This window comes from Rheinheimera riviphila (assembly GCF_004005945.1).
Taxonomy (GTDB): domain Bacteria; phylum Pseudomonadota; class Gammaproteobacteria; order Enterobacterales; family Alteromonadaceae; genus Pararheinheimera; species Pararheinheimera riviphila.
In genome coordinates this window covers 1-57,671 of the sequence record NZ_SACS01000023.1, presented here as the reverse complement: position 1 = coordinate 57,671, position 57,671 = coordinate 1, and the positions used below count along the sequence as shown (strand labels likewise).

The window sequence follows — 57,671 nt, the reverse complement described above, 5'->3', positions numbered from 1 at the left end:
TTTAAATACCGCCAATACCGCGCTGATCCCCTGGCAAGGTGAAGTGCTGGCGTTGTGGGAAGGTGGCTCGGCGCACCGGGTTGATCCACAAAGCCTCAGTACACTGGGTGTAAAAGATTTCGGCGAGCAGTACAAGCAACTGCCATTCTCGGCGCATCCGCTGCCGGATGGTCAGGGCGGGATGTGGAATTTTGGCACCTGGTATGTCAGCGGCCAGCCGTTGATGTTGCTGTACCATATCGGCGCAAAGTCCGAAATGCAGCGGATGCAGCAAATAACGCTGCCGCAAGCCAGTTACCTGCATGCCTTTAGTCAGACCGCAGAAAAATTGGTGTTTTTCTTAGGTGCTTGCGTCTACGAGCAAGGCCAGACTTTTATTGATGCATTTAAATGGCGGCCAGAGCTCGGTTCGCAGCTGCTGATCATTGATAAAACCGACTTTACGCAGCAGCAGTGGGTGGAATTGCCAGCCGGTTTTGCCTTCCATTGTGGGCAGGCCTGGCAGCAAGGCGGCAAGCTGCATTTGCAAGCCTGTTTATATCCGGACTCAGGCGTGATGCTGGAAGGCATGAGTTATTTGCTAACCGGTGATGGCCGTAAACAAAGCAGTGAAGCGGAGCTGGTGACTATTCGCGTGCCGCTGTCGAACAAGTCAGCCGCTGCCAAAATCGAGCGCAGTGGTCTGGTGATGGAGTTTCCACAGTTTGTTGCTGGTTTTCAAAGCACTGGATCTGCCGCGTCGGGCAAACCTGAAGTTGCGCCTTTGTTTGGCGTCAGCGGCAGCGATCGTAGCGAAGCCGGTTTGAGTGATAGTTTGGTGCGGATTGATGCCTCTGGCAGGCAACAAAAGTATCAATTTGCGCCGGGCGTGGTCGCCGAAGAGCCGTTATTAGTCAGCGGCGGTCGGCAGGTTTTAATCAGCTGGCTGGATTATCGCAAGAATCAAAGTGGTTTAAGTTTGTTTAACAGTCACGATTTAAACGCAGGCCCGGTCGCGCAGGCGAGGATGGACCGGATGTTACCGCTGGGGTTTCACGGCTGTTGGTTGGATGCATGAGTAAATAAAAAATGGGTCGAAGCTAATTGGCAATTAATTATCAATAATCAGCTTCGACCCTGTATTTGTTTTACAGTCGACGATAGTCCGCCACCACCCGACCATAATTACCAATTTCTGCTTCGTGGCTGACTTCGCGCCAGCTTTCGTCTAAAGCTGCTTCATACCATCGTTGCATCGCCGGCAGTTGCAGCAACTGTTGCACGTAGGCCATAGCTGGTGCGCTTAATTGCAGCCCATAACTTTGAATGCGAAATGCCACGGGCGCAAAAAACGCATCGACTGCACTAAAATCAGTTCCGGCTAGAAATGGCCCGCCAAATTGCTGCAAGCCTTGTTGCCACAACTCATCTAATCGTTGTAATTCTTTGGCGAGTGCCGCTGGCGGGTCTTGCAGCGCTACTCGGACACCACAATTCATGGTGCAAACACTGCGCAAAGTACCAAAACCGGCGTGCATTTCACTACAAGCGCTGCGGGCGAAATTACGGGCTACCGCATCTTGTGGCCAAACGCCAGGGTGGCGCTCGGCCAGATATTCGACAATCGCCAGCGATTCCCACACCACGACATCACCGTCATGCAGACAAGGCACTTTGCCGGTTGGCGAAAAGCTGCGGAAATTGTGATAGTTATTCGCGGCAAATTGCTGCAGTTGTTCGGTAAACGGAATATCCAGCTGCGTCAGTAATAACCAGGGCCGCAGCGACCAGGACGAATAATTTTTATTGGCGATAAAAAGCTGATACATAAACACCTCCTTGCGAATGGAGTTGCAGATTAACGCTGTCTGGTGCCGGGCTCAAGTGACAGTTGTGAGGGCTGCGCGTTATACCGCAGCCAGATACTGCTGTAAAAACGCCACAAACTGTCGCACTTTGGCTGGGCGGTGTGGCCCTGGCGGGTAGACTGCGTAAATACCTCCGCCCGGCAGTTGCCATTCGGGTAATACCCGTTGCAATAAACCTTGTTGCAGCATGGTTTTGGCACTGTAGTCGGGCAGCACGCCAAGGCCGGCGCCATGTAGGAGCAGCGAGGTCACTGTTTGGGTAGAACTGGTTTTAATGTTGCTCGGTAGCCTTAGATCCATCAGCTGATTGCCTTGGGTAAACCGCCACTGCTGTGGAGTTGGCAGCAGCGTAAAAGCGATTAAGTTCATGGTTTTTAAGTCATCCGGCTGCTGTGGCGGTGCAAATTTCTCCAGATAAGCCGGCGCCGCCAATAACCACTGCGCAAAATCACCCAGCCGCTGCGCTTTGAGACTGGAATCCTGCAACCAGCCAATCCGTATCGACAAATCAATGCCTTGTTTGATCAGGTCTTGCACCTGATCGCTGCTGCGAAGGTCCAGCTGCAGCTTTGGATGTAAACGCTGAAACTGCAGCAGCAACGGCACTAACACCCGGTTGCTGTAATCTTCCGGTGCGCTGATCACCAAAGTGCCACTGAGTTCAACCGCAGTTTGCGTCCGTAGTTGTAGCTGCTGTAATTCATCACGCAGTTCATCCAGCAGCGGCAAACACCGTTCCACCAACAAGGCGCCTTCGGCGGTTAAGCTGACTTGCCTGGTGGTACGCCGGAACAACGCCACGCCAAGTTGTTGCTCCAGTGCTTTGATTTGCAGACTGATTTTGGTTTTGCTGCTGCCAAGTCGTTCCGCAGCAGCGGTAAAACTACCACTGGCTGCCAGCGCCTGTACCAATAATAAGCTATTTAAATCCAAATCGTTTTTCATTAGATTGTTTAAATTTACGAAACAGTGAATTGTAGATTAGCTGATTTTTCTTTAGTAATCGACCGTCGATAATAGCGCCATTGCCGGAGCTACTGTTGTAGTCAGCCTGGTCTGGCGCAGATCACTCTCCATCCCTGATGAAAGGACAACAGCTATGAACAAGTTCAACAAAATTGCCATTATCGGCGCCTCGGGTTTTATTGGCGCTGCTTTAACCAAAGAAGCCCTGGCGCGGGGTTTACAGGTCCGGGCGCTGGTCAGTCGGCCGGAACGTATCGACGCAGCAGCCAATTTAGAGGTCGTTGGTGTGGATGTGATGAATACCGACGCCTTAGCCGCCGCCCTTGCCGGTGTCGATGTGGTGCTGAGTGCCTTTAGCGGCCATGCGCAAACGGATGTCGCAGGTTATTATTTATCAGGCTTTGCTTCGATTTTGGCCGCCGTTAAAGCCCAAAGTATTGCCCCGCGACTGCTGTTGGTTGGTGGCGCGGCGTCATTGCAGTTGCCCGATGGCACCAAGCTGCTCGATCACCCAAACTTTCCGGCAGAGTATCGCGCCACGGCCGAAGGTGCTTATGCCGCACTGCAACTATTAAAAACTGAGGCATCGTTGCAGTGGAGTTATTTATCACCGGCAGCGGAAATTTTCCCTGGCGCTAAAACCGGACAGTTCCGGATTGGTGGCGATCAGTTACTGACCGACGCCAACGGCAAAAGTCGCATTTCGACCGGTGATTATGCGGCGGCGCTGCTGGATGAACTGCAACAGCCACAGCAGCAAAACCGACGTTTTAGTGTGGCGTATTAAGCGTTAGTTCCAGCCATGAAACACAATGCGCGGGTTGACGCTGCCAGTTGACCCGCCAGCTTCTACTTTACCCAGCGCCTGGTCGTAACGGATTTTGCCGGCACCGCCGACGCTGACGGTTTTTCCGACTGCTGAGCCCGAGAACACTCCGGCTAAACTGTCCATTTTGATATCGGTGCGCGGGGCATAAATAGCAGCGTAAATGGATTTAATCCCGCCATTGAGTTTGATGCCATCTTTGCCACTATAAGAGGAATAAATTGCCATCACCGGTCGGCCATCAACAATGCCTTGTGGCTCGCCGACCGGGAATTGATCATTAATCACTTTAGCGCCGGCGGTAAATTCAATCCGGCCACTGGTGATAATGGTCAGCGAACTGCCGTGGTTAATCTGCAATGCCGAATCGCCGCCAAACACCATATCGCCAGCAATAAACAAGGTGATATGGCCATTAATAATCAGTTTGCCTTCGCTGCCGCCATTGACGTTGCTGACAAAATACATCGGCTGGCTTTTTTTCAAAAACAGGCCGTTGGCTGGAGTAAGGCTCGCGGGTAAATTTGCGACATCGGTATGTTTGCCTTCAAGCGTAGTTAAAGTGTAGATCTTACGATCCCAGGCTTGACGCACATTGAGCGGCGGCAGTGTGGCTGGTTGCTCCACGGCATCGACGGCTTCGCTGATCCGTAGCGGATCGCATAACGGGTTAAAACTTTCACTGGCTTCGTCGTCGTTATCGACCGGCAGTAACGGCACCGAAGCAAAGCTCAAATCGGTTTGCTGCTGGCCAAGCCCTGCCGGATTGACACTGCCGCGGTACCGCAATAAAGCGGGCTGCAAAATACTGCCGCTGTAGCCTGCTAACTTCACATCGCCGTAGACTTCAACCGCGCCATTGATTTTGGCATTGTTGGTGACGGTCAAATTGCCCTGGGTACGTAAACCGCCTTGCAACTTGGCGACGTTTTTCACGTTGATATGGCTATTGGCTTTCACTTCGCCTTCGACCACCACCGTATTGTTGACATCAATGGTGCCGACCGCCCACACCTGTTTTTTAATCACGGCACTGGCGTTATTCAGCAGAATATTACCGTTGGCGTGTAGTTTGCCGCTGATCACCGAGGAGCCGGTTAAAGTGATATTGCCGGTTGAAAGCACATCGCCGATCACCGGTGAATCGCCGACTAACGTGACGCTGCCGCCATCGGTGACGGTCCGTACCACCACGTTGGTGTCGGCCGCGAGTGGGTTTGACGAATCATAGCTGGTAATACCGCCGCTGGCCGTGAGGTCAACGGCATTACAACCGGTGACGGCATGCGCAAACGGAAACAGGCTGACGCCGCTGCCGCTGATCCGTTTAAACATGACTTTGCGCGTGGCGGCACTGTCGTCGTACCGGGCGCCATCAGCGCTGACCGCAAATCCCTGTGCGTTCAGTTCGGCCGCGCCGGCCTGATATGTTCGGCCACCCGATGCACTCGCTGTGGTCACTGCAGCCACAGCCGCCAGTTCAGCATCGCTGGCACTGGCATTGGCCGGATCTTTGGCAAAGGCGTTGAGCTGATGAAAACTTTCAAATACCGCTTTGTCTGCCAGCAGTTCGGCATTGAGCTTTTTCTGGAAATTACCGCTCATCCGCTCCTGCGACACTGAGCTATTCAACGCCGTGAATACCAGTAAACTGGCGATGGTGGTGAGCATCAGCACAAACAGCAAGGACATGCCCTGTTGTTGACGTGCGGCGAAGTGCAACTGGTGGCGCATGTTTAGGTTTCCCGTGCCAGAATGACCGATTTCAACGCAATTTGCAGCCGCACATAGGGCTCGTTACTGGCGTCACCATTCAGATCGGCTTGCGGGTAATTCAGCGGTAAACCACGTGGTGCGAGCCGGGTGGTCAGCAGATCACCATTGATGGAAAAATCGAGTGCAATCAGGCCGGTAACCAAACTGATCCAGAGACCGCCATTAATGCGACATTGCAGTTCGCTACCGTCAAAGCGGAATTCTTCGACAAAGGCGACTGCCTGGACCGTGCCGCTGCAATCCGATTGATTGTTACTGCTATTGAGCTGTTCAACGCGTAGTAGGTTGGCTGTCAGGCTGACCACTGCGCCTTTGCGAACACTGTTATTGAGCATATCGCGGCTGCTTCTGAGCACTTCCTGGGCATTTTCCAGCGCATTCACTTCATTGACGGTATGTTTGATGGCGATCATCGCGCCGCCCATGCCGACCATGATCAGGCTGGACAACAGCAAGGTGACCATCAGTTCAACCAGGGTAAAACCCTGGGTGGCACGAAACTGTTGCATCAGATACATCCTGTTGGGTTGCCGTTGCGCAGCCACGGAAAGCTGCTTTGAATGTCCATGATATTGGCTTCGCCATCGTCTAACCTGACATCGTTCCAACTGACGGCCAGTTCCAGCATCGTCAAAGGCAAAGGGGCTGCCGGTGCTGGTTGATAAGGTGAAACGTTAAAGGCAAAGGCTTCAAAATCAATTTGATAACCAGCCGGGTCCAGATCTGTCTGCGGTTGTAAGGTGTTGATAAAAGCCGCATCAAACAACACGCCACCTTGTTGCAGTGCACAAAGTTGCGGCCAAATCCGCTCCACAGCGTTATGCGCCTGAATGGTGGCTACGGTATAACTCAGGCTGCTGCCTGCATATTGCAGCGCTTTAATCTGTGCACTGGCAAGGCCAAGCAAGCCAAGGCTCGCCAGCAACATGGCCACCAGCGCTTCAATCAGACTAAAGCCTTGGGACCGGCCCTGGCATTGAATTTGGGTTTGAATGTGGGTTCGCATCACCAGAGTCAGCCTAAATGAGTGCAAGCCTGACTTTGGATCGTCAGCTGGCCACTGGGGAAAATGCACAACCATTTGGCGGCGTCGGTGTGTTGGCTATGGCTGATCGAGACTGAAGCCGGAGTCGCGAAGCCAGCCTGGCTGACATTCACTAAATCCAGTCCGGTGACCGCAATGGCGGCATCTTTGAGCTGAAAACTGCGGATGCTGCGATCCTGTTGATCGGGTAACTCCACCTGCCAGTTACCGCCGGCGCCGGCAACTATATTGACCTGCTTATTGCGTTTAATCGCTTCGCTGCGGGCAAATTTGTACATCGCTTGTAATTGATTCACCGCCTGGGTATGGCGTTCTTGCTGGATCAATTGCAAGTACGCCGGCAGCGCCAATGACACCAGAATGGCGGCAATGCCCAGAACTACCAGCAGTTCGAATAGGGTGAAGCCTTGTTGTATGTGATGATGGTGTTTCATTATTGCACCCAGCAGCTGTCGTCACCGGTTGCAGCAGTTCTCATGCCCTGCTGATTGAGGCTGAGTGCGCCACATAACGGGTCATCCACTGGGGTGGCGGTGAAGGTGAATTGATCTGCTGCGCTGCGCTCGTAACTGAAACTGTAATAGTCGGTTGCGGTAAGTTCGTGTTGCGCCGGGTACGTGCCGTTGCGGCTGTAGCTGCGTTCCAACAGGTTGGTTTGCTCCAGCATCAGGCGTTGTGCATCGGTGCGGCGGCCCGATTTAAGGTAACTGTCGTAGCTTGGATAAACCAAACTGGCCAGAATGGCAACGATGGCGACAACCACCATCAGTTCAATCAAAGTAAATCCATAATTTTTCACAAAAACCTCACAACAGCGGTTATTTTAAATTATTTAACGTTTGACAGCGTTGTCATTTTTAGCAAAAAATAAATTACCCAAGGGTAATTCAGTAAAATCAGATGTTTCGGCTATAACTGGACTGCCAGATGGCCTTTTGCGCTGGAAATATAACCAACTTTATAGTCAAAGGTCAAATATTTTGTTTCAAAAGTTGCAAAATAGTTTATTTGGTGGGATTTTCCGTGAAAGGGCTTTCAGACACCTAACTTACCTGCAATAAATACCGGTTGGTTTTGTCCGCTGGAACTTCGTCACGGAACGGGATAAATTGGGGCGATGCCTGAGGTTGTGCCTGGCACCAACACTTAGCTCTCAATTCACGAGTCAATTCAAGGACAGCCATGGACTTTCAATCCTGTCGTGATCACTGCCTGATGCAACTGCAAAGCATCGAGGATTTTCCTTTTGGGCCAGATGTTTATGTCTATAAAGTGGTGGGCAAAATTTTCGCTATTTTGTCCGAACAACGCACGGAACCGAGCACAGTACCAGGCGATCAGCCAAGTCGCATCGCCAGCATCAATTTAAAATGTGACCCCACTGAAGCGCTGATGCTACGGCAGATTTTTCCGGCGGTGACGCCTGGATATCATATGAATAAACAGCACTGGAACACTGTGCTGCTCGATGCTTCGGTACCTGAAAATGAAATCAAACGGATGATTGAAACCTCTTATGCACTGGTGGTGAAAAGCCTGCCGCAAGCGAAAAGACCGCTGTTGTCACTCACCTCGAATTGAAAGTGCGGACATTATAGTTTGCGGCGGGACACCCATCATCGACGGGTGAGAACTGCCAGTTTTGTTGGGCATTCTGGCAATTTTCACGCTGGCAGCATTGCTGAAATATGGTTAAGGTAAATATCTGAAACTTACGCTTTTCTGTTCGTAGGTAAGTCCAACATTCGCCCATACCAACATTCGCCGAAAAAAAGCCAAAGGATAGCGCCATGATTGCTTGCCCAAAAATTACTCTATTTCATAACCCACAAAGCCGCTCGGCCGGTGTGTGTATTCTGCTGGAAGAACTTGCTTTACCTTGCGAGATTCAACTGGTTGATTTTAAAGATAAGCCTGCCGCGCTGTTGGCGGTAAATCCGCTCGGCAAAGTGCCAACTTTAGTTGCCGATGGTGCTGTGATCACTGAACAAGTGGCGATTTTTCAGTTTTTGGCGGAATTGGCGCCAGAGAAAGGTTTAAGCCCGGCCGTTGGCGATCCGTTGCGTGGCCCTTACTTACGGGCGCTGGCGTTTTATGGCAGCAGCTTTGAACCGGCGATGATCGACAAAGCCCTGAAGCGCGATAGCGGTTCAGCCGGGATGAGCCCTTATGGCAGCATTGAAGCCGTCGAAGCGATTGTGCGGGCACGATTAGCGCAAGGACCCTGGTGGCTGGGCGAACAATTTACTGCCGCCGATGTGTTGTGGGGCGCATCATTAAGCTGGATCACCCAGTTTGGTTTACTGGAAAAAACGCCGGAAATTGCGGCTTATTTAGAGCGGTTTTCAGAGCGGCCTTCAGTGGCTGCAGCCAAAGCAAAAGATGCTGCTTTAACTGCTTAGGCTGATGATATGATAAGCCCTGCAGTTGAATCGTTAACGATCAGTATCCAGGGCTTTGATAAATATGCGGATTTTACACACTTCTGACTGGCACCTTGGCCAGCACTTTATTGGTAAAAGCCGCGCTGCGGAACATCAGGCATTTTTTCGCTGGTTGAAACAACAAATCATCACCCTAAACGCTGATGTCTTGTTGGTGGCTGGCGATATTTTTGATACGGCCACTCCACCCAGTTATGCCCGCGAGCTTTACCATCAACTGATTGTCGATTTGCAGCCAACCGGCGTGCAGCTGGTGTTGTTGGGTGGTAATCACGACTCGGTGGCGGTGCTTCAGGAAAGCGCCACCTTATTAAAATGCCTGCACACCACGGTGGTGCCGGGTTATCAGACCGATCTGAATACGCATTTAATTCCGCTCAGCCACAAAAATGGCGACATTGGCGCGGTACTGGCGGCGGTGCCTTTTCTGAGGCCACGAGATTTATCACAGCGCGACGATGGCAAAAGCCAGCCAGGACAAACCGCTGCGGAAAAATCGACCCAGCTGCAAAGCCAAATCAGTCAGGTGTATCAGGAACTGTATCAAGCTGCAGCCGACCTTGCGGCAACCTTACAAACGCAACAAGGCCAAACGGCACCATTACCCTTAATCGCCACCGGCCATCTCACCACAGTCGGCGCCAGTTCGACTGAATCGGTGCGCGAGATTTATATCGGAACGCTGGAAGCCTTGCCCGCCAGCTGTTTGCCGCCATTTTCCTATATTGCGCTGGGCCATATTCATCAGGCGCAAAAAGTCGCAGGTTCGGATTTTATCCGTTATAGCGGCTCGCCGATTGCGCTCAGTTTTGATGAAGCCAGCCAGCAAAAACAGCTACTCTTGGTCGATTTTCAGCAAGACCCGGCCAGTACCGAGCTGACAAACCCCACAGTCAGCAGCATCGATATCCCCTGTTTTCAGCCATTACTGAGCCTGAAATCTGATCTCGCCAGTCTCAAGCAACAGCTACAACCAGCATTGGCCAAACTCGCCGACGGTGAACAACTGTGGCTGGAACTCGTGGTCAGTGGCGAAACGGCATTGTTATCTGATTTACAGCTACAATTGCAGGAACAGCTCGCCGATTTGCCGGTAGAACTACTGAAACTACGCCGCGAACGGGTCGCCACGCGCGCCGGTGAAGCCGCTGCCTTTGAACCTTCATTATTAGAATTAACCCCCGCCGACGTGCTACAAAGCCGCTTGTCGCATGAAAGCTTAACCGACGAACTCAGCAGCCGTTTGACTCAGCTGCACCAACAAGCATTGGATACAGTGTTGCAGTCTGAGCCTGCAGCGTCGGAGGCTGAGGCATGAAAATTCTGTCGGTGCGACTGCAAAACCTCAATTCACTACGCGGTGAATGGAAAATCGATTTTCGTGACGAAGCCTTTGCCCAAAGTAATTTATTTGCCATCACCGGGCCAACCGGCGCTGGTAAAAGTACCTTGCTTGATGCGATTTGTCTGGCGCTGTATCACCAAACTCCAAGACTGAAAAACCTCAGCCAAAGCAGCAACGAGCTGATGAGTCGCCACACCGCTGAATGTTTGGCGGAAGTGGAATTTTCGGTGCGCGAGCAAAGTTACCGCGCGTTTTGGAGTCAACGCCGTTCGCGCGGCGCCATTGATGGCAATCTGCAGGCGGCCAAAGTGGAGCTGGCAACGCTGGACGGCACTATTCTGACTGACAAAACCACCGAAAAGCTCAAACTAACCGAGCAACTCACCGGCCTCGATTTTGCCCGTTTTACCCGTTCGATGTTGTTATCGCAGGGCAACTTTGCCGCTTTTTTAAATGCCAGCGCCAACGAACGGGCGGAGCTTTTGGAAGAGCTGACCGGCACCGAAATTTACAGTCAGATTTCGATGCAGGTATTTCAGAATTGTCGTGAGCTGGAGCAACAACAACAAATTACCCAGGCGAAATTAAGCGGTTTGCAGCTATTAAGCGCCGAGCAACTGGCTGAACTTGGCAGCACCGAACAACAATTGCTGGCCGCCCAGCAACTGCAACTCAATAAGCAGCAACAACTGCAACCAAAACTGGACTGGTGGACGCAGTTTGAAGCAGCCACAGCCCAACAACAACAGGCAAAACAGCAGTTACAACAAGCTGAGCAGGCGCTGGATCAGGCCAAGGTAGGTTTGGCGAAACTCGACAGTTATCCGCAGGTGCAAAAACTGCAGCCGCTGTATCAGCAATTGGTGGACGCGCGCCAGCAACGCGATGATTTAGCGCAGCAACAGCAACTATGGCAGCAGAAATTCGCCCCATTAAGCCAGGCGGCGCAGCACAGCAGTCAGCAGATTTGGCAACTGCAGCAACAGCGATTGGCGGTCTTCACAGCGCAACAGCAGCAGCTGCAGCAGCAACATCAGCAGTTACAACAGCAAGTAGCCCGGCGCAGCTCAGCTGCAGAGCTCGCGGAAATACTTGCTGCCTGCCGGCCACAATTACAGCAACTGCAACAACAACAGCAGCAAGCGGAAAAACTGGCAACGCAGGTCGTCGGCCTCAGTGCGCAACTGCAGCAACAACTTGGCAGCGGCCAGCAGAAAAAACTGCATGAACAACAACTACAAAGCGCTCAGCAGCAAGCCGGACAAAAACTTACGCAGTTGCAGCAAAGTCAGCAACAATTAGATGCTCCGCTCCTGCAGCAGCAACTGGTTTTAATGCAGCAAGATCAGCACGCGCTGAGCGATTTTATTCGCATCGCACGCCAGCTCTGGCAACAGCACAGCAAACAACAGCAGTTGCAGCAAGATAGTCAGCAACAGCAATTAACAGAGCAGCAATTGCAGCAGCAACTGTTGCAGTTACGGCAGCTCTACAAAGAACAAACCGACAAGGTCAAAGACAAAGAACTGATCCTGCGCCAGCAGCAAAAAATCACCGAGTTGACGGCGCTGCGGGCAACTTTGCAGCCAGGCGATGCCTGTCCGCTGTGCGGTAGCACTGAACATCCGGCGATTGAACATTACCAAACACTGGACCCAAGCGAAGCCGAGCAAGCACTGCTGCTGGCGAAACAGCAGCAAGATGCATTGCGGCTGCAAGGCGAACAGTTACAACAACAAATCGCCCGTCTGCAAACTCAGCAAAGTGGAGCTCAGGCGCAGTTGGCCGAACTGTCGCAACAGCTATTCCAGTTGCAGACGCAGTTGGACGGCGCGCCTTTGTCAGCAGAACTTCGCCTTGCTGCGACGTTGGCGTTTCAGCAGCAGGATGACAGCCAGCTGCAACAATTATTGGCACAGTTACAACACCAGCTGAGCGTCGTTCAGCAGCAAGTGGCGCTGTTTCAGCAGCAACAACAAGCGTTACTGGAATCCCAGCAACAGCTTCAATTAGCACAGACCCAGCTCCAACAATTGGCGCAGGAATTGGCACTGGAACGGCAGCAATATCAGCAGTGGCAAAAAGATCAGCAAGCTTTGCAGCAGCAGCTAACGGAGTTGCAACAAGACATGCAGCGCCAGTGCAGTGTGCTACAGCAACAGCTTCGTGATCCGGCTCTGGCAACTGATCCGACAATCGCTGATCTCAATGCGCTGACGAAGCAGCTACAACAGCGACAACAACAGTTACAGCAGTGGCAACAGCAAGAGCAGCAGCTGACGTTGTTCGCCCAAAAGCTGCAACAATTGAATCCGCAAGCCCAGCAGGCCGCGCATGAATTACAGCAGTGGCAGTCGCAGCTGGCGATGGCCGCACCAACAGTTGCAGTGCAAGCCGCGTTGCCAGACGATGTGGCAATGTTGGCGCAACAGCTCGCAACGCACAGCAGTGACTGGCAACAGCAACAGCAGCAACTAGCCACTTTGCAGGGCGAACAACAAAGCCTGCAACAGCGTCAGCAACAACAGTCCAGCGCGCTGGAACAACTCCAACAACAATGGCAACAAGCGCTGAAAGCCAGTCCATTTGCCAGCGACGTGGCTTTTATTACCGCCATTTTGACCGAACAACAACTGCAGCAATTACAGCAACAAAAACAACAATTGCAGGACGCACAGACTGCTGCACAAGCCTTGCTACAACAGGCTGAACAGCAACTGTTGGAACTTGCCAGTCGCAAAACGGCGTTGGCGGAAACAGCCGAAGAATGGCCCGCTAAAAACGTGCTGGAACAACAACGTGCCGATATTCAGCAACAGCTGCAACAGCTGAGTGAGCAGCTCGGGCAAATCCGGCAGCAACTGAAGCAACAGCAGGAATTGGCGAGCACGCAAGCCGGGCTTTATCAGCAGTTGCAAGATCAACAAGCGCTGTATCAGGATTGGCAAAAACTCAATACGCTGATTGGCTCGGCCAATGGTGATAAATACCGCCGGTTTGCCCAAGGGCTGACGCTGCAACAACTGATAGTGCTGGCCAACCGGCAACTCGATAAACTGCACAGCCGTTATCAGCTGGCGCGCAAAGCCGACAGCGAATTAGAACTCTGGGTGCTCGACAGCTGGCAGGCCGATGCGGTTCGCGATACCAAAACTTTGTCTGGTGGTGAGAGTTTTCTGGTCAGTCTGGCGCTCGCGTTGGCGCTCTCCGATTTAGTCAGCCATAAAACCCGCATCGACTCGTTGTTCCTGGATGAAGGTTTTGGCACCCTGGACCCGGACACACTGGAAACAGCGTTGGCGGCGCTCGATTCACTGCAAAGCAGCGGCAAGATGATTGGGATTATCAGCCATGTTGAAGCGCTGAAAGAACGTATTCCTGTGCAGATTAAAGTGCAAAAACAAGCGGGATCGGGCTGGAGTCAGCTGGTATTGCCACAGTTTTAAGGCGCGGACAAAGATGACATTTGTCATGCTTTTTTGCTGACAGTGCAGGCTGGTCGAGGCGCTGCTTTGAAATTAAGCTGCGGTAGTCAATTTCGAGCTTTCGAACAATTTCGCAGAGGCGAGCTATGGATCACATCAAACTTGAACGGCGCTGGGCCTGGGTCTATCTGATCAATCTGGTTTTTTTCCTATTGCCGCTGTTTTATGGCAACTACAGCACAGCGCAAATCGGCCTGATGTTGCTGGCGATGGCGCTGTTTATTGGTTGTTATTATTGGGGTTATTACACGCCATCGCCGCAAATGTGGCGACCGGTGCTGGCAATGGTGCTGATCGCCACAGCGGTGACACCCTGGAATCCTGGCTCAATTGCGATGTTTGCTTATTGCGGTTTTTTTATCGGGTTCAGTTACCGGCCGGCGATGGCCGCAATTGCCGTTGGTTCGGTACTCGCATTACTGGCGTTGTTACAATACTGGCTGCAGTTTGATGGACCCTATTTTCTAGCCTATGGCTCGGTTCTGTTGCTGGGCATCACGCTGTTTGGCTATCTGGAACGGTTGCGTCAGGTCAATATCCGGCAAAAGCAGCAAAGTCAGGAAGAAATCACCCAACTGGCGCAAATGGTCGAGCGGGAACGGATTGCCCGCGATTTACACGATATTATGGGCCACAGTTTATCGTCGATTATCCTCAAAGCGGATCTCGCCAATGCGCTGCTCAAAGCGCAGCGGCCGGAACAGGCACAGCAACATCTGACCGAACTGGCGCAAATCGCCCGTGATTCGTTATCACAAGTACGGCAGACCGTTTCAGGTTACAAACATAAAGGTTTGTTAGCCGAAGTGTCGGGGTTGGCGCAGCGTTTACGCGAACATGGTTTTGCGGTGCAGCTTAGCGGCGAAGTGCCCAAACTCGCTGTACGGGAAGAATCGGCACTCATTTTGGTGCTGACAGAACTTGTCACCAATATTTTGCGGCACAGCAAAGGCGACAGCTGTAGCATCACCTTTAGCGAAGATGCCGTGGGTTGGAATTGCCAGATCACTGACAATGGCGTTGTGCAGCAACTGGGTTTTGGCAATGGCCTGACCGGCGTGCGCGAACGGCTGGATGCACTGCAGGCAAGACTTGAGTACAAGCTAGACCAAGGCTGTCAGTTGCAGATTTGGTTGCCTAAAGGAAAAGCATAATGCGAATTTTACTGGCTGAAGATCAGGCGATGGTGCGCGGCGCACTGGCATCGTTAATTACGTTAAGCAGCCCCCATCAGATTATTGAAGCCGCCGATGGCGATGCCGCGCTGAAACTATTAAAAACCGACAGCTTTGATTTATTGCTGACCGATATTGAAATGCCCGGTCGCAGCGGATTGGAACTGGCCGCCTGGTTACAGCAGCAAAAAAGCCCGACCAAAGTGGTGGTGATCACCACCTTTGGCCGCAGTGGTTATATCAAACGTGCACTCGATTGTGGCGTCAGCGGTTTTTTACTGAAAGACGCGCCGGTCAGCGATTTACTGTCGGCGCTGGATAAAGTGATGGCCGGCAAACGTGTGATCGACAGCGAACTGGCGTTATTGGCGCTGGGCGAAACCGATCCACTGAACGACAAAGAACGCCGCGCCTTGCGTCTGGCCGGAGAGGGCAAATCTACCGCTGAAATCGCCGGTATTTTATTTATCGCCGAAGGCACAGTGCGTAATTATTTATCCGAAGCCATGGCCAAACTCAATGCTGCCAATCGGATTGACGCAGCGCGGATTGCGCAGCAGAAGGGGTGGTTGTAGGGTTTTTGGGAATGAAATCAGCGCTAACAAGATTTGGGCGATTTGTGCTGATCTCGCGTATGTCACATCATTCAATTCCGACTTAAATTTCAACTCAAGCCAGCGATGACGTACACAACTCCCAAAAACCGTCTGCATTCCAAGCCCAGAGGCCAGTCACAACAGGTGCAGGATTTACAAATCTGGCGTTTGCACCAGAAAATTGTCGAGAAAATTGCGCAGGATCCGAGCTTGTGTGCCCAGGTTCAGCAATGTCTGGAACAGCGATTAGCTGCCGGGCAAGTCCGGCATGGTGAATACTTGTACTGGAGTTGTTTGTTGCTGGAGGTGCACCGGCACCAACAGTTCAGCGAAGGCGTGCTCAGTCTGGAACCACGCATCTGCAAATATCGCCGTCGCACGCCCTTTGTTGGCATTCTGACTGAGCAGGAGCGGCAGCAGATCCTGTATGGTGAGTGATTGACCCGCTATACCCGAATTTTCAATGATTTTGGGTATATACTTTTTCCAGTATTCACTCTAAGGAATTGCATAATGCCAAAGCTCGTCCGTCAAATCTTTGCAGTCGTGGTTGGTATTATCATCGGTGGTTGCGTCAATATGGCGCTGATCACTTTAAGTCCAATACTGATCCCACCGCCGACAGGGGTTGATGTCAGCAATGCCGAAAGCCTGCAGCAATCCATCCATTTATTTCAACCGCAGCATTTTATCATGCCGTTTTTAGCCCATGCGCTGGGCACCTTTGCGGGGGCGCTAGTGGCTTATCTGCTGGCGGTATCGCACCATAAACAGCTGGCGTTTGGCATCGGCGCTTTTTACTTCTGCGGCGGACTGGCAGCCTGTTTTATGATCCCAGCGCCGGCTTGGTTTATGGCCCTGGATTTATTACTAGCTTATCTGCCAATGGCCTGGCTGGCGGTGTGGCTGGGTTTTCGGCTTAGGCCCACGACTGCAATATCCCGAAGCTGAACTGCATTGTCGCGGGTCGCTCTGAAAAAAATCTATCCGCAGTCGACGATTGGAACAAATTTTAGCTCGCGACGACCCAAGCATCGTCATCCGGCGACTTGGCGCCTGTCAGCATGGTTAGGTCCACCACTGTCCCGGCAATAAAATCATGCAAAGCGCGTTTTCGTTCTTCAGCCAAGGTTTAGGCCGCAACAACTCATCCGTAGGAGCCGGTTATGTATAAATTGTCTTGGTTAACGAGTTTGCTGATTGGCTATCCGCTTTATGTGGCGCCATTCCCGGATGATCCGCGTCTGCAGGATTTTCAGCAACAACAACTACAACAGGCAACCGAAGTGCGGTTTGCGACCGCAGAATTGGCGCGGGCAGCCGCTATCAGTCATCACGATCGGTTGCTTGCCGGGCATTGGAAAGACAAAGTTCTTATTTTACAGCTCGATAGCAAGGCAAAGTCGCAACTGGCGCCGTTCGTTATCAGTATGGAGTCCGCCACACAGTGGCAAACCGCGCAAGCTGCAGCCTTCAGTCAATTGCACAACCCTAGTGAAAGGAGTGAAGCAAACCAAGCCCAAGCCGGGATCAGCGGTTTTCCTTGTTACGAAACCGTCGAAGAAAGTTATGCCATTGCTGAACAATTGGTGCGGGATTATCCGGACTATGCCAGCTGGCAACCTATCGGACCTGCCTGGGCAAAAAGCAACGGCCGCCCCGGTTACGACTTGTATGTGCTGAAACTTGGCAAAAATAATGGTATGCCAAACAAGCCGGTGCTGCTGATCAACAGCGCCATTCACGCCCGCGAATACGCCACCGCGCCTTTGATGCTGGCCTTTGCCAAATCGGTGCTGCAAGGGATTGGCACCAACGCTGATGCCGATTGGATATTGGAGCGGCAGGAAATTCACCTGCTGCTACAGAGCAACCCTGAGGGGCGGAAAATCGCGGAAGGCGGCTTGTTGTGGCGCAAAAACATCAATGATCTCAGCTGCAGTGCCGGTAATTATGGTGTTGATTTAAATCGTAATTTTAGTTTTGGTTGGAACAGCGTACCCGGTGGCAGCAGCGGCGATAGCTGTGACTTAACCTATCGTGGAGTCAGTGCCGGCTCTGAACCGGAAACGCAAGCCTTGCAACAATATGCGCGTGCGGTGTTTCAAGATAACCGGGGTCCGCTGCGCACCGATGCTGCGCCAGCAACGACGCCGGGTATTCATCTGGATATTCATAGTTTCAGCGAGCTGGTGTTATGGCCCTGGGGTGAAAACGCCACCCCGGCACCCAACGGTGCGGCATTGCAAACGTTGGGTCGAAAGCTCGCTTGGTTTAATGATTATCTGCCAACGCAAGCGGTAGGTTTGTATCCAACTGACGGTACCACCGATGGCGTTAGTTATGGTGAACTCGGTGTCGCTGCTTACACCTTTGAAATTGGCACAGCGTTTTTTCAATCCTGTGCGGTTTATCAGAACCAGATTTTGCCTGACAATTTAAAAGCCTTGTGGTACGCCGCACGCGTCTCGGCAGCGCCTTATTTACTGCCTGCCGGGCCGGAAGTGCAGGCGCTAACGCTGAATACCGTTGATGGCAAAGTGCGGCAGGATCAAAGTTTAACCCTGCAATTTACCCTGACGGACCGTCAAACCAATCAGCAAAATGGCGTTGAACCAAACCAGCCCATCACTAAAGCTGAGCTTTTTATCAATCAATTCCCAACTGGCGCCGTGGCTGCTGATGTCGTGTTAAGTGCCAAGGATGGTGCTTTTGATAGTGCTGTGGAGCTTATCAGCGGCACTTTAAGCGGCTTGCCGCTTGGCAAACACCGGCTTTATCTGCGGGGAACTGACGCTTCCGGGCAGGCTGGCCCGGTATACGCAAGTTACGTCGAAGTGACTCCCGCGCAGGAAGATCCGCTGATTTCATTGGATTTTAGTGTGCAGTGCCAGTTTTTACGTTGTACTTTCCAAAACCTCAGCCAGGTCGCAACGGGCAGCAACCTCGCATTTAGCTGGCAGTTTGGTGCAGGACAAAGCAGTCAGGCGAGTGCGACGCAATTTGTGTTTAGCGCTGCCGGAAGTTATCCGGTGAGCCTAAGTACCGTCAGTTTAGGGCAGCCGCGGCTGGTGACCAAGACCGTGACGGTATTTTCCGAACCCCAGGTCAGTTTTAGCAGCAGTTGTAGCAACTTAGTTTGTGACCTCACCGCCAGTGCCAGCAGCGGTAATGGCGCTATCACTCAATATAACTGGCAACTGGGCAGCGCGGTCGCTAGTGGTAATCCACTACGTTTTACTTTTAGCGGCGCTGGCAGTTATCCGGTGACGTTAACCGTGCAGGACGCCGCCGGACAACAGGCCAGCAGCAGCCAGACGTTGACAGTCACCGCGCCACCCCCGCCGCCACCTGCAGTCACCGCTGAAAAATCATCGGGCGGCAGCTGGCCTTGGGTGTTGAGTCTGAGTTTAGGCTTGTTGTGTTGGAATCGTCGCCAGCGGCGATGGTGCGAGATGGATAGGCTGCGGTAGCTGTTGTTGCAGCAGCAATTCGAATTTTTCGGCGGGCACCGGCGGGCTGCAGTAGTAACCCTGATAATGGTCGCAGTGTTGCTCGCGCAAGAACTCCAGCTGGGTGGCCGTTTCCACGCCTTCCGCCAGTACTTTAAAGCCCAGGGTATGGGCGATGCCGATAATGGCAATGGCAATTTCCATATCGTCATTGCTGCCCGGAATGTCGTCGATAAACTTTTTATCAATTTTCAAAACATCAAGCGGAAAGCGCTTCAGGTAAGCTAAAGACGAATAGCCCGTGCCAAAATCGTCAATCGCCAGCCGGATCCCGAGACTACGCAGCTGATTCAGCGTGGCAATGACCGCTTCTTCGTTTTCCATCAAGGCACTTTCGGTCAGTTCCAGCTCCAACGAATGCGGCGGAAAGCCGGTTTCAGCAAGGGTTTCGGTCACCAGTGCATGCATATCAAACCGTTTAAACTGAATGGGCGACACATTCACCGCCAGCGTTAATTTGGGCAGACCTTGTGCCAGCCATTGTTGACCCTGACGACAGGTTTCCTGCAGCACAAAGTGGCCGATGTCGTTGATCAGGCCACAAGCTTCCGCCACCGGAATAAAGCGCGCTGGTGAAATCATGCCCTGTTCCGGGTCAAACCAGCGCACCAACGCTTCGGCGCCAATGATCCGGCCACTGTTGATTTCCACTTGCGGCTGATAAAACACCCGCAGCTGGCCAAGTCGCAGCGCTTTGCGCAAATTCGCTTCCATGGTCAGCCGTTCCCGCGCGCCCTGGGTAAATTCATCGGAGAAAAAAGTATAGGTATTGCGACCGGCGGCCTTGGCTTTGTACAGCGCGGCATCGGCGCCTTGCAGTAAATTGAGGGTGGTGTTGGCATGTTGCGGGTACACGCTGATGCCAATGCTGACACCGAGGGTGACTTCGTATTGATCAGCCAATAACCAGGGCTGGCAGAATTCGGCAATCATTTTCACCGCGACCCGGGCGGCGTCTTCCGGCGATTGCAACGGCGTGACCAAAATAGCGAACTCATCGCCACCCAGTCTGGCCAGGACATCAACATTGCGACAAAGCTGTTTTAATTTTCTGGAAACCTGCAGCAGTAATTCGTCCCCCAGCAGCTGGCCATAACTGTCGTTAACGTCTTTAAAATGATCTAAATCAAGCACCAATACGGCACAACCTGTACTGTCGCGGCGGGCAATTTTCAGTGCTTGTTCGACTAATTGCAGAAATAAATGCCGGTTTGGCAGATGGGTTAATTCGTCGTGCTCGGACAAAAACGCCATTTCAGCTTCGGTGGCGCGGATCTGCGATAAATCGGTAAAGATTGCGGCGTAATGGCTTACCCGTTGTTGCTCATCAAACACCGCGCTGATGCTGAGTTGCAGCGGTAAGGTTTCGCCATCTTTGCGCCGGTTGACCACCTCACCTTGCCAGTAGTGTTGCTGTTCCAGCATGTTCCACATCTGCTGATAAAATTCCGGGCTGTGCCGACCAGAGCGCAGTATGGATGGCGTTTGCCCAATCAACTCGGCTTCAGAGTAACCAAACAGTTGTGCCATCGCCGGATTGATAGAAATAATCCGCCGCTCGGTGTCGGTGATAATAATGCCTTCCCGACTGCTGTTAAAAACCGCTGACGACAACCGCAACGCTTCGTCCTGTTTTTTGCGCTCGGTTAAATCCAAATCCATACAGAAAATTTGTGCCGGCCGGTCTTTTAACTTCACCACAGCGTGGCCGGAATACACCGGCACCAGCGTACCGTCTTTGCGCTTGAGTAGTAATTCTTCGGACGGGATCGTCGTGCCGGTTTCAGCCATGCTGGTGATGGCTTGTCTGACGCCTTCGCGCATAAAATCCGGAATAATTAAATCCAGTAAATTGCTGCCAATCGCTTCTTCTTTGCTGTAGCCATAGACTTTTTCGCTGGCTTTATTCCAATAAAAAGTGGTGCCGTCGGCTTCATAACCCTGCACCGAAATTTCCGGCGTATTGTCCAGCAAGGTGCGAAAACGTAACTCACTTTCCATCCACTGTTGTTCGGCGCGTTTTTGCACCGTGATGTCTTCAATTTCCAGTAATAAGTGACTTTGCTGTTTTTGCGTCACAATGGCGCGCAGACAATATTTTTGCCAGTACACCTGACCGTCGGTGCGCACCACTTCTAACTGCCCTTGCGCCAGATCCATCCCGGTGATCACCTGTAACATGGCTTCAGCGATCACCGGTTGTAACTCAGCCGGGTAAATACTGGTGAGCTGCTGCCCGATAATCGTGTCGGCCTGTAAGCCGGTTAGGCGATCAAATTGATGATTTACATAAGAAATTTTTGCCGCGGCGTCGCAAATAATGATCGCGATCGGGCTTTGTTCCACCGCTTTTGACAATAAATCAAAACGCGCTTTGGCATCGCTGCGTTCCACCAAAAACGCCGCCAGACTGATGGTAAATTGAATGAGATCCTGCTCTTCGGGATTAGGCTCCCGTGCCTGCGCCGAATAAATCGCAAAAGTACCTAACAACGTTTTCTGGCTGCTGAAAAACGGCGTTGACCAGCAGGCTTGTAACCAGTCAAAGGGTTGGATCAATGCCTGAAAATCCTGCCACAACAAATCGGTGGATACATTACTGACGATCACCGGTTTACCGGTCGCAGCGGCCGTACCACAAGAACCATTGCCGTAGCGGATCGGCAGGCCATCGACCAGTTGGTTGTATTCATCGGGTAAACTTGGGCCAGCCGCGACTCGCAGCTGCTGTTTAGGTAAATCCGCCAGCAAAATAGAGCACTTAAGTGAAGGTAGTTGCTGTTCGACAAAATTCACCAGCTCGGTTAATAGTTCTTCGACCGGGGCATTGTCCAAAAGCCGATGCAATAAATGAGTTTGGGCATGTTGTTTCAGCAGCTGTTGCCGCCGCTCGCGAATATTCTGGAAACACAGCACCAACACAGTGCCATTGTCGGATCGTGGCACCGGCATCACCCGGTAGGCGCAAGGCAGCATATCGCCATGACGGTCAACCAGCAAATCGGTTTCACCCTGTAATGGCGCGGGTTTTTCAATCAGGGCGGCAATATCCCGCCAAGCCGCCAGCGCTGTTTTTTGTTTGGCGATCAGCGTCAGCATGGGTAATCCGAGCACCTGTGAAATGCTGGTATACCCAAGCTGCTGCAACGCCGCCTGATTCACAAAAGTAATGTCGGTATTGGCGGCGATGCCGATAATGGCGTCACCGGTGGCATCCAGCAGCAATTTGACTTGGGCCACACTGGATTCCTGCGCCAGAGTGGCTTGTTTTTTGGCGTCGATATCTTCGATGACGGCAATAAAATACGCTGGTTCGGTTGTGGTTTCCTGCTGCATCGATACCGACAAATTAGCCCAGAAATAGCTGCCGTCGCGGCGTCGATAGCGTTTTTCCATATCGTAATGTTCAATGTTGCCCTGGCTAAGCGCTTCGACTTTTAGTAAATCGTCAGCTAAATCATCGGGGTGGGTGACATCGTGAAAGCTACGGCCAATCAGGGCGTCAGCGTCATATTGCAACATCTGCGAAAAGCGCTGATTCACGCGCAAAAACTGCCCTTCGATGCTGACATGCGCCATGCCGACCGCTGACTGGCCAAAGGTACTGTCAAAACGCTGATGGGCTACCATCGCTTGTTGCTGATAGTCACGGCGCTGCAAATAAAACCAGCTCATCAGCCACAGTGACACGCCCAGTAATACCCAGCCATTGTAAAGGTGCAGCTGCTGTGCCTGCTCAGCGGGCATCAGTTGTGAGGTCAGATACAGATCAAATTCGGTCAGCCAACAACAAGCCAGCACGGCAAACAATACTGCGGCGAGTAGTGAATGCAGGTCAGTCGACGACGACTTCGTTGAGTCTGCTGTTCCTTCTTCCGCCATTGTCATTGGCTTCCTTTGTAAGGTCGGTCGCTGCAGTGTTGTCACCCCGATTGCAGACGATACCAACTTCAGATTGTCAGCGTCAGTTGTTTCTGATATGGGGTTTTGTACACTGGAATTTGCTAAATTAAGCTTAGCTCAAGTCGTTGGAAAGGCCACAAATTTCCGTTGAGTGGCGAGGTGCAGCCGCTGAACTGTGCTGCTGAGATGACAAAAATCCGGCCGCAATGGACCGGATTTTCAGAGCAATTAAAACGAATAAACCAGTGTCAGTGACGTCTGGGTGTCGGTTTTTTTCTTGCCCAGCGGTACATCACTATCGTTCATCACCAGGAAGGCTGCTTTCATCTGCATTTTGCCGTTAATTCTGGCGCTGACCGATGACTCGGCGCCGGTTCGGGTGTTGTTTTCACCCATCTCGACACTCAAGGTTTGCTTAAAATCAGCGGTGTCAGAGAGTTTCCAGTTCAAAGTCGCCGCACCCCGCACCATAGCGCCGTTTTCGGTGATGTCATCAGAAGTGCGACCGGTGTAATAACCAGGACCGATTTCCGCTTCCAGCGTTTTGCTGTCATCTTCATATAATCGGTCGCCGTAACCAACTGACACTAAAGCATATTTGGTGTAGGCGCCAAAGGTGTCATCAGTGTAAGAACCAAACACGTACAGTTTGGCGTGGTCGGCATCGAGTTTGTAACCACCTTTCCCTGAGACAAAAAACCGCTCGGCCGATTTTTCAGTGACTTTGTCACCGGCGGCGTTGGTCAGTTCATCTTCTTTGTAAAATGCAGCGAAAGCGTATTCATTGCTCCATTTTTCCAGTTCTTGTTTACTGTCAATTTTGCCGGTGATTGAGGTGCCTTTGGTATTACCCGAAGTGGCAATCGCGCCTAATTCAGCCGAGGTTGACCATGGTTTGACGGCTTCTTCAGCCTGGCTGCCGACGCTGCATAACAATAGTGTCGACAACAGTAATGGTTTATTCAGTTTCATTCCTTTTCCTCTTTTCTCAGATGCAAGGACATTTGCGGGTAAGGGATTTCGATACCTTCCTGGTCAAATGTCAGTTTCACTTGTTCCAACGTGTCCCAATAAACCTGCCAATAGTCAGTGGATTGTACCCAGGAGCGCACAATCAGCTGCACGGCTGAATCCGCCAGTGCGTTCACGGCAATCACCGCTGCCGGATCTTTTAAAATACGTGGATCGGCTGCCACGATCTCCTCCAATAACTGCTTGGCTTTACGCAGATCGGAGTCATAGCTGATGCCAATCGTCAGATCGACCCGCCGTTGTGGCTCGGCCGAGTAATTCACAATGGCGCCGCCGGTAATTTGTGAGTTCGGCACAAAAATCTTTTTATTGTCGCCGGTTTTAAAAACGGTCTGAAAAATGTCGATGCGCTCAACCACGCCGCTGATCCCGGCCACGTCGACAAAGTCACCGGCTTTAAACGGCCGGAATACGATGATCAATACACCAGATGCAAAGTTCGACAACGAACCCTGCAATGCCAGCGCCACGGCAAGACCAGCAGCGCCTAAGATAGCGATAAACGAAGCGGTTTGAATACCAAGATGGGACAGCGCAATCAGCGCAACGGCAATTAAGATAGCAGCGTAAACAATGCTGCTTAAAAATGACACCACAGCGCGGTCAACTTTGCGGTGCAGTAAGGCTTTGCCAATCAGTGTGGACACGCCACGTGCCAGAGTGCGGCCGATATAAAAGATAATGATAGCGACAGTCAGATTCATCGCAGTGGAAATGATAATATCTTGATTTTTTTCGATATATTCTAAAGTTTGACTCAGCAAAACCAAGGCTCCTTTTGATATTGGTTAAGGTTGAACAGCGGCATCTGCTGGTTCGCTGCTTTGTTCTGGTTTTATTATCATAACGTGAAACATCGATATTGTGCGTTTTGACCTTTGATTAAAGCTCACAACAACAGCCAGTTAGGCCTATGCTGCAGACAGTGTCAGCGGCAACATTAACCTTATGTCAGCAAAGTACGGAATCACCATATGGATCTCTCCCTGTTACAACAACAACTGAAGCAAGGCCGCAGCGCGCCGCTGGAATCCTGGCATCCGCCATTTTGTGGTGAGATCCCAATTCGGATTGACCGCGAAGGCCAGTGGTTTTACCAACAAAGCCCGATTGGCCGCATTGAACTGGTGAAACTGTTCAGCTCGGTATTACAGTATAAAAATGACCGTTATGTGCTGACCACGCCAGTGGAAGAAGTGGCAATTCAAGTTGATGACGCACCGTTTTTGCTTGTGAACTGGCAATGGCAGGACAGCGACCTTGGCCCTTTGCTGCAAATGACGACTAATTTAGGGACGGAATACTTAATTTCGGCTGAATATCCGGTCCAGCTGCAGGCTGAACCGGGTTCTGGTTCGGGCTCTGGTTTACGCTCTGGTTTATTGTTGCCTTATTTGCAATTGCCACGTGGATTAACAGCGAAATTCAGCCGCGCGCTGTTTTATCAGCTGGCGGAACAGGCGACTTTGCAGGTCATAGCCGGGGAAAACCACTTTGTGCTGCAAAGTGGTGGTTATCAATTTAGTTTGGGCTTGGCGGAGGAAAGCGCCTAACACAGGGTGGCTTAAATCACTTGTGAATATTGCTGACTTTGCGGCAATAAATAAGCATCAAAACAAGCAGCCAGCACCCGTACCCAGGGGCGGCCCAGCGTGGTGACTTTGAGTTGCTGCGATGTGAGTTCTACCAAACCATCTTGCTGACACCGGGTTAGTTGCGCCAGACTGCTGGAAAAATAGCTGGCAAAATCAAGTTGCCATTTTTCGGCAAACTTTTCAGTATCAAGCCGAAAATTACACATCAATTCCGCAATCAGATCAGCGCGGATTTGGTCATCCAGACTTAACGCCATGCCTTTATCAATGCTGTGGCCCAACTCAAGTTGCTGCCGGTAATAGAGATTTAAATCTTTCTGCTGCTGCCAGATTTGATTGCCGACCTGACTGATGGCCGATACACCAAGTCCCAACATCGCCGGACAGTTATCGGTGGTATAACCCTGAAAGTTGCGTTGCAATTTACCTTCGCGCTGTGCAATCGCCAGGCTGTCATGCGCTTTGGCAAAATGGTCCATGCCAATCGCCTGATAACCGGCCTGCCCGAGCTTTTTGACAGATAATGCCAACAACTCAAGTTTTTGTTGGGCATTGGGTAGCGCTTCACTGGGAATTTTACGCTGGGCGGCAAAACGCTCTGGTAAATGGGCATAACTGAATAACGATATACGATCCGGATCCAGCTGCCTCACTTGCTGCAAAGTTGCGGTGAAGCTGTCCGGATGTTGAAAAGGTAAACCGTAGACTAGATCCAGGTTTACTGAGCTAAATCCTAGCTGTCTGGCGGCCAGCACTAATGTTTCTACCAGTTGATAACTTTGCTGGCGATGAATCGCTAACTGCACTTTTTCGTCAAAATCCTGCACCCCAAAGCTGACCCGGCTAAAACCAAGTTCACGTAGCAGCCGCAGTTTTGGGACATCACAACTGCGTGGGTCAATTTCGATGCTCAGTACCGCATCAGCGGCAAAGTTGAATTGCTGCCTTAATAACAGCATCAGCTGCGTTAATTGTTGCTGATCTAGGAAGGTTGGTGTGCCGCCACCCAAATGTAGCTGGCTGACCTGCTTGTTGGCAGTCACCCGCTGGTAAAACTGTATTTCCCGCGCTAGCGCCTGAATGTAACGGTCGGCTTTAGTCTGATCACGGCTAATCACTTTGTTGCAGCCGCAGTAATAACAAAGTTCACGGCAAAATGGCAGATGCAGATACAAACTTAATTCTGGGCCACTTTGTGCCAGCGCCTGCAAAGCGTTTGCTGCGCCATAGCCACTGCGTAATAACAGTGCTGTCGGGTAAGAGGTGTAACGTGGACCTTTGGTGTTGTACTTGCGGACCAGTGCTTCGTCCCAGATCATGGTGTTCATATCGCATTCGCCTATTCTTGACTGGTGGCAGTATAAGCACTGTGATTTATTAGGCTTTGATCCAAAACAAAGTTAGATCTCCGTATAACAAACCAGAGCGCAGCCAATGTCGTTGCCTCAACACCCGGGAACCAACATGAAACCAATCAAAATTATCTTGTGCAGCGGTGCGTTATTGCCATTGTTAGCACCAGCCGCCACCCTCATTCACGCTGGCACCGTGATTACCGCCGAAGGCTCACAGGTTTTACGTCAACACACACTGGTGATTGATGGCGACAAAATCAGCGCTATTGAAAGTGGTTATCGCCAGCCTGCTAGCGGCGATACGCTGATTGATTTGAGTAAACACACCGTGCTGCCGGGTTTAATGGATATGCACACCCACTTTTCATATCAGAGTAGCCCAACGTCTTATACCGAAGGCTTCACCATGAATGAAGCTGACGTTGCCTTACGCGGCGCGGTGTACGCGAAAAAGACCCTGCTGGCCGGTTTTACCACAGTGCGGGAACTGGGCGACAGCCATCACATTAGCACTGCGCTGCGCAAAGCCATTACTGCTGGTTATACCGAAGGGCCGCGGATTTTCACGGCCGGTCGTTCAATTGCCACCACCGGTGGCCATGCGGACCCAACCAATGGCGTGTCGTATGAGCGGATGGGCGACCCCACTCCGGCGGACGGCGTGGTCAATAGCGTGGAAGATGCGCGCAAAGCAGTACGGCAGCGTTACAAAGAAGGCGCTGATTTGATTAAAATTACCGCCACCGGCGGTGTACTCAGTGTCGCGAAAAGTGGCATGAATGCGCAGTTTAAAGACGAAGAAATAAAGTCGATTGTCGATACCGCCAAAGATTATGGTTTTACCGTGGCGGTGCATGCGCATGGCAAAGAGGGTATGGAGCGGGCGATTAAAGCCGGCGTCAGCTCGATTGAGCACGGCACTTTTATGGACGATAAAACCATGGCGCTGATGAAGCAATACGGTACTTATTATGTCCCGACTATCAGTGCCGGTAAGTACGTGGCCGAAAAAGCCAAAGTGCCGGGCTTCTTCCCTGAAATGGTGCGACTGAAAGCGGCGGCAATAGGGCCACTCATTCAGCAAACCTTCGCCCGTGCCTACAAAGCCGGGGTTAAAATCGCCTTTGGTACTGACGCCGGGGTCGGCATGCATGGCGATAACTGGCAAGAATTTGTGTTTATGACCGAAGCCGGGATGCCGCCATTGGCCGCACTGCACAGCGCTACCATCGAAGGCGCCAAGTTATTGGGCATGGCGGAAACGCTGGGTAGCATCAAAACCGGTAAAATTGCCGATATTATCGCGGTGCCAGGCGATCCGCTGGCGGATATCAGTGTGATGGGTAAAGTGAATTTTGTGATGAAAGCTGGTGTGGTTTATAAAGACTAAATAAACGACTTTGTCAAAAAAGCAAAACCGGGCATCAGCCCGGTTTTTGGTATTCGTGGTGGAGCAGATCGTTAATGCCGTTGCTGTAACAACTCCAGCAAGCCGCGAATATCCGTTTCGATCGACTCTTTTAACTGAATTTCAGTTTGCTGACGCAGATGATCCTGACGGCGTAATTCCTTTTTATCCAGCTCTTTGCGTGCTTCGTGGGTCGGCATTGCTTTGACACAATCGTACATCGCAAACAATCCCGGCCAGCGGCTGGATTGGGCTAAGTCAGGTTGCAGGTTTTCCAGCAACACCCAAATCCGCAGTGCCGCTTCGGATAATTCACACTGTTGTTCCAGCGTGGCTTTACCGATAAGCAGAATGCTGTCGAGCAAATACTGTTGATGTTCAGCCTGTTTTTGCAGGTGTACCAGCAATGCCTGCTGCTGCCGTCGTTGTTGCGCACGCAGTTGAAACAATATTTGTCCCAGATAAAACGCCAGACCTGCGACAACCAACACACCAAGTCCAAACAACACATACCACATCAAATGATCCGTCCGTTATTCACCCAGCAAGTCTTTACGCCAGTCAACCTGCTGCAGTTTACTCAGCTCGTCTAATTCTTCTTCTTGCTCGTCTTCTTCGTCATCTGCAACATCCAGACCCAGCAACGTCAGCAGTTCAGAATGACGGGCAGTTTTGGCGTTGAAGTACTTGGCATCTTTGCCGGTCAGCGTTTCGCCTTGTTCCATCCGCTCCAGCAATTCTTGCAGTTTTTCATCCTGTTCCAGTTGCTCTAATTCAACCTGCGGTGGAATTTCAACTGGCTTGGCTTTGGCAAGTAAAGCTTTTGGTGTGGTTTGTGGTGCGAGCAGCTTCTTCTCGGCCACGGTCACGACCAGTGGAATTGGCGTTTTGCTGCCATGGCGGGGATCTTTGTTTTTGTTGCTGCTATCGGTGGTTTTATCCGCATGCACCGCATTGCGGCTACCGGATTTTAAGCCTGCACCTTTTTTCTTGGATTCTACAGGGCGTTCACGTTCCTGGCGGGCTTCTGCAGTGGGTTTATGCCGAATACCAAGCTGGCCGGAGGTACGTGCTTTCTTTTTGCGAGTCATAATGTCTACCTGTAGAAAAGGGCGCGTATTTTAACCAGTTTTCACCACGCTGCCTATGTATTTCGCGTGGATCCGAATAATACTGCATTTACAGCTTAGACAAGTCTGCAGCCTGGGGTAGCGTGTGCTGGCGATAAAACGGCTACTGACGGCAAGCCATGGTGATAAAAACCAAATCGCAGATAAAACAAAACGGCGGGAAGTGAAACTTGCCGCCGTTCGAAGGTTTGCACCGAAAGGTGCTGAATTTTTTGAGATCATCCTGACTTACGTGAGACACCCTGTCTGGTCAGTTTCCATATATTGTTAGGTCATTTCCCTATACAAATCATTATTCGCGATCGTCCTAATACTTTTTTAATCTTCCTTGCTCGCGTTAAAAACGCTGACATCAGTGACGATGTCTTGATGAATGTACCGAAGCACTTATGCTTTCCGTGCTTAAAAATTCCATTTTGTTGAGATGTTACAATCTGTAACGGGGTTTAATTTACACCTATTGCGCAGAATGACAAGACTGTGCACAAAAAAAAACCACAAAAAAATTGAACCATTTCAGAGTGTCAAATTAAATCAGCTAGTTAGCATGAATTATCAGCTGAGGTTGATGTATTACTGTAATTTTTCGGGCGTAAATCTTACGCTGCGTGTGAGATATATCTCACAGGATGGCAGGTGCGGGTTGGTTTTTAGATCAATTTGGTCGCAATTTGGTCGCAACATAAAGCGTTTTCGGCACAAAGATTGTGAATTTTCGAAGTGGCGGCTACACGGCCGGCTACATAGCGCAGCTGCCTGCTGGGTGCAACCAGATCTGCGCCAGTGGTGCTCCAGCAGTTAATACCTCGATATACTGGATCTGTAACAGCGGCACTTCCAGCTGTTCACCCTGTTGCTCCAGCAGCAGAAATTCTTCTGCTGCGCTACTGCGGGTATTCTTGGCCAGACCTTGTACCAGAGATCCATTCAGCAGATGGAGCACCACCTCGTAGCGCCGCATACAGATAATTTCAACATGATCATGGATATCGCAGGCAATAATTACCGGGTTCATTTTTGGCTCCTTTTTTTGCCACACCGTTTGGTTATGGCAGTGTAGACCTTGTCGGACTATGGCCGCCATGAACCGTTTTTTCGACGCTGATGCCCAATCTTTTGGCCAGGCGGGACAGATTCGCCCGATCCAGCTCCAGCAGCTTTGCCGCTTGGCTCCAATTGCCGGATGTGCTTTGTAACATTTGCAAAATTTGTTGTTTTTGAAATTCGTCGGTTGCGGTTTTTAAACTTGTGCCGGTGACGACTTCCCTTGGTAACTGTAGGTCGGCGCTGGATACAATGGTTGGGGGCGCGGTGAATGGCGTATTGGTATGAAGCTCCAGATGTGCTGGCATTAAGGCAATAATGTCCCCGGCAGTCGAGTCTTTACTGGCTTTAAGCGCCGCGCGGCTGATCACATGCTCCAGTTCCCGCACATTACCAGGCCAGTTGTATTGCAACAGTTGCAATTGCGCCGCCGGACTCAGCTTTAATTGGCGTAAGCCCAGTTTTCGCGCTGTCAGTTCCAGAAAATATCCGGCCAGCAGCAGCACATCCTGCTGCCGGTCTTTGAGCGCAGGGACCGTTATAGGGTAGACCGACAGCCGGTGATATAAATCGGCCCGAAACCGGCCAGCAGCCACTTCAGCAGCTAAATCGCGGTTGGTGGCCGCAATCACCCGCACATTAACGGTTTTTACATCGTCTTTGCCAACCGGCTGAATTTCACCACTTTGCAGCACCCGTAATAATTTACTTTGCACCGCAAGTGGCAATTCACCCACTTCATCGAGAAAAATAGTGCCGCCATCAGCGAGCAAAAATTTGCCCGGACGATCGCGATCGGCGCCGGTAAAAGCGCCTTTGGCATGACCGAACAACTCACTTTCCGCCAATGTTTCCGGCAATGAGGCGCAGTTTAAATGCACCAGCTGTTGTTTTACCCGCCTGGATAACAGATGCACAGTACGGGCAACCAGCTCTTTCCCGACGCCGGTTTCGCCCTGAATGAGCACGGTGTAGTCGGAAGCGGCCACCAGTTGAATATCACTTTTAAGCGCCAGCATGCTGCTGCTTTGACCAATTAATTCGCCGCCTTCCCGGGTCAGCGCTTCGTGGGTCAGTTCTTCCACCAAATCTTGCGCCTGCCGGGCACTTTGCTCGAGCTTTTTCAGCTGCACCGCAGTTTTTAAAGTGGCCGCCGACATCGCCGCAATCAGCTGCAGCGTCCGTTCGGCAATCGCAGAAAAAGCATCGGGTTTCAGGCTATCCAATGTCACCACGCCCATCAGTTGGCCGTCGGAGTACAAAGGCAACCCCATACAGGAATGCACCGGCAAATCGCCGGCCTGCGCCAGCAATAAACCGTCATATGGGTCGGCCAGGGTGGTGTTGGACGCAAAACGCACCGGATCAGTGCTTTGGCAAATGATCAAAAGGCGCGGGTGGTCTTTCAGCCAAAAGCGGCGGCCTAAAGTGTCAGCGGTCAGCCCCTGAATAGCCAGCGGCTGCAACAGCTCGCCCTGATAGGACAATAACACCACGGCGTCGCAGTTGATGGCCTTGCGGATTGAGCTCAGCAACCGATCAAACCGATCGCTGCTGGTAATGCTATTGGCTAAATCCAGTGCCACTTCCAGCAACAAAGTTGAATTTAATTCGGCCATAGCGGTTCCGGTGGCAAAAGGAGTTTCGTAAATTGTGTCATAACAAATCTAATTTGTCATTTTGACTCATTATTAACGGAGTCATTATGACTCCGTTTGATTGAGGTTATTTTGTAACTAAATGAAATATAACAAATAAATAAGTGGCATCAGAACTGCAATATCTCAGTGAACCACAGCGGAGTCAGGGGACTCCCAAGGAGCCTGTTATGTTGCATTTAGCCCAAGTTTTCCACCATCAACAGCTGTCTGCCAGCGATCAGTTTGAAACTCTGTTATTGGTCGCCAACACGGTTTTAGCCTTATCTTTTTGTCTGCTGCTAGCGACCATTCTGGTGTGTTATCCGCTCGCTGCGCTGTTTTCATTTGAACTGCAACTGGCTAGCCACGTCACGTTAATTTTCAGCGCGACCTTACTGAAAATAGCTTATATCTGCCGCTGTATTGCGCAATATGAGCTGCATCAGGAAGTGCGTTAAATGGCGCGCAAAGATCCAACTTTACACAATATCCATTGGCCGGAAACTTCCGACGGATATGCCAAACCCTGGTCATCTGCGGCACTTTTCGCGTTGGCATTCCGGCCATTTTTTCTGGCAGGCGCCAGCTGGGCTTTGATCGCAATAGCGATGTGGGCTTTATGGTTCAGTGGCTTGCTGACATGGCAGCTGGCGTTTCCTCCTTCGCTTTGGCACGCCCATGAGATGTTATTTGGCTTTGGTGCGGTTGTCGCCGTCGGCTTTTTACTCACCGCCGCCCAAAACTGGACCGGACTGCCCAGCCTGTCCGGCAAGCCGCTATTTCTGCTCAGTCTGCTCTGGTTAACCGCCCGATTGAGTCTGTTATTTTCGGCATTTCCGCCGCTGTTATGGCTATTTATGCTGACGCAATTGTTGTGGTGGTGTGGCGCGATTTATAGCTTAGCCAGTTTACTGATCCGGGCGAAAAGTCGGAATAACTACCTGTTTATTCCACTGTTATCGGTGATGGCGCTACTCAATACCGGTTTTGTTTTTGCAGTCTCCATCCAACAATTTGCCCTTGCAGCCCACCTGAGTCATAGCGTGATCCTGCTGTTTTGCATGTTGATGGGCATTGTCGGTGGCCGGGTGATCCCGTTTTTTACCGCCAGAGCGCTTGGTCTGGAGCAACAGAAAACCCCGCTGTTGGATAAAATCTTATTACCGCTATCGGTGCTTGGCACTGCGATGTTTCTGCTTGGTTTTTTTGTCGAACTGCCACTTCGAGCCGGTTGGATCATGTTGCTGCTTGGGGTTTTGCATCTATTACGGCTGATTTATTGGACGCCAGGGAAAATCTGGCAAGTGCCGTTGCTCTGGTCGTTACAGCTGGCTTATCTGGCGCTCGCCTTGGGTTTGTTGCTGTTAGGGCTGAGCGATTTAACCCAGCTGATCCCATTTAAAGATGTGCTGCATTTACTCAGCATCGGTGCGATGGCGGGCATGATCCTGGCCATGATGGCGCGGGTGTCCTTAGGCCATACCGGCCGCGCGTTGCAGGTCGGAAAAATGTTAAGCCTGGCTTTTGGCTTGTTATTGCTGGCCGGGCCACTACGTATGTTTGCGACTTTATCCGGTTTTCCGCTGTTGTTCTGGCAAGTGAGCGCTCTGCTCTGGCTTTGCGCCTTTGCCATTTTCCTCTGGTTTTATTGGCCCATCCTGACCCAGCCACGCGCTGATGGCAGACCGGGTTAACTTGTACTGTAAGTTGTTTAAATTAGATGAGGTTTTACTCTATGTGTTCCGCCCAGTTGTCTGCAAAAACTATCGCTATCGTCAAAAGCACAGTCCCACTTTTGGAAAATGCTGGAGTCGCGATCACCAACCATTTTTATCAACGGATGTTTCGGTTGAATCCTGAGCTGAAAGATATTTTTAATATGACCAATCAGCAGAGTGGTCGGCAGCAATTTGCGCTGTTTAGTGCCATTGCTGCTTATGCCAAAAATATTGATAACCTGTCGGTGCTGACCGAAACGGTTGAGCGGGTGGCGCATAAACACACCAGCTTTTTTATTCAGCCAGCGCACTATGACATTGTTGGCCATCACTTAATTGAGACCTTGCGCGAGCTGGCTCCGGACGCCTTTACCGCAGATGTTGAACAAGCCTGGACTGAAGCTTATGGCGTGCTCGCCAATATTTTTACCGGTCGGGAGCGCCAGTTATATCAGCAGACCGAACAACAGCAAGGCGGCTGGTATGGCCCGCGGCGGTTTAAGGTGCAACAAAAAGTTCCGGAGTCGGCGCTGGTCACAAGTTTTGTGTTAGTACCGCAGGATGGCGAAGCGGTGGTGGATTTCCAGCCTGGGCAATATTTGGGGGTGAAAGTTAAACCAGCGAATTGCGACTATTTTGAGATCCGTCAATATTCGCTTTCGGACAAAGCTAATGGCCATAGTTACCGCATCAGCGTCAAACGTGAAACTGGTGAGGTCGCCGGCCCCGTTGTTGGATTAGTGTCAAATTACTTACATGACCATATTCAGGAAGGCGACGAGCTGGATATTTTACCGCCAGCCGGTGATTTTTTTCTGCAATCGGCTCATCTCCCCACTGTGCTGATTTCGGCAGGTGTGGGTCTAACACCGATGATGTCGATGTTGGAGAGTATTGTGGCGTTAAAACAACAGACACCAGTGTATTTTCTGCATGCTTGTGAAGATCAAGCGCAGCATTCCTTTGCCGGCCGTGTGCAGCAGTTGGCGCAGGATTATCCGTTGTTGCAGCATTTTTGCTGGTATCGCAACGCGCCGCAAATGATTGAATCAAATCAGTTTACTGGCTTGATGGATATTGCAGCCGTTGCTAGCGTAATGCCGCTGCAAAGTGCCAACTTTTACCTCTGTGGTCCTACTGGTTTTATGAAGGCCGTGAAGGAGCAGCTGTTAGCATTGGGTGTTGGATCGGCGCAGATCCACTATGAAGTATTTGGTCCGCATGCAGATTTTTAATCGCAGGGGTTTTTAGACATCAAGATTTATAGTGGAAGCCATTTGTAAAAAATAAAGGCCTGATGCGAGTCAGGCCTTATTTTTGCTGCAAAAACTAACAATTAATGCAGGCCGCCCAGATATTTTGACAGTACTTCGATATCTTCGTCGGTCAGCTTTTTCGCAATGTCGCGCATCATGCCATTCATGTCATTGGCGCGGGTGCCGCTGCGGAAAGATTCCAGCTGCGCTTTAATGTATGCAGGGTGCTGGAAAGAGATTTTTGGAAAGTTCGCCAGGCTGTGGCCAACACCACGTGGGCCGTGACAAGCAATACAAGCTGCAATGCCACGATCCATATCACCAGCGCGGAATAATTGCTGACCGCGGGCGACCACATCTTCCGGCGTTGAACCTGATTTCATCGTCTGGCTGGCGTAAAACACCGCCAAATCTTTCATATCCTGATCGGATAAAGCTGCAACCATGCCGCCCATCACCGCGTTGTTACGACCTTCTTTGCCGCCAGAAGTCATACCGGCTTTAAATTCTTTCAGTTGTTTGTAAATGTAGCCAGCGTGTTGGCCAGCAATTTTCGGATACATATCGGTTGGGCTGTTGCCATCAGGGCCATGGCATGCAGCACAAGTGGCTGATTTTGCTTTACCTGCTTCTGCATTGCCTTCAACCGCAAAGACCTGGCCAACTAACCCTAAAAAAAGCATGACTGGAAGTGCGAATTTTTTCATGTTTATCCGTCTCTGTTCAGCGTGAACCTGCAAAAAGCAGGTATAAAAGATAATAACCCTAAGAATTATGGCTATTTTACACGAAACTTAGCCAGATAAAATCCCATTCAAGCGGCTAATGCTTCTTCAGATCAACTAGATCCGCTACACTATAGCCAAATTTGACGTCGGAGTGAGTTGTGTACAAAGCAAAATTTAATTATCAGCAGACCAGTTTCTTAACCAGTGCCCCGGATATTACCGCGTTGCCACCTGATACCGGCATTGAAGTGGCGTTTGCTGGGCGGTCCAATGCGGGTAAATCCAGTGCTTTGAATACGCTTACCCGGCAAAACGGTCTGGCCAGAACCAGTAAAACGCCGGGTCGGACGCAACTGATTAATACGTTTCGTTTAGCCGATGAAAAACGTCTGATCGATTTACCCGGTTATGGTTTTGCCAAAGTGCCGTTAGCGGTGAAAGAAAAATGGCAAAAGTCATTGGGTGAATACCTGATGAAACGGCAAAGTCTAAAAGGGTTGGTGGTATTAATGGATATCCGCCATCCGCTGAAAGATTTAGATCAGCAATTGATCCACTGGGCAGTTGAAAGTCAGCTGTCGGTATTATTGCTGTTGACCAAAGCTGATAAATTAAGCCCAGGCCCACGCAAGAAAACCCTGCTGGAAGTGCGTGAAGCATCATTGGCCTTTATGGGTGATGTCACAGTGCATACGTTTAGCTCGCTCAGTAAACAAGGTTTAACTGAATTAGAGCAAGTATTAGATGATTGGTACGGCCGTGATGCGGACGATGCGCCTGCTGCAGAGTAATAGCGTCTTATAGCCAGAATCATCATTTTGGGGTAACCGATGTAAGCTAATCGGCTACCCACTGCCTTTCTGAACGTTTCAACCAACCGCCAGTTCAATTATCCTTGCCGTTTTTAGCCAAAATCCAATTTACGATCCCCCAAAAAAGAAAAACCGGCGTCTCAGAGAGAAGCCGGCATAGCAAACGGGGAGAAGCTATCAATAATTTCAAATCAACAGGGTGTCTTGCTAGCAAGACGTCGCCATTATACATAGATTTATGAATGTTTGAAGTATTTACTCTAAAAAATCTAATAAATTTTCAGATTTTGAATAAAAAAAACGCCCCACTGCAAGCAGTGGGGCGGCTAAATAAGCCTACTTTCTATTCAAAATCAAGCGGTAAAGCTTGTTTCTGTTGAAAGATAGAACATCTTACCTCTGTACCCTACAGATTTGATTCTACTCAGGTGCGTTCAAAAAGCAAGCGCATTATGTAATAAAACAACATAAAATTACTTTCAGCTGAAATTTTACGAAGAATCGTAATTAAATTACCGGATTTGTGGTGGCAGCAATGCGACGGGCAGAAAAGAAAAAGCCTCTGCAAAGTCAGAGGCTAAAAGGGAATTACCAGGAATGTGGATGTTCACAGTCAATCAGACGCTGCTGTGCTCAACAAGTTCCAACAGTTTCTGATTTATTTTCAAAATTAATGTGCTTCATCCCAATTCATGCCAGAACCAGCTTCAGCCAGCAGCGGTACATCAAGTGCCGCCGCTTGTTGCATCAAACCGACTATTTGCTGTTGAAACTCCGGCAGCATGGTGGCGTCGACTTCAAACACTAATTCATCGTGGACCTGCATAATCATCTTGATCTTGGCTGGATCTTGCTGCTGCAACCATTGATCAACAGCCAGCATGGCAATTTTGATAATGTCTGCTGCAGTGCCCTGCATCGGCGCATTGATAGCAGCCCGTTCGGCGCCTTTTTTGCGACCAACGTTTTTGCTATGAATTTCCAGCAGGTATAAACGGCGACCAAACAAAGTTTCTACATAGCCTTGCTCATGCGCTTGCTGGCGGGTGCGCTCCATATAATCCAGCACGCCGGGGAAACGGGCAAAATAAGTATCGACATAATGCTGGGCTTCACCACGGCTAATATCGAGTTGCCGCGCCAGGCCAAAAGCGGACATGCCATAAATTAAACCAAAATTCACCGCTTTAGCGCGGCGCCGTTGCTCGGTTGTCACTTCAGAAAGCTCGACTCCAAATACTTCAGCAGCGGTTGCCCGGTGAATATCCAGGCCTTTGGCAAAAGCATCCAAGAGCGCCTGATCTTGCGACAAATGCGCCATGATCCGCAGTTCAATCTGCGAATAATCCACCGCCAGGATCCGTTTCCCCTCAGGCGCAATAAACGCCTGCCGAATGCGGCGGCCTTCTTCGGTGCGGATCGGAATATTCTGTAAATTGGGCTCGGTCGAACTGAGCCGACCCGTTGCGGCAACGGCTTGATGATACGAGGTATGCACCCGGCCAGTGTCCGGATCGATACTTTGCGGCAGCTTGTCGGTGTAAGTTGATTTCAGCTTGGCCAGAGTGCGATGCTCGATAATCACTTTGGGCAGCGGATAATCGTGCGCCAGTTCGGTGAGTACCTCTTCGGCAGTTGACGGAATGCCGGTCGGCGTTTTTTTCAGGACCGGTAAACCTTGCTCGGTGAACAAAATTTCCTGTAACTGTTTTGGCGATGACAAATTAAATGGTTTGCCGGCCAATTCATGCGCCTGCAATTCCAGTTCGCCAATCCGCGTGCTCAGAAACTCACTTTGCTTTTGCAGCAGGGCGGCATCAATCAACACGCCACCACGCTCCATCCGTGATAATACCGGCAGTAGCGGCATTTCGATGTCTTGTAACACCTTCACCAGGCCAGGGTTTTCAGCCAGTTGCGGCCACAAAGCAAGGTGTAATTGCAAAGTGACATCGGCGTCTTCAGCAGCATACTCGGCGGCTTTTTCCAGTTCAATCTGGTTAAAGGTCAGTTGTTTCGCCCCTTTGCCGGCCAGTTCTTCAAAGCTGATGGTTTGATGACCCAAGTATTTCAACGCCAGACTATCCATATCATGACGACTGCCAACGCTGTTCAGCACATACGACTCGAGCATGGTGTCGAACTTGATGCCGCGCAGCTCAATCTGGTAACGCGCCAGGATACTCATGTCATATTTCAGGTTTTGACCGACTTTGGCTTTGCTGTCATCTTCAAGCCATGGCTTTAAAGCGGCCAGCACCAAATCACGAGCAAGTTGCTCCGGCGCGCCAATGTAATCATGGCCAACCGGAATATACCAAGCCAGTCCCGGTGCTGTGGCGACAGAGATGCCGACCAGTTCAGCCTGCATGTAATTGAGGCTGGTGGTTTCGGTATCAAAAGCGACCAACTCGGTTTGATTAAGCAGGGTGATTAATTGCTGTAACTGCTCGCTGGTCAGTACCGTCTGATAGTTGCTGCGATCAAGCTGCGCTGAGTTACTTGCTGGCTCGGCAGGCGTTGTTGTCACAGTGACATTCGAGCCATCGGATGGACTCGTTGGTGTTTCTGTTGCAGAAACCAGTGGCCTCGCGGCATTAATTTTTTCGGCACTTTGCACTTCCGACAACCAGCGTTTAAATTCGCAAAGCTGATACAGCTCCGCTAACTTGCCGTAGTCCGGTGTTTTCAGGTGTAATTCATTAAATTGCATCGGCAATTCAACATCAGTTTTGATGGTGGCCAGCTGATACGACAGTTCCAACTGCGGCTGAAACTCACGCATTTTGTCGGCGATGGTTTTACTGCCACGAAAGCCAAGGGCGGCAATATCGTCTAGCCGTTGGTATAAAGTCTGAATCGAACCAAGGCCTTGCAACAAGGCTTGGGCAGTTTTTTCGCCAACCCCCGGCAAACCAGGAATATTGTCGGCTTTGTCACCCATCAACGCCAAAAAGTCGATGATTAGCTCTGGCCCCACGCCAAATTTTTCGCGCACGCCTGCAGGATCAAGGATGGTGTCGGTCATGGTATTAATCAGCGTGACATGCTGATCAACCAGCTGCGCCATATCCTTATCGCCGGTTGAAATCAGCACATGGCGGCCAGCGGCACTCGCCTGTACAGCCAGCGTGCCAATCACGTCGTCCGCTTCCACGCCGCTGATACACAACAACGGCAGGCCGAGCGCATGAATAATCTGATGCAGTGGCTCAATTTGCGTGCGTAAATCGTCCGGCATTGGCGGACGATGTGCTTTGTAGTCGGCATACATGGTATTGCGAAAGGTCGGGCCTTTGGCATCAAATATCACCACCATCTGACTGGGGTTATATTGGCGTAACAGACTTTTCAGCATGTTCACCACACCATAAATAGCACCGGTGGCTTCACCTTTGGAATTGGTTAAATGTGGTGGCGAATGATAAGCACGGAATAAATAAGAAGAACCATCCACCAGGATCAGTGGATCAGCAGGGATTTGCACCATGAGCGAAGCTCCGAAGATTTTTAACCAAGGATGCCACAGTTTGCGGGCTTCGGCCAGAAGCGGCAAGCTGTGGATAAGTTGTGAGTATGTTTGTGTAGAAAATTCAGGCAATAGCCAGCGAGCTCGAAATTCCTGAGCATCAAAAAAGGAGTTAAGTTGTTGAGAATAAAACAAAAAACGAAGGGGAAGACAGCACAGACCCTTGTTATTATTCTTTACATCCTGTTGTGGAAAATGTTTTTTCCGCACCGCCAGCAATGATCAAAAGAAGCGATCTGGCCTGACGAATGGGTAACTAGACTACCACAACGGTTCCTTTTGCAAAGCAGAAAAACGAAAAAAAATTTGTTGAATTGACCATGTTTTAACCGGACATTTCGATGAATATTAGCTAAGGTCGATATTGAATTCATTTAGTGACGTTGGATCAGCAGTTTGCGTTTCGTTGAAAGCAATGCAGACGCTTTACTAGGGCTTTCACTCTTTGCTCCGGCAGCGCTATAATGCCTTAGAATTTGTGCGGCTTAATTTCCGGGGATCCCGATCAATGAAAAAAATTACCTTCGTTCTTGCTTTGTTAGGTTGTGCCCTGGTTGCTCAGGCCAGTACTGATGATAAATCTCAAGATGAATTAAAAGCGCGGATTGCACCGGTTGGTCAGGTGTATTTAGCGGGCGCTGAGCCGGTGGTCGTGAAACCAACAGGCCCACGTACCGGCGAGCAAGTGTATCAAGGCGCTTGTTTTGCCTGTCACGGCACGGGTGCGTTAGATGCACCGAAAAAAGGTGATGCAGCCTGGAAACCGCGTATTGCACAAGGTATGGACGTTCTGAAAAAGCACGCTATCGAAGGGATCCGCTCGATGCCACCTCGCGGTACCTGTGCTGATTGTTCGGATGAAGAAATTGTTGATGCGATTAAATTTATGACCGAAGGGGTGTAAACACCTCATCGAAGATCAGGCTGCCAGATGGTGGCCTTTTTTATAGCTAAAATCCGCAGATGCTCTGCACGGCACCGCCTGTTTCTGCCCGAAACCTGTTTGTCGTGTGGTTCGTTGCACAGCCCTTCGCACAGTCTTTCGTAGCATCCGTCCGATTTAGGTATTTCTGTTCAGCGCATCGTTTTGTCCTGGTTATGGGCATTGTCACAACACCAAGAACAAAATCGTATAAAAACAATCCACCACAATCCGGATAAACCCTTTCATCTGCTTAATCTTTGTGCATAATAGGACCTGTTCTCAATAAGATCCGACCACAGGATCACTCACAAAATATAAAGAGCGACAGTTGAAGGAATTAACGCAATCCGCAGCCAGGCAAAGCGCCAGTTTAGCGCCAGACCGCCGGTTGAAATCTCTGCTTGAACGATACAGACTGGCTTATGCGGTGCAAAAAGCCTTACTGAACTTATCGGAACTAGCCAGCACGCTTTCTGATATGTCGGAATTTTATCCGGCCATCCACCAACTGTTGAATCAACATCTACGGGCCGATAATTTTTATGTGGTGCTGGTCGACCATGAGACCGGCGTCTTTAGCCTTGAATATTTTGCCGACGAAAAAGACCAGCTTGATATCAATGATTTAAGCGCAGCGGACTTCGTTAATGGCCTGACTGGCTATGTGGTCCGCACCAAAAAAATGCTGTTGTGTGATGAACAGCGTTTTCAGCAATTACTGCAACAAGGGGACATTCGCTCTCAAGGCACGCCTTGCCATCATTGGTTGGGCATTCCACTGAACCGTGGTCGGCAGCTGATCGGCGTGATGGTGGTGCAGATTTACGATAATTCCTATCACTATCAACAACGTGATGTCGACTTACTGACCGCCATTGCGGGTCATACTGTGACAGCCATTGATCGGGTAAAAAGCCGTGAGCTGCTGGAGCAAACTGTGCGTGAGCGCACCCGGCAGCTGCAAAATACCAACCATTCACTACAGCGTGAAATTCGTGAACGCACCAATGCCCAACAGCTGCAGGCAGCGCTTTATAAAATATCGGAACTTACTGCCACTAATGCTGATATGACTGGTTTTTACCGGGAAGTGCACCAAATTCTCGCCGGGCTGATGCAAGTTGATAACTGTTATATTGCACTGTTAGACGAAACCGGTAAAAAGCTCAGTTTCCCATTTTATGTGGACCAATATTCGCCACCGTCACAGGAACGGCCGCTGCGCAAAGGTTTTACCGAATATGTGTTGCGTGTTGGCGAAGCGAGGCTAATCAACCGCGAGTTATCAGATTTATTGGTGCACCAAGGTGAAGTGTTACGACTGGTGCCGGAATCGGAGCAAACAGTACCGCTCGCCACCAGCTGGCTGGGTGCGCCGTTGCTGATCGATCAGCAGGCGCTGGGGGTGATTGCGGTACAGTCTTATGATGAAGGTTATCTGTACAGCGACAGTGAGCTGAATATCTTACGTTTTGTATCGCAGCATATTGCGGTGGCCATTCAGCGCAAGCTCAATACCGAACAACAAAAATTGCATCAGGAAGAGTTGGAACGGAAGATTTTCGAGCGTACCCGCGAGTTGCGCCAGACCAATTTATTCCTGCGCTTACAGGTGGAAGAGCGCAAAAAAGTTGAAGAACGGCTGTTCCACGAAGCGAACCACGACACCTTAACCGGCCTTGCCAATCGGCAGATGTTTATGTTGCAGCTGAAGCAACAATTTACCTTGCGTGGCCGTGAAACTAATTTGCGTTTTGCTTTGTTATTCATCGATTTAGACCGATTTAAACTGATTAACGACACCATGGGTCACCATGTCGGCGATTGTTTTCTGATTGAAGTCAGTCAGCGGTTACAGCGCACCGTCCGCGAGCATGATTTAGTTGCCAGGCTTGGTGGTGATGAGTTTGTGGTGCTGTTAACGCAGCTGACCGATGACGGTGATGCGGAAGATGTGGCGGATCGGATCATTGAAATTATGCGGGAGCCGATGGTGCTACAAGGGCAATCGGTGTATTCCGGCGCCAGTATTGGGATTGCCAGTTATAAACCGGATTATGGCAGTGCCGATGCATTGCTGCGCGACGCCGATGCCGCGATGTATCAGGCCAAAGCTATGGGGCGTAACCGTTTTGTGATTTTTACCGACAGTATGCGGATGCAATTGCTGCAGGAACTTAGCATGGAGCAGGCACTGCATCAGGCACTTTCCGACAAGCAGTTTTCAGTCGAATACGAGCCGATTGTCTGTAGCGAAAAACACCATGTGCTGGGCTACGAAGCGACGATGCAATGGGTGCACCCAAACCTTGGGTTGCAACAGGATTTTAATCGCCAGGCGGCGCAGGCTGGGGTGCTGCCGCAAATTGAACTGCAAATTATTCAGCAGTTACTGGATCAACTGCAACAACACCCACAACCGGCGGTGTTATGTCTGCAAATTAGTCATCAGCATTTGTTAAACCCGGTGCAATTTGACCGTTTACACAAAGTATTATTGCCGTATCAGCAGGTGCTACACCGGTTGTCGCTGGGGTTTGCCGAATATGATTTGGTGAAACTGAACAGTTCGAACCTGAACTATCTCAATCAATTAAAAAGGCTTGGGGTGCGGCTTGCCATCGAACATTTTGGCGCTGATACCATGCCACTTGGCATTGCAACGCAATATCCTTTTGATTTCGTTAAACTTGATCCGTCATTTTGCCGCCATTTAACCAAACATCAGCAAAAACGACAGATGCTGGATATTTTAATTAATCTGGCACAAAGCTATAAGTTTCGGGTGATTGCCGATGGCGTAGATGACGGCGATTTACGGCAACTGCTGGTTGAGCAAGGCTGTTGTTATATGCAGGGCCGGTTGGTTAAAAGCTTGCTGCAACCAGAGCAGGAATCAGTCTTTCTTCAACAACTGGCGTAATCGCTCCAGATGCGCCAGTCCGGTTTGCTGGCGCTGTTCTTCGGTTTTCACCGGCGCAGCTTGTGCCCATTCCAAATCGTCGCTTGGCAACTCGTCTAAAAACCGACTTGGTACCGGCTTGATGGTTTCGCCATATTGGCGCCGCTCACGGGCATAAGTGAAAATCAGTTCCCGCTGCGCCCGGGTAATGCCCACGTACGCCAGCCGCCGCTCTTCTTCGACGTTGTCTTCATCAATACAGGTCTGGTGCGGCAGAATACCTTCTTCCATGCCGACCATAAACACATATGGAAACTCCAGACCTTTGGATGCGTGCAAAGTTAATAACTGCACCTGATCAGCATCATCGTCTTTTTCGTTGCGCTCCATCATATCGCGCAACGTCAGTTTGGTGACCACTTCGGCCAGTGTCAGCGGTTCGTGCTCTTCATCACCTTTAAGCATTTCGGTGATCCAGCGATAAAGCTCGTTGACGTTTTTCAGCGCCATTTCTGCCGCTTTTGGGCTATTACTGACTTCAAATAAATAAGCTTCATAACGGCTTTGCCGAATGAGATCGCGCACCGCTTCCGCCGGCTCAGCACGCACCGCGTTGTCAGCGAGTTCCACCATCCAGCGCGAAAACTCACGCACACAAGCCAGGCTTCTGGCGGATAATTCGTCCGATAATTCCGGTGCGCAGCAAGCGTCAAACAGGCTGATGTGCAGCGAATTCGCCAGGCTGCCAATGCGCTCTAAAGTTGCCGCGCCAATCTCGCGTTTGGGGGTATTGATGATCCGCAGCAGCGCATTATCATCGTCCTGATTGACCAGCAACCGCAGATAAGCCATCACATCTTTAATTTCCGGTCTGGAGAAAAACGAGGTGCCACCGGAAATTTTGTAGGGGATACGGTTGGTCATCAGCGCTTTTTCAAACACCCGCGCCTGATGGTTGCCACGGTATAAAATGGCGTAGTCTTTGTAGTTGCTGCGGTTAATAAAGCGGTGCGAAATAATTTCCGCCACCACTTTTTCCGCTTCATCTTCTTCGCTTTTGGTTGGCAGTACTTTGAGTGGTACGCCATAACCGAGGGTACTGAACAGTGCTTTATCGTATTCGTGTGGATTGTTGGCGATGAGAATGTTGGCGGCTTTGAGAATACGCTCACAGGAGCGGTAGTTTTGCTCCAGTTTAATCACTTTTAAGCTGGGGAAATCTTTACCCAGCAACACTAAATTTTGCGGTTTGGCACCACGCCAGGAATAAATCGACTGGTCATCGTCGCCAACCACGGTAAAACGCTGCCGCTCGCCGACTAAAGCTTTGACCAGTTCATACTGGCTAGTATTGGTATCCTGATATTCATCGACCAGCAGATACTGGATTTTTTGCTGCCAGCGCTGCCGCACTTCATGGTTGGCGGTAAATAACAGCGTTGGCACCATAATTAAATCGTCAAAATCCAGTGCGTTATAAGCCCGCAGTTGCTGCGCGTACTGGCTGTAAAAGTTGGCAAAACTAATACTTTGCGCGTCCATCGCCTGCGCTATCGCTTGTGGCGGTAGTAATAAATCATTCTTCCAGTTGGAGATTTTACTTTGCAGCGCCCGCAGTAAATCTTTGTCGCCCTGGAGATCGTTTTCGGTCAGCTCTTTTAATAGCGCCATGCTGTCCTGATCATCAAATAGGGTGAAATTGGCTTTGTAACCAATGGCTTTGTGCTCTTTTTTGATGATTTCAAGGCCAAGGGTGTGGAAAGTAGAAACCGTCAGGCCACGCAGTTTGCTGCGATCAAGCTGATGGGAAATCCGCTCTTTCATCTCGCGGGCGGCTTTATTGGTAAAAGTCACTGCCGCAATATGCCGGGCCGACATGCCACATTCTTCAATCAGATAAGCAATTTTATTGGTAATGACCCGGGTTTTACCTGATCCAGCACCAGCCAGCACCAGGCAAGGACCAGAGATATATTTAACGGCTTCATTCTGCTGCGGATTGAGTTTCATTGATTACCTGTGACACTTGCCTTTACATCTGGCTGGAACCGCCATCGTGGACGGGGCGTTAGTGTAGCCGAAAGCGTTCGGTGGCGACAGTTCTGGCTGGCGGTCGCAGTGTGATTAATTCCATCGCATTTGCTTGAAATAGTGTTCGCGCGACGCCATCAACACTCGTAGAATAAAGTTTCAGCCGCTGCATCAACTCAAGGAATTATCATGTTGGATCCGAAAAAAATCGAAGAAATGGCCCGTCAGATTGGCGCTGCAATTCCACCGAAATTCCGTGAAGTGGCGGACGATGTTGAAGCGAAAGTTAAAGCGGTGCTGCAGGCAAAATTAAGCCAGCTGGATTTTGTCTCCCGCGAAGAATTTGATGTCCAGCGCCAGGTATTGCTGCGCACCCGCGAAAAGCTCGAAGCGCTGGAAGTACAGGTGCAACAGTTGCTGGCGGCAAAAGCTGCTGATGACCAGAACTAACAACAGACTGGCTGGTTAAAAACCGCCAGTGCATGATTTTAATGAATAAATAGATAAGAGGCCTGTCATGAACGAATTTGATTTTGATTTAGACCATCTGGATTTTGATGCTGCCGCCGCCAACAACGCCGCGCAACTGGAATTAGCAGATCAAGCCGCCGCAGCAGCCGCCGCTCTGCCGGATGAAGACGATTGCGCCGGTGGCGCTTGTAAGATTTAAATCCCCGCATCGACCAGGGATGGGTTTAGATAAATCCATCCTCATCCTTTTTATAGATTGAATCAATCCATATAAATCGTTTTTTATAATCCACTGTCGCCCCTAAGCTATCTGTGCAGGATAGAGCTGACTTCGACAGAGGATTTAAAAAATGAGAAAAACCACACTCGCCGTGTTAGCAGTGACCACCACTTTTACGCTGAACGCAGAGCAACTGACCCGCGACAATGGCGCGCCGGTTGGTGACAATCAAAACTCCATCACCGCAGGTCCCAATGGCAGTGTGTTGCTACAGGACGTGCATTTAATCCAGAAATTACAACGCTTTGCCCGCGAGCGGATCCCGGAGCGGGTGGTGCATGCCCGTGGTACCGGTGCCCATGGCGAATTTGTGGTAACCAACGCCATTCCTGATCTGACCGCAGCCAGTCTGTTTGCTGCTACCGGTAAAAAAACGCCGGTATTTGTGCGTTTTTCTACCGTTATTCACGGCAACCACAGCCCGGAAACCTTGCGTGATCCGCGTGGTTTTGCCACCAAGTTTTATACCGATCAAGGTAACTGGGATTTAGTCGGTAACAACCTGCCGGTATTTTTTATCCGCGATGCGATTAAATTCCCGGATATGGTGCATTCGCTAAAACCATCGCCGATCGACAATCTGCAAGACGCTAACCGCGTGTTTGATTTTATGTCCAACGATCCGGCTTCCACCCATATGTTAACGCAGGTGTATTCAGATTTAGGCACACCAGCGAGCTACCGCGAAATGGATGGTTTTGGTGTGCATGCTTATAAATTCATTAACGCCAAAGGTGAAGTGCGTTACGTGAAATTTAACTGGCGCAGTCAGCAGGGCATCAGATCTTTGGATCAAGCGCAGGTTGCCAAAGTGCAAAGCATGGACTTTAACCACTTAACCCGCGATTTATATAAAGAAATCAATGCTGGGAACCATCCGAAGTGGGATTTACATATTCAGATTTTAACTCCGGATCAGCTGGATGATTTTAGTTTTAACCCGCTGGATGCCACCAAAATCTGGCCAAAGGTTGCTGAAATCAAAGTCGGCACTATGACGCTAAACCGGATGCCGGATGACTTCTTTGAAGCGACCGAACAAGCCGCCTTTGCACCGGCTAACTTAGTGCCTGGGATTGAGCCGTCGGAAGACCGTTTGCTGCAAGGCCGGATTTTCTCCTATAGCGATACGCAGTTGTATCGGTTAGGCGCCAATCATCAGCAGCTACCGATTAACCGTCCCTTGGTGAATGTGGACAGCCATAACCAGCAAGGCGCGATGAATTTTGGTAATAACAAATCCAACGTCAACTATGAACCAAGCCGCATCGAGCCAAAAACGACGTTGCCGGTAGCGCGTGCGGTATCGACGGAGCTTTCCGGCACCGTGCAGCAACAGATCATCGCTAAAACCGACAACTTTAGCCAGGCGGGCGAGTTTTACCGTGGCCTGAGCAAACAAGCGCAGCAAAACCTGGTCCGTAACCTAGCCGGTGATTTAGGCGCGGTGAAAGATAGCGTGACCAAACATGTGATGTTGTCGCACTTCTACAAGGCCGATGCCAATTATGGCAAAGCGCTGACTAAAGCAGTAAAGGGTGAATTAAAGCAGGTTGAACAACTGGCTGCCCGGCTGTAACTGTTCGGCAGGAAGTACTTATCACGGCAGCCGGACAGGACCAGCTGCTGTGTTATTCCGGTTAAAGTCCTGTGAAGCTCTCATGCTCTGTCCTGCAATTCAGGGTGGGCTTCACAGGCATTTTATTGCTGATGAGCGATCGAAAATTTACCGCGGTAAAACCGGACATTTTCGACGAACACAGCGGCATCTTCGGGAGAATTAAGATGACTCGATACCATGTATTTATCCTTAGCCTGCTATTGATGATGGGGTCCGCTGATTGGGCGGTACAAGCGGCAGAGGGAGCCAGGACAGCCACCAATCCAGAACCGGAATCCAGGACAGCCACTCATCCAGAACAAGAAATTCAGCAACTACAGCGATACTTTTTCGCAGCTGCCAGAACGGGTGAACTGGTTGTTTTAACAGAATTTCTAACGGCTGGTTATCCGGTAAACGAGCGAAACGAACAAAGTTACACCGCGCTGATGATTGCCGCTTACGCAGGACAGGCAACCGCGGTTGACGTCCTGCTACATGCCGGCGCCGATGCTTGTCTGCGTGATAAACGAGGCCATACCGCGCTGATGGGCGCGATGATTAAAGCGGAATGGGACATCGCCCGTACGCTGTATGACATTGATTGTGATCAAGAAAATTCAGCGAAAGCCACTGACGAAGTGACAGACAAAGCGCAAATGACGGCGGCACAGTTTGCACAAGTGTTTGGGCAAAGTGAGAAGTTTAAGGCGATGGTTGAAGCAAAAAACCTCAAAACCCTGCAAGCAGGGTTTTGAGTTTAATCATGGGCAATACGCTGTATTAGTGCTGACGTCTGGCGCGAGCAAGTAGCAATAAAGCTAACCATGCCCAGCCTAATGAGCCACCACTTTTTTTATCTTCGGCAGCGATATTCAGTGACAAACTCACCTGGCTGCGGGCACCCAGCTCATCGGTCGCTGTGATCTGGATATTGTGCGATCCACTGCTGGTTGGGGTGCCACTGATGACTGCACCGCTGATGTTCAGTCCGGCGGGCAAAGTTGACGCTGCTAAACTTATTTTGTGTTTTTCTGCATCGGTGATCAGCGTATTTAAATCAATTGCAAAGCTTTGACCAACTTTGGCACTAAGGCTGGCACTACCGGTTAATGCCGGTGCAGCGTTGACCTGAACAATCAGATTGGTGGCGAACACGGCGCCTGCTTTGTCGGTGACTTTTAACGCAAAAGTCATCGCTTGCAAGCCGCTGGCAGTACCGGAGACTAAGCCAGATTTACTCAGTTGGATCCCTTGCATCGTTTGCGGCTGGAAGCTAATAGCACTGCCTTCCGGATCCTCAATGTAGTCATTTAAATCAAACAATAACTGCGCATTCTGGTTTGCAACAACAGTTGGCAGTGCTTTGATTAGCGCCGGTGCAGCATTAACTTGGAACGGTAATTTCAGATCAGTCAGCAATTCGCCGTCACTGACCGTCAGCAGCACATTACCTTTACCAGCTACAACTCCATCGTATTTCAGCTTATTGCCGTCGGCGATGGTAAAACCAGAGGTACTCAGACCTGAATAACTTAAAGGTTGTGCTTCGTCATCTTGCAGGAAACCCGCCAAAGCGACTTCTGAACTGACGCCCTGGTTTAACAGAATAGGGCTGACGACTGTTGGTAGGTAAGGTGCGGAATTAATTTTGAAAACTTTTAGGCTTTGACGATTGCCGTTGCTAATACTCAGCAGGTGGCTATCAATGACTTGCATACTAGCTCCTGGTTCACAACAATCACTGCTTAATGTCAGCTTCTGCCAGATGCCCGTCACATCATCATTTAGCAGAAATACCGGCTGGTGCGTTTGGAAGCTGCGGGCAATTTTGAAGCGTTTCTGGTAGTAATCACCATCTACCGAGGTGTTGCTGATGGCGCTAATTTTCAAATTTTGATCGGCATCAAGTACCAGCACAGATTCCGGGTAATGCACTGCAAAAACTCTGTTACGGCCTTCGCGGAAAGGTGCATTCACGTTTGGCATAGTACCGACTTTCTCGATACTCAGCTGACCATCGGTTAATTTTAGTTTGGCTATCTTGCCGAACGCTGGCATTAAAGCAAATAAATCACCATTGAGATCTACGACTGCCAGGATATTTTGGTGCTCCTGCGTAGTTAATGTCGGATCATTAAATTTGCGGATGAGGGTCAGCACGTCATTTTTTAGCTGCAACACTGCCAAACCATAACTTGTCAGATAAACATAACCATCTTTGACCTTGAGTTGCAGATCACTCAAATGATAGCCCAGTGACTGTGGCCAGCCTTTTGCTGCGGTCATCGTTACTTTGCCATCGGCATCGATGTTCACGACGCGATAGCTGGTCGACTCCGCAAGCAGGTACTTATCGGTGCCGACTTTCACAAACTGGCTATTGTAGCCAATACTGCCATTTGTTTCTGAAATCTCGTGGCTGTAAGCTTCGGCCGGCAGCTTGTTGACATCCAATGCCAACAGCACGACCCGCATATTGTCCTGTATCAGTACCAGCCGATTGTCATCACTGCTGAGCATGGTGGAGCGATCAAGCAATGGCAACCCACGTTGTTTGGCGGTGCGCTCCTGAATCAGTTCGGTTGCGCCCTGATTCACACTGAACATTTGCAGTGCCCATTTCGAGTTCTTCCAGTACTCCTGCTGACCCGTCTGGCTGTTGAAATGGGTTGCCATGGTGCCAGAATACGAATCTAGTCGCTTACTCTCGCGGAAAGTATTGCCGTCACGATACAGCAAGGTGCTGGTTTGGTACCTGTTGGTGACCAAATAGTTGCCTGAAACTACACCGCTAAAATCACTATAGTAGTTCGTTTCCACCAGCCGATGAGGGGTTGTGCCGACCGATTCAATGGTGCCGGACGAGCTGTTAATCTGCAGTAGATGGTGGGAATTCGTGTACGACTGAATGACCAAACGGCCGGTATCCGTGTCATAGACAGTACCGCTAAATGAATAGTCAGTCGTAAAAGTATGACGTGCGGTTTCTTTGAAAATTCCATTTTGGGTTTTAAAGATGATAACCGCGACGTTTGGCCAGTTATTAGTGGAACTGCTGATCAGAATTTGGTCTTTGCTGTTGAAAATCAAATTGGTGTTTCGAATTTCATCAATAGCAGCTAATTCACCAACTTGTGTCAATCCGAGATTGGTTACCTGATATGCAACGTACCTACTTTCGTTGTAACGATAGATCACAAAACTGTCAGACGCTATTGCTGAAGTGGCGTAGCCAGAAGTACTCGAACTACTGAGCATTTTATGACTTGCGCTGAAATCTGCATTAATTTTCAGCTCAACAAACCCGTTCCCAGCTGGCCAAACCAAAGTTTTGCCATCTGGTGAAGCAAATATTTGCTGACTGCCATTGTACTGGGGAACATTAAAAAACTCTTCATGCCGCTTGATCAAGCCTTGTTCAGTGCGTTCCAGTACAGATACTCCGCGCTCTGACACCATCACAACATGCGTATTGCGCGCAACCAACTGGTTGCTCATGGATTCGTTCGATTGACTTGCCGAAGCGATTTCGGTCAGAGCCAATTGTTCCTTGCTTTGCACCTGGCTTTCTTCGGCACTTAATACCGAAGTGTAAAGAGGCGTCAGATGTTCGCTTGCTATCGACGGATAAACTACTGCGGTTAGCAGCACAAAAACCGCCACATTCCTTATGTTCATTGATATTTTCCTGCGCTTAAAGACATTTGGAGTTATTTTTTGCAGAACGACCTAGTACCTGTATCTGCAACTTGATTTAAAAAGCGCGAAACTTTATCACAAAATAATCACACAAAGCTGGTTGTTAATGAAAAATTGCAAATTTCTGTTTTGTGAGCAAATGAACTGCTTACAGCAAGTGTTTGACTAAGGTCGCAAAGTGCGGGGAACCTGTCCGGCGTTCTCTTTCTGAATACAGCATGTAGTGTATTTTTGTTAAAAAATAGATAATTATTTGATATTTATTGGTGCAGGTTTATTTTCCGAAAATGCCATTTAACCTTTGGATCAGCCGGTCAGCCGTCTGAGTTTTCAACTTCGATGCTCAAAGCAGCCCTGTGTTTCCCGGTTGAGGGTGCTGTTACAGCAAAGCGGGGCCGGCGAAATTCCTGGCCGTTTGCCGGTAAGACTCAGAAAGGGCTACATCCAATAAGGAAGAGAGATGAATCGCAAAAATATCGTCAATATATTGCAGGCGTTATGTTGGTTATGTCTGAGTAGCACAGTTGCAGGTGTTCAGGTGACGACTGCTAATGAAGATGTCTTAAAGCGGATGGCCGTCGATTATCGGGTGCAGACGCTGGATGGTGCCGCTATCGGCGAGCAAATTGGGTTGCAGCGGGGTTCGCTGACCTTTAAAACCATTGATTTACAAATCAAAGGCAATGGGCCGGATATCATGATTGCCCGAACCTACAAAGGAGAAAACTACTCTTACCATCACAGTGTCGATATGGCGGACTGGTCTTTTGATATCCCACATATCTATACCACGGTCGTCACTGTGATGGGGGCGCGAACATCTGGCCCTTGGGGGAAGAACAAAGCCTGCTCGGGTTCAATCGAACCGGAACCCATGCATTACATCTCAGGTGGGAAGAGTCTGAGCATCGCGCCGAATCTGTTTCATAACGGCGATTTTGTATTTTCGCATGAATCCGGCAATGAAAACTTATATGAAGACAGCTCCGGAAAATTCGGCGCTCATGTCACCCGGATCACCAAATCGAACTGGAAGTTTGAGTGCCTGACGTTTCGAAGCAGCGACGGTCAGGTGATGGAGGGTTTTATCGGTTATTCGCCGACGGGGCTGAAGTACACCTTTAATCAACCTATCCGGGCCCGGATTAAACTGGCCCCGATGAGCGTGATGGATAGCGTGAATCCATTACATATGCATAGCCGCTACTTGTATGTCAGCAAAATCGAAGACCGCTTTGGCAATACCATTAATTATCAATATAGCGGCAACACGCTGCGCTCGATTGTGGCCAGCGATGGTCGCAAAGTAGATTTTCAATACGATGCGACCTCACTGAATCGAACACTGCCGCTGATTAGTCATATTACGTACGCGGGTCGGCAACTGTCTTACCACTATGAGAAGCCCGCCGGCGCGACCCGTAGCTCCCTGGCGAAGGTTGGGGTTGGTGAAAATCTGTTCTGGCGGTATCAGTTACATGAACTATCCGAATATTACCCCGAAGGAGATATCGATGCTGGCGCTCGAAATCAGTGCGCCAGAACCCCGCGGTTTTCGGGTGCCAATGGCACTTATGGCCAGGCCAGCATTCAACATCCGGCTGGGTTTAAAGTGCGTTATGAGCTGCAGTGCACCTATTTTGGCCGGGCCAATGTGCCGTCTAAAGTCGATACTTTGGAGGGTAAAAGATACATCACGCCGTATAGCTATGGCGAGATTTCCATCAAAAAGAAGACCCTTGAATACGATAGCGGGCAAAGTTACGCCTGGCATTATCAGTATTCGGGCAACCCCGGTTTTTCGACCGAGCAGGCGCTGAGTGACTCGCACCTGGTGCAGGGGGTGGTTTTGCCTGCAGGATTAAGTGCAGAGTTACTGAATGCGACCACGGTCACCAGGCCGGATGGCAGCAAAGTGACCTCGGTATATGACCGCAGCTTTACCAGCCCGACTGAAGGCTCGTTGTTGTTTGAGGTCACCAAAGACCCGGCCGGCAACCTGATGTCCACGTCACAAAAAATCTATGGCCACGCCAGAGTCATTGGCTGGGATGGGGTATTTTTTGAAAACGCTCAGGTCGCCAGTTATGCCGTGGCGGCAACACAGCACCTGAAACAAGTGTTCCATCACCAGCAGCCGTCGCAATACCGGACGCAGTTCAGTGAGTTCGATGTCTTTGGTCAGCCGGGTAAAACCGCCGCTTATTCCGCAGATGAAAGCCGGGTTCACTACACCAAAAACACCTATTTTAATGACCTCGTCCACTGGGTGATTGGTCAGCCTGCCACCACGTCGATTTCAGACAATGATGTCACTTATCTGCAGACCCAGGCCTACACCTATCATCCGGCAAGCGCGCCCGCGAAATCATTGTTGATGGAGTATTGGGATTATCGGCGTAAAATCTATAGCCTGGATTATCATGCGGATGGCAATCTCTCCCGCAAAACCTATCACCTGGCCAATCGCTGGGTGACGTATCAGAATTACTATTTAGGCTCCCCCAAGCGACTTGAATTCCCGGATCGCTATGACGCCACACAAGTGTCGGCCGCGACGCTGGACTATGACGCCTTTGGCAATGTCACCCAAACCACCGACTTCAATGCCAACACCACCCACTATCAGTACGACGCTATCGGCCGGTTAACGCTGATTGACCCGGTCAGTCCCGCCATGGCCGATACCACCATTCGTTATGAGGTGCTGGATGGTGTGTCGGGTAGTTACCAGACCCGGCAAGCGGTGGAAAAAGGCAATTACCGGTTGCAGGGCATTTATGATGGCCTGCGCCGGGCAATCCTCACCACCCAATGGGATGCCGCCAACGAGCCTGCCACCCGCAAGCAGCAATTTAGCGCCTATAACGAACATAATAAGGTGGTGTTTCAGTCGCAATGGCTGACCGATGCAACGGCGCAATCACCGGGTACCACCTCGTCATTTGATGGCCTGGGTCGGCTGGATGCTGTGCATTTTCCGGATGGCAGCACGGAAAGTTATGACTATTTATCCGGTCATGAAATCAGAGTGACTGATGCGCGCCAGCAACAAAAAACCACCACCTATCTGGCGCTGGGGGAGCCTGGCTATGAGCTGCCGCTGCGAATTGAGCAACCTGAAAATATCACCACCACGCTGACCTACAATGTTGCAGGCTATGTCACCGCCATTACCCAGGGCGATTACAGCGAGCTTCGGATTTATGACGATAAAATGCAGTTGTGTCTACAAAAACGCCCGGAAACCGGTATCAAGGCGCTGCAATATAATGCGCTCGGTCAGGTCAGCAGCTATGCCGAAGGTCTGTTAGGTAATGGCAGCCATTGTCAGGATTACAACAACGTTGCGGCAAACTGGGTCAGCAACGTCTACGACCATCATGGCGAGCTGCACCAGCTGAACTTTGCCGATGGCACCAGCCCGAACAAGCGCTATCAGCTGGACGCGCAGGGCAATCTGAAAACGCTCAGTACCGGCGGTACCGTCTGGAGTTACACCTACAATGCCGCCCACCAGAGCGAAACTGAAACCCTGACGGTAGATGGTAAATCCTATGTGATTGACCCCACGTACGATGCACTCGGGCATGTCAGTAGTCTGAGTTATGGCGGTGCAAGTATTGCGTTTGCGCCCAATGCGCTGGGTCAGCCAACGCTTGTTCAGCAAACCGGCTCGACCCTGTATGCCAGCAATGTCAGTTTTTATCCTTCAGGTCAGGTCCGTGCTTTTAACTACGGCAATGGCGTGGCGTTTCATCAAACGCTCGATGCCATGCAGCGGCCGCTGGAGATGCTCAGCAGCAAAGGCGGTCAGCACAAAACGGCACAAAGTTATCGCTATGATGCCAATCACAACGTGTCAGATATTTTTGATTTAACCAACAGCAGTAAAAATATCAAGCTGACGTATGACCAGGCCGACCGGCTTAAAACCGCCAGTGGCAGCTGGGGGGCAGGCGATTTTAACTACGACAGTACCGGCAATTTACTCTCAAAAAACCTTGGCAGCCAGCGACTGAGTTACAGCTACGACCCCGCCTCAAAACGACTGCGCTCGGTCAGTGGAGGGTATAACTTTTTGTACGACGACCGGGGCAATGTCACCAACAACGGCAGCCGTAGCTTCCAATTTAACCGCGCCAATCAGCTGACAACTTCCGGCGCCGTCAGTTATCTGTATGACGGTTACAACCGTCGGGTGAAAAAAAGCGCCACCAGCACCAGCTACAGTATCTACGACAAAAACGGCCAACTGCTGCTGACCGACGGCCCCCAGGGCGTCACCCGCTATATTTACCTCGGCTCCCAACTCATCGCAAGGGTCGGCAACACCGCCGCCCTTGAAGACAAACCAGGCTATACCGGCCATCTGGAAGATGATGATTTAAGTTTAACTTATATGCAGCAGCGGTATTATGACCCGGTGATTGGGCGGTTTTATTCTAATGATCCGGTGGGGTTTACGGGCGAGCCTGATACATTTAACCGCTACTCTTATGTTGCAAATAATCCATATAAATATTCAGATCCTAGTGGTGAGTCCAAAAAGTTTGTCTCTGAAGCTGTCAAAACTGTGGGAACGCAGTTAGTTTCACTGGGAAGAGTAACGCAGCAACAAGCTATTAATATTAGGCAGCAGGGTGGAGATCTAAGATCATCAAATCTTAAGGCCGCACAACGAATAGAGCGAGCAGCTTTTCCAGGTGCCACACAAACTAGACCAGAGAACCATAAATTGGCTGATGGCAAAATGGGAGAAAAACACATTCACTCAAAAAATACAGTTGAAGGCAAAGAGGTCAGAGAGGACGGTCACCACTTCGTTGCAAATGGAGTTGCAGATGCGGTTTCTCCTGTACTTGAAAGTATTGGTACAGGACTTGAGCAAGTTGGGACGGCCATGCAAAACATAGAACAAAACTTTCCAAGCACAATGGGTCTTTTAAATGCATTAGATCCAACATCTCTCGCAGATGAAATGACGAAAGGAGATGAAATTGATAAATCAATTTGATTTTTCATCTATGAAAAAAGACTTAAATACTGCAATTTGGCGTTACACAGATCCAAAACGTAGTTCCGGAGGCCTGCACATTTCAGTAAGTGCAGAAAGTAAAGCTAGATTAGCTTCATTGCTAGATTTTATAACTGAAAGTGACTCGGATAAAAATATAACCATTGATTTGGTTGATGTATCAAATGATATTTTGGAAGTTCCAAATTTTGGATGTAAAGTTAAATCATTTCATAAAGTAAAATTTTCTCGTTCTGAGACATGTCAAAAAATATATGTTAATGGTAATGATATTATTTTTGAGCTAAACAAAGAGAGTATTTCGAAAATTTCGCATTGCGTGAAAAGTATACTCAGCGGCTGTGAAAAAAATATAATCGTAGAGGGAGAGGTTATTAACTTTTGGTGGCAGTTACTCAAGTAATTGAAAAGTTAATAGTATGAATCTATGAGTCTGTAAAAAAATCTGTGTAAGTGGCATTCTACCTAACTCCTTGGAAGGGATAAAGAATGCCAATTACAGACCAATTACTGGATCAGCTGTTAGCTGACTGCAAATCTCCTGAAGATCTGATG

General features: G+C 50.2%; 44 protein-coding genes (1 of these 44 running past the window's edge). 25 read left to right on the top strand and 19 right to left on the bottom strand.

Going from position 1 to position 57,671, the window contains the following annotated elements; translation table 11 throughout:
* Positions 1–1,057, top strand: the 3' portion of a protein-coding gene (locus tag EOE67_RS17275) for a carotenoid oxygenase family protein (protein WP_127700581.1). Its footprint begins 443 nt before the window's first position; 1,057 of the gene's 1,500 nt are visible here — the last part of the coding sequence; its start codon lies beyond the left edge, outside the window; the stop codon is at positions 1,055–1,057.
* A 70-nt stretch (positions 1,058–1,127) separates the two neighbouring features.
* Here the strand turns inward: EOE67_RS17275 and EOE67_RS17270 are convergent, their stop codons facing one another.
* Both EOE67_RS17270 and EOE67_RS17265 read right to left on the bottom strand, forming a co-directional pair.
* The gene (locus tag EOE67_RS17270) at positions 1,128–1,808 is read right to left on the bottom strand and encodes a glutathione S-transferase family protein (protein ID WP_127700580.1); all 681 of its coding nucleotides are present in this window, start codon (positions 1,806–1,808) and stop codon (positions 1,128–1,130) included.
* A 78-nt stretch (positions 1,809–1,886) separates the two neighbouring features.
* On the bottom strand, positions 1,887–2,792 hold the full coding sequence (locus tag EOE67_RS17265) for a LysR family transcriptional regulator (protein WP_127700579.1): 906 nt from the start codon (positions 2,790–2,792) through the stop codon (positions 1,887–1,889).
* A gap of 154 nt (positions 2,793–2,946) precedes the next feature.
* On the opposite strand from EOE67_RS17265, the gene EOE67_RS17260 reads away from it, so the two are divergent.
* Positions 2,947–3,600: an NAD(P)-dependent oxidoreductase gene (locus EOE67_RS17260; protein WP_127700578.1), complete on the top strand. Its 654-nt coding sequence runs from the start codon at positions 2,947–2,949 to the stop codon at positions 3,598–3,600.
* A gap of 3 nt (positions 3,601–3,603) precedes the next feature.
* On the opposite strand, the gene EOE67_RS17255 is transcribed toward EOE67_RS17260, so the two are convergent.
* Genes EOE67_RS17255 through EOE67_RS21020 form a run of 5 tightly spaced genes read right to left on the bottom strand, consistent with a single transcriptional unit; the run spans position 3,604 to position 7,259 of the window.
* Positions 3,604–5,373 carry a DUF7305 domain-containing protein gene (locus EOE67_RS17255; protein WP_127700577.1) on the bottom strand — a complete coding sequence of 590 codons (1,770 nt, stop codon included), beginning with the start codon at positions 5,371–5,373 and terminating at the stop codon, positions 3,604–3,606.
* Positions 5,374–5,375: 2 nt separating this feature from the next.
* Complete coding sequence (locus EOE67_RS17250) at positions 5,376–5,924, bottom strand: PilW family protein (RefSeq protein WP_164852418.1); 549 nt, start codon at positions 5,922–5,924, stop codon at positions 5,376–5,378.
* The gene (locus EOE67_RS17245) at positions 5,924–6,421 is read right to left on the bottom strand and encodes a type IV pilus modification PilV family protein (RefSeq protein ID WP_127700603.1); all 498 of its coding nucleotides are present in this window, start codon (positions 6,419–6,421) and stop codon (positions 5,924–5,926) included. The genes EOE67_RS17250 and EOE67_RS17245 overlap by 1 nt, the downstream gene beginning before the upstream one ends.
* Positions 6,422–6,429: 8 nt before the next feature.
* Positions 6,430–6,894, bottom strand: a complete 465-nt coding sequence (locus EOE67_RS17240) for a GspH/FimT family pseudopilin (RefSeq protein ID WP_127700602.1) — start codon at positions 6,892–6,894, stop codon at positions 6,430–6,432.
* Complete coding sequence (locus EOE67_RS21020; RefSeq protein ID WP_276317450.1) at positions 6,894–7,259, bottom strand: type IV pilin protein; 366 nt, start codon at positions 7,257–7,259, stop codon at positions 6,894–6,896. The genes EOE67_RS17240 and EOE67_RS21020 overlap by 1 nt, the downstream gene beginning before the upstream one ends.
* Before the next feature lie 383 nt (positions 7,260–7,642).
* Here EOE67_RS21020 and EOE67_RS17230 point away from each other — a divergent pair, with 383 nt between their 5' ends.
* The 9 genes from EOE67_RS17230 to EOE67_RS17190 all read left to right on the top strand — a co-directional run bounded on the left by EOE67_RS17230 (position 7,643) and on the right by EOE67_RS17190 (position 18,978).
* On the top strand, positions 7,643–8,041 hold the full coding sequence (locus EOE67_RS17230) for an MmcQ/YjbR family DNA-binding protein (protein ID WP_127700575.1): 399 nt from the start codon (positions 7,643–7,645) through the stop codon (positions 8,039–8,041).
* A gap of 209 nt (positions 8,042–8,250) precedes the next feature.
* Positions 8,251–8,862: a glutathione S-transferase family protein gene (locus EOE67_RS17225; RefSeq protein ID WP_206099648.1), complete on the top strand. Its 612-nt coding sequence runs from the start codon at positions 8,251–8,253 to the stop codon at positions 8,860–8,862.
* A 64-nt stretch (positions 8,863–8,926) separates the two neighbouring features.
* A complete protein-coding gene (gene sbcD, locus EOE67_RS17220) occupies positions 8,927–10,222 on the top strand; it encodes an exonuclease subunit SbcD (protein WP_127700574.1) in 1,296 nt (431 codons plus the stop codon).
* Positions 10,219–13,695: an SbcC/MukB-like Walker B domain-containing protein gene (locus tag EOE67_RS17215; RefSeq protein WP_127700573.1), complete on the top strand. Its 3,477-nt coding sequence runs from the start codon at positions 10,219–10,221 to the stop codon at positions 13,693–13,695. The genes sbcD and EOE67_RS17215 overlap by 4 nt, the downstream gene beginning before the upstream one ends.
* A gap of 125 nt (positions 13,696–13,820) precedes the next feature.
* Positions 13,821–14,888, top strand: coding sequence for a sensor histidine kinase (locus tag EOE67_RS17210; protein ID WP_127700572.1), 1,068 nt, complete (start codon positions 13,821–13,823; stop codon positions 14,886–14,888).
* Positions 14,888–15,484: a response regulator transcription factor gene (locus EOE67_RS17205; RefSeq protein ID WP_127700571.1), complete on the top strand. Its 597-nt coding sequence runs from the start codon at positions 14,888–14,890 to the stop codon at positions 15,482–15,484. The genes EOE67_RS17210 and EOE67_RS17205 overlap by 1 nt, the downstream gene beginning before the upstream one ends.
* A gap of 105 nt (positions 15,485–15,589) precedes the next feature.
* Positions 15,590–15,943, top strand: coding sequence for a hypothetical protein (locus EOE67_RS17200; RefSeq protein WP_127700570.1), 354 nt, complete (start codon positions 15,590–15,592; stop codon positions 15,941–15,943).
* A 75-nt stretch (positions 15,944–16,018) separates the two neighbouring features.
* Positions 16,019–16,456: a hypothetical protein gene (locus tag EOE67_RS17195; RefSeq protein WP_127700569.1), complete on the top strand. Its 438-nt coding sequence runs from the start codon at positions 16,019–16,021 to the stop codon at positions 16,454–16,456.
* 215 nt (positions 16,457–16,671) lie between these two features.
* Positions 16,672–18,978, top strand: a complete 2,307-nt coding sequence (locus EOE67_RS17190) for a M14 family zinc carboxypeptidase (protein ID WP_127700568.1) — start codon at positions 16,672–16,674, stop codon at positions 18,976–18,978.
* Here the strand turns inward: EOE67_RS17190 and EOE67_RS17185 are convergent.
* The 3 genes from EOE67_RS17185 to EOE67_RS17175 all read right to left on the bottom strand — a co-directional run bounded on the left by EOE67_RS17185 (position 18,916) and on the right by EOE67_RS17175 (position 24,716).
* Positions 18,916–22,905 carry a PAS domain S-box protein gene (locus tag EOE67_RS17185; RefSeq protein ID WP_127700567.1) on the bottom strand — a complete coding sequence of 1,330 codons (3,990 nt, stop codon included), beginning with the start codon at positions 22,903–22,905 and terminating at the stop codon, positions 18,916–18,918. The two genes, EOE67_RS17190 and EOE67_RS17185, sit on opposite strands and share 63 nt — an antisense overlap.
* Before the next feature lie 243 nt (positions 22,906–23,148).
* Positions 23,149–23,892, bottom strand: a complete 744-nt coding sequence (locus tag EOE67_RS17180) for a DUF481 domain-containing protein (protein ID WP_127700566.1) — start codon at positions 23,890–23,892, stop codon at positions 23,149–23,151.
* Positions 23,889–24,716, bottom strand: a complete 828-nt coding sequence (locus tag EOE67_RS17175) for a mechanosensitive ion channel domain-containing protein (protein WP_240652860.1) — start codon at positions 24,714–24,716, stop codon at positions 23,889–23,891. Before EOE67_RS17175 ends, EOE67_RS17180 begins: the two co-directional genes overlap by 4 nt.
* Before the next feature lie 210 nt (positions 24,717–24,926).
* Between EOE67_RS17175 and EOE67_RS17170 the strand changes: the two genes are divergently transcribed.
* Positions 24,927–25,505: a DUF1285 domain-containing protein gene (locus EOE67_RS17170; RefSeq protein ID WP_127700565.1), complete on the top strand. Its 579-nt coding sequence runs from the start codon at positions 24,927–24,929 to the stop codon at positions 25,503–25,505.
* An 11-nt stretch (positions 25,506–25,516) separates the two neighbouring features.
* On the opposite strand, the gene hemN is transcribed toward EOE67_RS17170, so the two are convergent.
* Positions 25,517–26,875 carry an oxygen-independent coproporphyrinogen III oxidase gene (gene hemN / locus EOE67_RS17165; protein ID WP_127700564.1) on the bottom strand — a complete coding sequence of 453 codons (1,359 nt, stop codon included), beginning with the start codon at positions 26,873–26,875 and terminating at the stop codon, positions 25,517–25,519.
* A 136-nt stretch (positions 26,876–27,011) separates the two neighbouring features.
* Here hemN and EOE67_RS17160 point away from each other — a divergent pair, with 136 nt between their 5' ends.
* A complete protein-coding gene (locus EOE67_RS17160; RefSeq protein WP_127700563.1) occupies positions 27,012–28,292 on the top strand; it encodes a metal-dependent hydrolase family protein in 1,281 nt (426 codons plus the stop codon).
* 71 nt (positions 28,293–28,363) lie between these two features.
* On the opposite strand, the gene EOE67_RS17155 is transcribed toward EOE67_RS17160, so the two are convergent.
* From EOE67_RS17155 to norR, 4 genes are all read right to left on the bottom strand, one after another.
* Entirely contained in the window at positions 28,364–28,828 is a 465-nt protein-coding gene (locus EOE67_RS17155) for a DUF2489 domain-containing protein (RefSeq protein ID WP_206099647.1), read from the bottom strand.
* 15 nt (positions 28,829–28,843) lie between these two features.
* Positions 28,844–29,401 (bottom strand): Der GTPase-activating protein YihI, encoded by a 558-nt coding sequence (gene yihI, locus EOE67_RS17150; RefSeq protein ID WP_127700561.1) that lies wholly within the window; start codon positions 29,399–29,401, stop codon positions 28,844–28,846.
* A gap of 778 nt (positions 29,402–30,179) precedes the next feature.
* A complete protein-coding gene (locus EOE67_RS17145; RefSeq protein WP_164852417.1) occupies positions 30,180–30,455 on the bottom strand; it encodes a Rho-binding antiterminator in 276 nt (91 codons plus the stop codon).
* 31 nt (positions 30,456–30,486) lie between these two features.
* On the bottom strand, positions 30,487–32,103 hold the full coding sequence (gene norR / locus EOE67_RS17140) for a nitric oxide reductase transcriptional regulator NorR (protein ID WP_127700559.1): 1,617 nt from the start codon (positions 32,101–32,103) through the stop codon (positions 30,487–30,489).
* Between the two features lie 209 nt (positions 32,104–32,312).
* Between norR and EOE67_RS17135 the strand changes: the two genes are divergently transcribed.
* The 3 genes from EOE67_RS17135 to hmpA are packed head-to-tail and all read left to right on the top strand — an operon-like array spanning position 32,313 to position 35,077.
* Entirely contained in the window at positions 32,313–32,582 is a 270-nt protein-coding gene (locus tag EOE67_RS17135; RefSeq protein WP_127700558.1) for a hypothetical protein, read from the top strand.
* Positions 32,583–33,818: an NnrS family protein gene (locus EOE67_RS17130; RefSeq protein ID WP_127700557.1), complete on the top strand. Its 1,236-nt coding sequence runs from the start codon at positions 32,583–32,585 to the stop codon at positions 33,816–33,818.
* 41 nt (positions 33,819–33,859) lie between these two features.
* Positions 33,860–35,077, top strand: coding sequence for an NO-inducible flavohemoprotein (hmpA, locus tag EOE67_RS17125; protein ID WP_127700556.1), 1,218 nt, complete (start codon positions 33,860–33,862; stop codon positions 35,075–35,077).
* 101 nt (positions 35,078–35,178) lie between these two features.
* On the opposite strand, the gene EOE67_RS17120 is transcribed toward hmpA, so the two are convergent.
* Positions 35,179–35,805 (bottom strand): c-type cytochrome, encoded by a 627-nt coding sequence (locus tag EOE67_RS17120; protein WP_127700555.1) that lies wholly within the window; start codon positions 35,803–35,805, stop codon positions 35,179–35,181.
* 179 nt (positions 35,806–35,984) lie between these two features.
* Between EOE67_RS17120 and yihA the strand changes: the two genes are divergently transcribed.
* Positions 35,985–36,617 (top strand): ribosome biogenesis GTP-binding protein YihA/YsxC, encoded by a 633-nt coding sequence (gene yihA / locus EOE67_RS17115; RefSeq protein WP_127700554.1) that lies wholly within the window; start codon positions 35,985–35,987, stop codon positions 36,615–36,617.
* A 691-nt stretch (positions 36,618–37,308) separates the two neighbouring features.
* Here yihA and polA read toward each other — a convergent pair.
* The gene (gene polA, locus EOE67_RS17110) at positions 37,309–40,128 is read right to left on the bottom strand and encodes a DNA polymerase I (protein WP_127700553.1); all 2,820 of its coding nucleotides are present in this window, start codon (positions 40,126–40,128) and stop codon (positions 37,309–37,311) included.
* Positions 40,129–40,675: 547 nt separating this feature from the next.
* Here polA and EOE67_RS17105 point away from each other — a divergent pair.
* Together EOE67_RS17105 and EOE67_RS17100 are read left to right on the top strand one after the other, a co-directional pair.
* On the top strand, positions 40,676–41,071 hold the full coding sequence (locus EOE67_RS17105; RefSeq protein WP_127700552.1) for a c-type cytochrome: 396 nt from the start codon (positions 40,676–40,678) through the stop codon (positions 41,069–41,071).
* Between the two features lie 349 nt (positions 41,072–41,420).
* Positions 41,421–44,015, top strand: coding sequence for a diguanylate cyclase domain-containing protein (locus EOE67_RS17100; protein ID WP_127700551.1), 2,595 nt, complete (start codon positions 41,421–41,423; stop codon positions 44,013–44,015).
* Here EOE67_RS17100 and rep read toward each other — a convergent pair.
* Complete coding sequence (rep, locus tag EOE67_RS17095) at positions 43,989–46,004, bottom strand: DNA helicase Rep (protein WP_127700550.1); 2,016 nt, start codon at positions 46,002–46,004, stop codon at positions 43,989–43,991. The genes EOE67_RS17100 and rep overlap by 27 nt on opposite strands.
* A 210-nt stretch (positions 46,005–46,214) precedes the next feature.
* Between rep and ubiK the strand changes: the two genes are divergently transcribed.
* The 4 genes from ubiK (at position 46,215) to EOE67_RS17080 (ending at position 49,134) form a co-directional block, all read left to right on the top strand.
* Complete coding sequence (gene ubiK / locus EOE67_RS17090; RefSeq protein WP_068070071.1) at positions 46,215–46,475, top strand: ubiquinone biosynthesis accessory factor UbiK; 261 nt, start codon at positions 46,215–46,217, stop codon at positions 46,473–46,475.
* A 67-nt stretch (positions 46,476–46,542) separates the two neighbouring features.
* Positions 46,543–46,695, top strand: coding sequence for a hypothetical protein (locus EOE67_RS20565; protein ID WP_164852416.1), 153 nt, complete (start codon positions 46,543–46,545; stop codon positions 46,693–46,695).
* 151 nt (positions 46,696–46,846) lie between these two features.
* Entirely contained in the window at positions 46,847–48,355 is a 1,509-nt protein-coding gene (locus EOE67_RS17085; protein WP_127700549.1) for a catalase, read from the top strand.
* A gap of 206 nt (positions 48,356–48,561) precedes the next feature.
* Positions 48,562–49,134: an ankyrin repeat domain-containing protein gene (locus tag EOE67_RS17080; RefSeq protein WP_240652859.1), complete on the top strand. Its 573-nt coding sequence runs from the start codon at positions 48,562–48,564 to the stop codon at positions 49,132–49,134.
* A 25-nt stretch (positions 49,135–49,159) separates the two neighbouring features.
* Here EOE67_RS17080 and EOE67_RS17075 read toward each other — a convergent pair whose 3' ends face one another.
* Entirely contained in the window at positions 49,160–52,057 is a 2,898-nt protein-coding gene (locus EOE67_RS17075) for an Ig domain-containing protein (RefSeq protein WP_127700548.1), read from the bottom strand.
* Positions 52,058–52,538: 481 nt separating this feature from the next.
* Between EOE67_RS17075 and EOE67_RS17070 the strand changes: the two genes are divergently transcribed.
* Together EOE67_RS17070 and EOE67_RS17065 are read left to right on the top strand one after the other, a co-directional pair.
* Positions 52,539–57,095: an RHS repeat domain-containing protein gene (locus EOE67_RS17070; RefSeq protein ID WP_127700547.1), complete on the top strand. Its 4,557-nt coding sequence runs from the start codon at positions 52,539–52,541 to the stop codon at positions 57,093–57,095.
* Positions 57,079–57,519, top strand: coding sequence for a hypothetical protein (locus tag EOE67_RS17065; protein ID WP_127700546.1), 441 nt, complete (start codon positions 57,079–57,081; stop codon positions 57,517–57,519). Before EOE67_RS17070 ends, EOE67_RS17065 begins: the two co-directional genes overlap by 17 nt.
* Positions 57,520–57,671 lie beyond the last annotated feature (152 nt).

What these genes read in the sequence shown, in the direction of transcription:
- EOE67_RS17130 (WP_127700557.1), top strand. Translation starts at nt 32,583, where the DNA reads ATGGCGCGCAAAGATCCAACTTTACACAATATCCATTGGCCGGAAACT.
- EOE67_RS17180 (WP_127700566.1), bottom strand. Translation starts at nt 23,892, where the DNA reads ATGAAACTGAATAAACCATTACTGTTGTCGACACTATTGTTATGCAGC.
- polA (WP_127700553.1), bottom strand. Translation starts at nt 40,128, where the DNA reads ATGGTGCAAATCCCTGCTGATCCACTGATCCTGGTGGATGGTTCTTCT.
- EOE67_RS17210 (WP_127700572.1), top strand. Translation starts at nt 13,821, where the DNA reads ATGGATCACATCAAACTTGAACGGCGCTGGGCCTGGGTCTATCTGATC.
- rep (WP_127700550.1), bottom strand. Translation starts at nt 46,004, where the DNA reads ATGAAACTCAATCCGCAGCAGAATGAAGCCGTTAAATATATCTCTGGT.
- EOE67_RS17225 (WP_206099648.1), top strand. Translation starts at nt 8,251, where the DNA reads ATGATTGCTTGCCCAAAAATTACTCTATTTCATAACCCACAAAGCCGC.
- EOE67_RS17215 (WP_127700573.1), top strand. Translation starts at nt 10,219, where the DNA reads ATGAAAATTCTGTCGGTGCGACTGCAAAACCTCAATTCACTACGCGGT.
- EOE67_RS17230 (WP_127700575.1), top strand. Translation starts at nt 7,643, where the DNA reads ATGGACTTTCAATCCTGTCGTGATCACTGCCTGATGCAACTGCAAAGC.
- EOE67_RS17135 (WP_127700558.1), top strand. Translation starts at nt 32,313, where the DNA reads ATGTTGCATTTAGCCCAAGTTTTCCACCATCAACAGCTGTCTGCCAGC.
- EOE67_RS17205 (WP_127700571.1), top strand. Translation starts at nt 14,888, where the DNA reads ATGCGAATTTTACTGGCTGAAGATCAGGCGATGGTGCGCGGCGCACTG.
- EOE67_RS17250 (WP_164852418.1), bottom strand. Translation starts at nt 5,924, where the DNA reads ATGCAACAGTTTCGTGCCACCCAGGGTTTTACCCTGGTTGAACTGATG.
- EOE67_RS17075 (WP_127700548.1), bottom strand. Translation starts at nt 52,057, where the DNA reads ATGAACATAAGGAATGTGGCGGTTTTTGTGCTGCTAACCGCAGTAGTT.
- EOE67_RS17260 (WP_127700578.1), top strand. Translation starts at nt 2,947, where the DNA reads ATGAACAAGTTCAACAAAATTGCCATTATCGGCGCCTCGGGTTTTATT.
- EOE67_RS17170 (WP_127700565.1), top strand. Translation starts at nt 24,927, where the DNA reads ATGGATCTCTCCCTGTTACAACAACAACTGAAGCAAGGCCGCAGCGCG.
- EOE67_RS17080 (WP_240652859.1), top strand. Translation starts at nt 48,562, where the DNA reads ATGACTCGATACCATGTATTTATCCTTAGCCTGCTATTGATGATGGGG.
- EOE67_RS17105 (WP_127700552.1), top strand. Translation starts at nt 40,676, where the DNA reads ATGAAAAAAATTACCTTCGTTCTTGCTTTGTTAGGTTGTGCCCTGGTT.
- EOE67_RS17160 (WP_127700563.1), top strand. Translation starts at nt 27,012, where the DNA reads ATGAAACCAATCAAAATTATCTTGTGCAGCGGTGCGTTATTGCCATTG.
- norR (WP_127700559.1), bottom strand. Translation starts at nt 32,103, where the DNA reads ATGGCCGAATTAAATTCAACTTTGTTGCTGGAAGTGGCACTGGATTTA.
- hmpA (WP_127700556.1), top strand. Translation starts at nt 33,860, where the DNA reads ATGTGTTCCGCCCAGTTGTCTGCAAAAACTATCGCTATCGTCAAAAGC.
- EOE67_RS17145 (WP_164852417.1), bottom strand. Translation starts at nt 30,455, where the DNA reads ATGAACCCGGTAATTATTGCCTGCGATATCCATGATCATGTTGAAATT.
- EOE67_RS17255 (WP_127700577.1), bottom strand. Translation starts at nt 5,373, where the DNA reads ATGCGCCACCAGTTGCACTTCGCCGCACGTCAACAACAGGGCATGTCC.
- hemN (WP_127700564.1), bottom strand. Translation starts at nt 26,875, where the DNA reads ATGAACACCATGATCTGGGACGAAGCACTGGTCCGCAAGTACAACACC.
- EOE67_RS17240 (WP_127700602.1), bottom strand. Translation starts at nt 6,894, where the DNA reads ATGAAACACCATCATCACATACAACAAGGCTTCACCCTATTCGAACTG.
- EOE67_RS17185 (WP_127700567.1), bottom strand. Translation starts at nt 22,905, where the DNA reads ATGACAATGGCGGAAGAAGGAACAGCAGACTCAACGAAGTCGTCGTCG.
- sbcD (WP_127700574.1), top strand. Translation starts at nt 8,927, where the DNA reads ATGCGGATTTTACACACTTCTGACTGGCACCTTGGCCAGCACTTTATT.
- EOE67_RS17085 (WP_127700549.1), top strand. Translation starts at nt 46,847, where the DNA reads ATGAGAAAAACCACACTCGCCGTGTTAGCAGTGACCACCACTTTTACG.
- EOE67_RS17195 (WP_127700569.1), top strand. Translation starts at nt 16,019, where the DNA reads ATGCCAAAGCTCGTCCGTCAAATCTTTGCAGTCGTGGTTGGTATTATC.
- yihI (WP_127700561.1), bottom strand. Translation starts at nt 29,401, where the DNA reads ATGACTCGCAAAAAGAAAGCACGTACCTCCGGCCAGCTTGGTATTCGG.
- ubiK (WP_068070071.1), top strand. Translation starts at nt 46,215, where the DNA reads ATGTTGGATCCGAAAAAAATCGAAGAAATGGCCCGTCAGATTGGCGCT.
- EOE67_RS17190 (WP_127700568.1), top strand. Translation starts at nt 16,672, where the DNA reads ATGTATAAATTGTCTTGGTTAACGAGTTTGCTGATTGGCTATCCGCTT.
- EOE67_RS17120 (WP_127700555.1), bottom strand. Translation starts at nt 35,805, where the DNA reads ATGAAAAAATTCGCACTTCCAGTCATGCTTTTTTTAGGGTTAGTTGGC.
- EOE67_RS17245 (WP_127700603.1), bottom strand. Translation starts at nt 6,421, where the DNA reads ATGCGAACCCACATTCAAACCCAAATTCAATGCCAGGGCCGGTCCCAA.
- EOE67_RS17200 (WP_127700570.1), top strand. Translation starts at nt 15,590, where the DNA reads ATGACGTACACAACTCCCAAAAACCGTCTGCATTCCAAGCCCAGAGGC.
- EOE67_RS17070 (WP_127700547.1), top strand. Translation starts at nt 52,539, where the DNA reads ATGAATCGCAAAAATATCGTCAATATATTGCAGGCGTTATGTTGGTTA.
- EOE67_RS17270 (WP_127700580.1), bottom strand. Translation starts at nt 1,808, where the DNA reads ATGTATCAGCTTTTTATCGCCAATAAAAATTATTCGTCCTGGTCGCTG.
- EOE67_RS20565 (WP_164852416.1), top strand. Translation starts at nt 46,543, where the DNA reads ATGAACGAATTTGATTTTGATTTAGACCATCTGGATTTTGATGCTGCC.
- EOE67_RS17265 (WP_127700579.1), bottom strand. Translation starts at nt 2,792, where the DNA reads ATGAAAAACGATTTGGATTTAAATAGCTTATTATTGGTACAGGCGCTG.
- EOE67_RS17155 (WP_206099647.1), bottom strand. Translation starts at nt 28,828, where the DNA reads ATGTGGTATGTGTTGTTTGGACTTGGTGTGTTGGTTGTCGCAGGTCTG.